We start from the raw sequence: 57,671 nt of genomic DNA on the forward strand, positions 1-57,671 counted from the left end.
CTTCTTTCTTCATATTAGACAGTTCATTTATCTGGACATAAAGTGGAATTTCCTCATCGATACGATGCAAATAGTATAAATCAATTGCTTCAAGTTTTAATCTAAGCAGACTGCCTTCAAGACACTTTCTAAGATATTTTGGATCTCCATTAGCCTGCCATTCTCCAGGCCCACCTCTTGTGAAACCACCTTTTGTAGCTATCAATAATTTTTCGCTATATGGATAAAAGGCTTTCTTAATTATTTCTTCTGAAACATTAGGTCCATAAGCATCAGCAGTATCAAAATGTTGTATTCCTAACTCTGAAGCTAATCTTAATAAGCTGATTAATTCTCTCTCATTTGAGGGTGGACCCCATATACCAGGACCTGTAATTCTCATAGCACCGTAACCTAACCTACAAACTTTTTTACCTGCTATATTTCCGAAAAAAGAGGTATTCATTCACTTTCCTAATTTTAGAGTTATTTCGCTGTGTAATTTGAAAATTGTTTCTTGATGCTGATTAGATTTGAGCGTTGAAAAAATAAAAGGCATTCTTGTTTTTAAATCATGTAAATGAAAATCTACGCTTTTACGAAAATCAAGGTCGCAGTCACGGTCTGGCGCAAGCGGAATTAAAGAATCTAATTTGGTTGCAAATAAATATGAATAACATTGTGAATGCTCGATAATGATTTTTTCAATATTTTCTTTTTCCTTGATAATGTGAGATTCTTTTCTAAAGTCCATTGCTGCGTTCCAATACGCAAGTGCATCAAACTCAGGGCGGTCAACAATGATTACCTCAGAATTAACCATTGCTTTCTCCCTTTCCTCTGAGGTTTTATTAATAAACCAAAGTGTTGAACTGTAATCGTGTTTTTTTAATAAAGGCATTCCCAAATTATATGCTGTTTTACCAAATGATGGAACCAACGAAACTCTTATACCAATAGTTGTTAGTGTATCGCTTAAAGCTTTACAAAAAGAGCTTTTACCAGTTGAATGTGCGCCAGCTATACCGATCACTATTTGCATTACCAAAGTTCTCCTTGCTGTGGAAGTATAGGCTTATTTTTTTTTGAAATATTAACTTGGCATACTTCACAAACTTCACTCCAATTTCGAAAACCTGATTTTGATAGTAAATAACTAAATAATTTGGATGTCGCTTTTGCATCATAGCTTGCTCTATGAAAAGAGTTCGATTGATCTCTATAAAAAGATTTCGATTTATGAAAGTGTAATTTTGTAAAGTTTATAAGATTCTCAAGGGAATAGCTGGTAGCTTCCGGCAAAAAATGTTTAGCAAGTTTCATAGTATCAATGATACCCGCAGGTTCCCACTCAGGGATATGCATTTTGATGATGTTATAATCGACTTTAGCATTATGCGCAATAAGCCAGGCTCCATTGAGATGACTATGAACTTCATCTTTTATTTCATCCCAAACGGGGCAGTTTTCTACATCGGAATTTTTTAAACCATGTATCTTAGTTACTATTCTGTTAATAGGGTTAGGTGGTTTGATTAACCAATTGTATATATCTTCTTTTTTCTTAGCCTCTAAATTAGATTTTAGAATTGATATTTCAATTAAATCTGGAGGGCTATGGCCATTACCCTCTGTATCCACAAAAAGTATTGGTTCTGGAGGTAAACTTAATTTCTCATTTTTCATCACTAGTGATCCAGCCTGTCTCAGCTCTGCCATGACGTTTGTAAAAATGGGGTTTATCTATGTCATGAACTTGATATTCAAATGTATGTTGTAAAAAATACCTTTTCTGTTCATCAAGACCTTGAACAATTATAGCTTTATCAGTAATTATGGGGGGAGAAGTAGCACCAAGGTCTTTACACATATTTAATATAGTATCATTATCAGGTTTACGCCATTTTTGCTGGCAGCGAAGAACTTGCATTTTGGGACATATATCACAAATTTCATTAATGCCAAAATGACCATTATAATCAGCTTGTCTATGGACAAATGATATTCCACATGATGTTTTTCTAAAAATCGGAGTAGAATCTGAGTTATGTGAACGGAAAAAATTTAGAATCTTTTTTTCACTATACTCAGGTAGTATCTTTCTACGCATTGTTTTTTGATATAGTTCAGGCAGATTGTTCTTCTTATAATAATCAGAAATTTCATCCCTGTAAAATAGTCCGCTAAAAACTACCGCGTGTGCATGCATGGTTAAATTTTTTATTTTTAACAGATCTTCGTCAGTGTCATTAAGACCTGGAATAATAGGTCTCCAGTAAAGAATGACTTTATAGTTGACTGAGTTTTTAAATAACATAATTAATGAATCTGAAGCAATTTTGGAATTTACTGGTTCTATTTTTTCATCTTCAATTCCTGAATAAGTAATAAATATAGTTAGTTTGATGTTTTTTAATTCATTGAATCTTTTGCAATCATCTTCTGTTACTTTCCAGCGTGTAATTAATATAACATTGTTCTTTAGACCAAGATTATCTAAAAGATGTAATACATTATGAGTATGCTTTTTTACTTTAGGTAGCATAGGATCAGTCGCCCTATTAAACAACTGAATAGGCGTGATATCTTTCTGGAAATAGATATGATTAATAAGAGATCTAACAGCCATTTCATCACTACATAATGCTTTAGGAACTCTTTGCTCAAAATTTCCAAAAAGGTGTCTAACACAATAGCTACAGTCAAGTGGACAACCAACAATATGGTTCAAACTCAAACCGCTTTTCCTGTACTCGACAATTGATTTCAAGGATTGATTGATTTCTTTAAGTTGGTCGATACTGACTATATCTATGAATTGCTTCATTTTTTTCCTAAATGTTATTATTAAATTATTCTAATGTATATTAATGAGTTTTTTTTTAAATTCAACAAAAATTAGGACTAAGCCCTGTTTCGGTTAGTTAAAAGCCGTTGAGTTGGATAATTTTTTAATTGATATCTTTTGCGCTAATTTCACAATGAATCTCTTTAGTCAAGAGATGTTATAAAAAAAATAGATTCATGATAAATATGCTGCGTAAATGCCTTTAGAAAACAATGTCCACTACATCCCTTCAAAGCCTGTCCCCGTCTACTTAGTATCAACTCATCGACCAGACGAGGAGATACAATTATGAATACAACAACCCCAAGCGCTACACGACTCATCCGCTTACCTGAAGTGCTACATAAAACAGGTTACAAGAAAGCATGGATTTACCGATTGATTTCCGAAAATAGATTCCCTAAACCTATCAAATTAGGTTCGAGAGCTGTGGCCTTTATTGAGGCGGAGATCGATCAGTGGATTTCTGACGCCATTAGCAATTCGAGAACAGCTTCATAGTGAGGCTCCAGACGAACAACATCGACAAAGTGAGGACAATGTGGAAATTAAAGAATTCCTGAAAGTTGGAAACCTTTCAAGGCTTGTGAGTCAAAAAACATTCGATAAGATTTTCGATGCTGAAGCTATCAGGTTATTACCTGTGAATACATTGAGTAAGAGAGCCGTGGCCTGTTTAAGCTATTACCTCGAAGATAGCGAATACAATCCATTCCAAGTTTTACCCGAGTTAAATAAAGATAGTCGAAACTGTATCTATGAAACCATACTGTCAGTGATCAAATGTAATAGGCTACTCAGAAAGTTATCGAAGAAAATCACACAGAATGAAATTAATATTGCTGTAACAGAGACAGAAAAGGGCGAAAACCATGTATTGCTCTGTAGCTTAAGTGTGCAAAAAGGGATGTTAGACGATTATGTGAAAACAATGCCGGATCTTCTCCCAGATGAAGATTCATTCATGACAGATGACATAAATCTTCTCAAGCTAACGGTTGAAGATATAACAAAAATTTTGCTGGGTGACATGTTGGAAAGAGGAGCATTGGTAGTTCATATGGGAGATGAACTCCGCAGTAAAGCTAAAGTTATCCAAGAGGAATACTGGAATGAGGTAGAAGATATTTACCATGGGGAAACGGCAAGATGAATATTTTAAATCTCATGATTTTAAAAATTGTAAAGTATTAAGATCAAAAAACATCAAAACTTAACAGAATACTTTCCAAATTAGTTTTTGGCGCCGCTGTATTACTTATGCAATAAGGCTTTATTAGTTTTTCTTCTTAAATCGGGTATGACTACCTTTAATATAATTCTCATTTAAAACAAATGACAGCCGAAGAGCTTAATCGTCCGTTACCTAAAAAAGATATTCAAATGGAAATTGATAGGTTTTAACTATTGACATGATTAAATATTATGATATTTCTTTAAATGTCAGGATGACATTCACAACAGCAAGGATGCTACTATGAATAAATTAAACAGATATTTGCCAGATCAGAAATTTTTGATACTCCTCAATCGCTTCATTCTTAGATACGATGAATCAGACTGCAACAAAGAAAAAATCGTAAAAGATGCCTACCTGTTCTGTGTAGGATACTTTTTGAAGTATCAGCAAGACTATCAGAATCCTTATCTGAAGGGACCAAGCAACATTATTGCAATTTTGAGTTCGGCTTTGCTCAGTCCAAACCTCTATACAATACCTTCAACTGTTAGCCTTGAACGCGTGCTGTATTTCTACAAGTTTATCATCGAATACATTATCTGGAATGAATATGAGGTTGAAACTGTGTTTAGAACTCAGAAGCTAAGTTTTAGAAAAGAGATTCCCTATGAAAGAGGAAATTCATCTTCAGAAAAGAAAAAGAGGATGTAGTTACAGTTCATTGCCCAATTTCAAGATTGTAATTTTTTTGAAAATGGCTTTTTTGCTTCCTCTTAGAGGGTTATAAAGCCATTTTTTTAATTTATGTATTTACAACTTCCTTAATCGTTTTATTCTTTCCTGCTGAACCATGAACCATGAACCATGAACCATGAACCATGAACCATGAACCATGAACCCTGAACCCTGAACCCTGAACCCTGAACCCTGAACCCTGAACCCCGTTATTAATAATTCCTGGGATCAATATTACACTTTGCATATAAAGCAACATTAACCCGAGCGATTACTATGTGAATTTAAAGCTCGCATTTGCAAGTCAGTAAAAGCTGGAAAGAGTGTGATAAAAATTGTTCGTATAAGCTGAATATATAAATGATTTAAAATCAAAACCTGCCGTAATGTTCGTAAAAGTCATCCCTGAAAAGGCCAATTAAGCTAATCATTTGAAATTAAAAGTTGAGAATATTGAAGTTTTAGTTTCTATATAGGGAGTATAAAATTATACTTATAGCAATAACTTCTAAGATCAACATGATACCTTTGAAATTCATTCGTGCAAGCCAGTTATTAGATCGCTCTCTTTCATCAGCTTCCCTGATGGCTTTATCGTTATCATCATTCATAAATCACTCTCCAATAGCAAATTTAAACTCTTTCCAATGTAGCATGCCAAGCCTGTTGTAGTATTACATAACTGAGCTTGATATACTTAAAAATAATAATGGATGTTACATGTTTTTCCTAAGGTTAATCAATAATTAGTTAAAGAAATTGTTCCTTCCTCCATCGTCAGGATGCGATCGGCAGAAGCAAGTGTTTCTGGCCTGTGTGCAATAAGTAATACTGGAATTCCAGAGTGCCTAAGCATCTGACTAATAGTAATTTCGCTTTCAACATCCAAATGACTTGTTGCTTCATCTAATAACAAAAATTTAGGTTTCTTGTATAAAGCACGGGCTAGAAGGATGCGTTGCTTTTGGCCACCTGAGACACCACCTCCCGCTTCACTAATAAGTGTCTGATAACCCATAGGCATAGCCATGATTTCACGGTCTATTAGGGCAAGTTTTGCGCAATCTATCATTAGTTCCTGATTGCGCTCTTCACTGTAGAAGATAATGTTATCAGCTATAGTGCCTCTAAAAAGTATGTCATCCTGTAGTACAGTTCCTATTTGCTGACGGACTTGAAAGTAATCAGGATGAGAATGAGTTATACCAAAAGTCCTTATCTCACCTCTATCTGGTTTATGAATCCCCATGATCAGTTTAACCAGTGTAGATTTTCCGCAGCCTGATCTTCCCGTTATGGCTACCACTTCTCCTGGATAGAGAGAGAGAGATAAATTAGAAATAATTTGATTGTTACTACCTCTGTGACTATAAAAAACGCAATCCAGTGACAATAGTGATGATTCTTGTACCTGCTCAACTATTCTTGAAGTAACAATATTCTCATGGTTGTTTTCTTCCTGCACGGTTTGGAGATGCCCCTCCGCAGGGTTCATAACAATGTCTGCAAGCCGTTCGTTATAAATACTCAGCATCCGCCATGAAAAGAACTTATCAGTCAGATTACTGATACTGGATGAAAAGCTTCCTTGGAAGGACAGATAAGCTATCAACATACCAACAGTAAATTTTCCATCAAGTACTTCTCCCGCCCCTTTCCAAAGAACAACTGATGTTACTAAACTCGTCGTCAGAGTATGTGCTATGTCATAGTACATTTCCTGTCTACTTTGTTTTAGTTGTGTATTACGGCGAGTGACGTTGAGATTTAGCCATGCAGCTTCGCGCTGACCAATTACTCCATTGACCTTTAGACTCAGTATGCCACTAAGGGTTTCAAGGAAATGACTGGACTCACGGGTGCTTGCATCCCACGTATCCTCGGCACATTGTTTCAGATGTGGATACCACAAGGCCCTTAATAAGGCATAAACAACTGATACCACTATGGCAATAAATGTCATTTCCTTACTATAAAGTATCATCATTCCTAATGATGTTATAACAACAAGCACATCTATTATGCCTTCAAGGACCTGTGTAGTCAGGGCTTGCTGTATGATATCAATTGCACTGAAGCGGGCACTAATACTTCCTTTACTTCTTGCCTCAAACCAAGTAAGGGGAAGGCGCACTAAGTGATGGAAAACTCGTGCTGTCCATTGCATATTAAAATTAACAGAGAGTGTAATACTCGCCCACTGACGTGCAAGACCCAATAGTAACTGAGTCAGGGAAATAAGCAGTAAAGCTATAATAATGATGCTTAACAGATTCTTATCAGCCGCTACTAAAACTTCATCAATTACCATTTGGTTAAGAAGGGGGGCCCCCAGTGCCAGTGCTTCCAAAGCCAGAGCAAAAACAGTTATTTTAAACATTGCCGGGATTAAGCCGGGAGTTTTTCCTACTAAATTACGGAGATGAATTTTCTTTTTTTCATGTCGTGGCAAGAATTTACTAGTGGGAATTATTTCTAGGGCAATTCCAGTAAAATGTTTCCCTGCATCAAGCAAGGAAAGTGTGCATTTTCCCTTATTGGGATCGTGAATTATAATCTTATTACCGCGAACCTTGTCGAGTACTACAAAGTGATTCATATCCCAATGAAGGATACAGGGTAATGTTAAAGACTTCAGATCTTCAGGTTCCAGTCTGACTGCCCTCGATGTGAGTTGAATATCCGAAGCGCATTGCATAAGTCTTTGAAGTGTCATGCCCTGAGTGCTGATACTGAAACGTTCGCGTAACATTTTTAAGTCAGTCTGCAAACCATGCCAACAAGCTATCATTGTAAGACAAGCTAATCCACATTCGGCTGACTCTGTTTGTCGTATAAGCGGCAGATTATTTTTCCCAGTCCATTGCAGCAAGCTCATATCATTTTCCCTTTAAGGCTCCAGAGTGGTTCGGTCAACCATTCCCATAAATAGCGAGTATCAAGATTGACATCTGCCTCAAGAGTCATGCCAGGCCTTAAAGGTTCGCTTTGCCCGTAAGCCATTATGTAATCGTGTTCAGGCGAAACAATTACCCGATAATGACCTTCGTTTTCCTTCCAGGTAACAGGTGATATAGATAGTAACTCGGAAGAACTAAGTGTTGTCCGGCTAATTTCTCTTATAACACCATACTGAACTCCAAATTTTTGATATGGGAAGGCAGAAAACCTTAATGATACCCGTTGTCCTGGCCTTATAAATCCGGCATTTTGGCTGGTTGCATAAAGTTCAATTTGGAGGTGTGCATCATCTGGAACCAGTGTCATAACAGGCTCTGCTGCTCTTGCGGACTGACCTTGTTGTATTATCACTGCGGCTACCGTTCCTGATACAGGCGAGGTAAGTGTGAAGCTTTCCTGCCCTGAAAGTTCCACTTCTTGCTGGCTAATGTCCTGGAGTTGTCGCCTGATTTCGGATTGTCGGCTTTCACCTTGCGCAATAAGATGATTAAGGTCTTCTTCTGCCGCCTCCAGCGAAGTGTGTAGCTGAAGCAATTGCATGCGATGGTTTTCAACATTTTCCTGAGCAGCAGAAAATTCCATTTGTTTTTGTTGATAGTCGATATCTGAAACATAATGAACGGATACTAACTTTTTATAACGCTGCATAACTGAATCAGAAAGTTTCGCTTTATTTTCTGCCAGATTTAGACTTTCTTCCGCACTTTTTATCTGCGGTTGAATTGAAATAATTCGCTGTCTGAATGATATTTGTTGTTGCTGATTATCTCTCTCTTCAATTAACTGCTGAGACGCCAGCATCGTATATTGAGTTTTGAGAGACATGCTGACAGCAGCCATTGTACCTGCTCCCTGACCATCGTATCGTTCACCACTTATATGGTAGAGAGCTGTCCCAGCAGAAACATGCTGGCCCTCTGATACCATCAATCCCGTAACATATCCAGGGAAGTGGGGTATGATTTTAATGAGACCAGTGGATGGCATTACGATACCCGCTAGGTGAGCTTTGCGAGTATATTGACCTAAACAAACGAAAGTGAAGATCAGAATAATTAGGATAAGCGTTGTTGCTGCACTGAAGGTTGTACCAAGAGATGCCGGGATGACTATATCACCACATGCTGTTTCATTTTGGTTATCAATCGCTTCTTTTCTGAATAAATCCATTTTATTCTTCGCTAAAAAGATTAATTGCTATTTTTTTCTTCTTTGCTGTCGGTAAACATCCATTTAATGGCTTTCCAGACAATACTCAAAGAAAAAAACACTCCGATGAAAAAGAATAGTGCTGTAACAAAAATGTGGAAATGTGCCCTTATGGGTATTAAATCACTGGGCCAAGCTACCACTCCATACATAGTATAAAGTGATAATATTGAAAATAAACAGTTTCTAATTGTCATGTTAACACTCTAAAAAGCTACTGAAAGAATCAAGGAGATTACAGCAAAAGAATTAAGGATTGTATGGGCTGCGATTGGATATATAAGAGATCTTGTGTTGATTCTTATCGTTGTAAGAATAATCGAGAATAAGAACTCAGTAATATATGCAGAGATTGCATCATATTGAGCATGCATTGTGCTGAAAACTAGAGAAGTTACCAGCATTGAAAAAATTACCCCGCCGTCAAAGGACTTGCTGAAGTAGCATACCGATCCAAATAAGCATCCTCTAAACGCAACTTCTTCCAACAAAGGTCCGATGAATATCATTATGCAAAAATAGATAATGTTTTCCTGAGTCAGCAATGTTGCCAGTGTTAAACCACTGCCAGAGGTTGGAGGACTTAAAGACTGGATAAATATAAGCGAAAGAGTAAGGGAGATGAAATTACCAAAAGAAACCCTCTTTTCATTTTTCAAAAACAAGGTCAGAAATGTTATCAATGAGATTATAAAACCAATTATAAATGATAAAAAATATGCATTGCTCAGACCAATGTATTTTTGGGTTAAGTTAGGAGTTTGATTCAAGGTAACTATAGTAATTATAAATATTGCTATATATAAAATTGCGGTCTTTGCAGAAGGGGCAAAGACCGTTTTAGAATTTACTTGGGGTCGGGTGTTTTCTATTAATTCAATATCACTGTTCATATGGACAACTTATATAATAAGTAATTTTATTATTTAGTAGCTAACACCCGATTTTTCAACGATTACAAGTGCCTGATACAGAATCGCCGGAGCAATGTGCTGAACCTGCCGCTTGGCCGCGACCTGAACTGTTAGTATTAAGGCACTCTGTGGCTGCTCCAACCATTTTGGCTGATGCTCTTCCGATATTTGGCAGGCTGGTTAGTGCACCAAATGCTTGATTTGCACATCTAACAGTACTTGGATCACTATATATATGAGTAGGGGCATTCCGGCTTAAACTATTTTGCGGACCAGTTTTGGAATGGCTATTTGAGTTAGAGCCTTCATAACCACTGTTTGCGTTACCACCACTAACGAATGCAATTTCACTTAAGTTTAGTTCTCTAATATTAGACATAAATCCCTCTAGAATAATTTAGTAAAAACGTGCAATTTGAATATTGCATATATCAGAATCTTGGATAAAGTAAAAATATGTAAAGATTCGTGTTTTTAAGTTAGATCTCTAACAATTAGTACACTGAGAATGTTACGACTAATTGTAAAATGCAACTATTCAGATGTGCAGCTGCAACTATTCAGATGTGCAGCAGCATCTTGATTTTAAAGATGTTTTAGGATTTTCATGATCAATCAAGCTAAGTTATTAATCTATAAGTAGGTAAAGTAAAGGCTTTGAAATTACAAATGTTACTAACTCATCTCATGAGATCTGCGAACATTAATTTGACTTAGTTTCATTGAATGTTTTTTCTTTTATGTTACAAATCGAAGGTGCTGACAAAACTTTATTCCTATCAAGTATTTTATATTATACCGCAACATACTTCTTTGATTATCAATATCTAATTGGTTTCTTCATCTCTAAAACCGCATCATGAGTAGGTATGACATTAGTCTTCCACATCTTTCGTAATGAGTTTGCTATAGAAGAAATTATTATTTTCACTCGTAGATAACATTCAGTTCTTAAAATAACCGCAAATCTATGCGCCTGAAAATAACATCAAGCAAAACTCTTTGAACTCTAATCCTGCTGTCATAAGCTAACCATTTAAGTAATCCTGCTAACTATTTCATAAGGTTACTAATGAGTTTTTTGCAAGGTGAGATAACTGTAAAAGCCATGATGAAATGCTACACAGACTATCAATAGCATTGTTTTAATTTTACGATATGCCTTTAAAGCAAAAGGTTTATTCTTCGAAAGTTGTAAGTTAACAAATAGTATAGCTTTTTGCCGCTAGGGTTATTGACGAACAAATCATTAATGTTGTTTATTGGAGTGGTATCGATACACAAACACAACTTTACAAACCTAACTGAACAAGCAAGAGGGTATCACTATGATCAAGTTCTCTACTCTGTCTCAGCGCATTTCTGCTATCACTGAAGAAAATGCTATGTATACCAAAGGTCAGGTTATCGTCCTTAGCTGATAACGTATGACAAAGGCCGCATCTCGTATGCGGCCTTACTTTTTTTGGAGCACACCATGTCACTAACGAATGTTAAACCCCTCATTAAAGAATCTCATCACATCATCCTCGCAGATGATGGAGATATTTGTATTGGAGAAATCCCAGGAGTATCTCAGGTCATCAATGATCCTCCTTCCTGGGTAAGACCAGCTCTTGCCAAAATGGATGGTAAAAGGACAGTTCCCCGGATTTTTAAAGAACTGGTTAGTGAGGGTGTCCAGATTGAAAGTGAACATCTGGAAGGACTGGTTGCGGGCTTGGCGGAAAGGAAGCTCCTTCAGGACAACTCCTTCTTCTCAAAAGTGCTATCTGGTGAGGAAGTAGAAAGGTACAACAGGCAAATCCTTCAGTTCTCCCTGATCGATGCTGATAACCAACATCCTTTCGTGTATCAGGAACGGCTAAAGCAAAGTAAGGTAGCCATCTTCGGGATGGGGGGATGGGGCACATGGTGTGCACTTCAACTGGCTATGTCAGGTATAGGCACCTTAAGACTCATTGATGGGGATGATGTCGAGTTGTCAAACATCAACAGACAGGTGTTGTATCGCACAGATGATGTAGGCAAGAACAAAGTTGATGCGGCCAAAGATACGATCCTTGCCTATAACGAAAACGTGAATGTGGAGACATTCTTTGAGTTCGCTTCTCCAGACAGAGCAAGACTTGAAGAACTCGTTGGTGACAGCACTTTCATCATCCTTGCTTGGGCAGCACTGGGTTACTATCGTAAGGACACTGCTGAAGAAATCATCCATAGCATAGCTAAAGACAAAGCCATCCCTGTTATTGAGCTGGGTGGTGATCCTTTAGAGATTTCCGTTGGTCCCATCTACCTCAATGATGGTGTTCACAGCGGGTTCGATGAAGTTAAGAACTCTGTTAAGGATAAGTATTACGACAGCAATTCAGACATTAGAAAGTTTCAGGAAGCCCGCCTGAAGCACTCGTTCATAGATGGTGACAGGAAGGTAAATGCCTGGCAAAGTGCTCCCTCACTATCAATCATGGCTGGTATCGTTACCGATCAGGTTGTCAAAACCATAACTGGCTACGATAAACCACACCTTGTAGGTAAAAAATTCATTCTTTCATTGCAAGATTTCAGGTCTCGCGAAGAAGAGATTTTTAAATGAGCATTGATAGTATTACCTTTAACGACAAAGGTTATCTTACCAAAAACATACAATCTCAATTCGCTTCAAAAATATATGAGATTATGGAGTCGTCACAAGATTCATCTGAGGAGTCCTGGACTTACATATACAAAAATTCCTTAGAGCAAAAAGATCTTTCATTTTTGACCCCGGCTGATGAGATTGAAAAGAGTTTCAACTCTTGTTTTGCAGATTTTTGCGATAATAAATTCAGTTTCTTCTTCAGAAGACTCTCCAATGAAGTGAAAGATAATGTTGCTTCAAGTGAAGCTTCAATAATCGCGTATAATTTTTGTAATTCCGAAGAGTTTAAAGATCTGATTGCTCGCCTAACCGGGAGGAAGATAGGAAATACCGATCTTTTCTACATTAATCGTTTTGATAAAGGCCATTTTCTCAACACCCATACGGATTCAGGGAATAATGTCGGGGTAGCCTTGAACATTACTCAAAATTGGGACCCGAACTTTGGTGGTTTAACACATATACTTGATAAGGATAGAAAGAAGGTTGTTGATACATTGACTCCAGGTTTTGCTGAGCTGTTTCTTTTTGATACATCAGAGAAACAGGTTCCTCATTTCGTATCGATGGTTACAGCTAATCAGAAAAGCAGGCGGATGTCTGTTATAGCAAGGTATGGGAAGGCTTAGATTAATGACTAAAAGTTCTTTATGGCTTACGATGTTAATGGCTTTAATATGGGGCACTTCATTTCCTGTTTCAAAAATTGCGATTAATGTGATAGGCCCTTATGCATTCCGAATGGCTGGTTCTCTTGTTTCATGTGGTATTGTTTTTTTGATATTCAACAAAAGTATCCGTGAAAGCCTTAAGACCCTTAACTTTGATGAATTTTTAAGAATCGCAATAATTGCGGTGCCAAATGTTTTCCTGGTTCCAACACTCAATAGCATCGCTCTTCACTTCACCTCTGTTACGAATGCGACAATCCTTGTTTACACAATGCCTTGCTTTACCTCGATTATCCTGATGGGCTTGGCAAGAAAGCTGAACTTACTCTCCCTGTTCTCACTCCTTCTTTGTTTTTCGGGGATTTTTTTGATACTCAAAGAAGTACATGTTGGATTGGGTGAGATTGTAATTCTATGTAGTGCCATTTTCTGGGCTATAGGAGCTGTCGTTTCTCAAAAGATAGTGACTGTTACTCCTTTCAAGGCCAGGCTATTCTGGCAGATATTGGTTTCAACTATTCTGGTTTCCATTACTTATCCTTTCTTCCAATCAGGTCCATTACTACAACCTCTTGTTACCGCTTTCACTAATACTGAATGTCTTCTTTGTGTTCTCTATCTCGGTATTGTAGGTAATGCACTGGTATACTTCATCTGGTTTTATCTCATTCAGAACGAGAGTGCAGAATTTGCAAGCTATGCGACTCTGTTATCACCCGTAATAACTGTTATTATTGCTTCTACATTTCTCAATGAACAACCTACAAGCAAGCAAGTAATAGGTTTTAGCCTGATTTTGATGAGTGCTCTTTTGGTGAATGTTATTAAACCTTATGTTACTACGAAGTTAGAGAAGAAGGTTCGCTAAGCACTTCAGCGGTGAAGAAGTCTGTTTCGCCTGTTAAACATACAAGCAAAGTAGAACTTTTCGCTTAAAAACCAAGTGGCAGTCAAATTGATTATTACAGGGTCGTATTGGAGGATGTGCTTGTTACCCTTGCCCTCGTAAATCGAGCGCTACACTCCGAAATACTGGTCATGTCATTTCAATTTTTAGACATCTAAGGTCGAGATTCAGTATTGGAAAAAGACTTTTTGGGAGAGAAAGGGGCCGAGTTATAATCAGTATGAGACACTAAAAGTAATAAAGAAAATTAATTATTCATTCCATAATCATGCTTAGTTTTGGAGAGTTCAACATGAGGTTTAACATAACGAATTGGATTTGTTTCGGATCCCTTTTTTTGCTATTTTTCGTAATTAGATTGGTTTCTCTTCTTAATAATTTTCATATTTCTGGCTTTGTTTTCTTAGCAGCATTTGTTTATGGCCTGTATACATATATTGTAGTAATGGATAAATTTAATGGTCTCAAAGATGATAATGAATTTGTTAAAGCTTTACATGCTGAAAAACTCATATCGAACCTAAAAAAAGGGAATGAAATTGGTTTTTTAGGACGGAATATCTTCTTCTTTACTGGTTTTACTATCGGTATGTTGTTGATTAGGTTTACTTAAACTCTCAATCTTTCTTATGTAGTAGCTTCTATTTAATAAAGCGGTTAGAACACCAATACTAACCGCTAAGAACCATATTTGTAAAAATGACATATACATGTGCTATCTCCTAATTATAATTTAATATATAAATATCAGTAGCAAATATATTGTCAAGGTCTTGATGAGTATTTTTATTGCTTTAATTCCTTTTGAGAAAAAGTTGTTATTTTATTCTGAATGGTTCTCTCGGGCTTAACTAATCAGAATAGATAGTTCATCTGGCGGAAAAGGGATAGGGTCACAATCAGTATGGGATATCAAAAGTAACAAAGAAGCCTGAGTGAAAATCTTATATCGGAAGCAGTGGTTCATACACACTGCTCCTATTAAAATTTACAAATTTCAAACTATTCTGCTAATAAACTTTTTTCGATGAAAGTCTTACGAGCAACATTCCCAACTAAATTAGTTGAAACTCCATCAAACGTTCCGCCGATTATACCTCCGACAAGGGGGATCATTTTTCCTAAGTTGATAGCTCCTTTCTCGCCAAACTTTGTTAATAATCTAAATCCCACTTTTTTGTTAATGGCAAATATCGTTTCTTTCGAAATACTTTTGATTAACTGAGTTGACATCTTTGAGCCAACGACAATTCCTGTTCCTTTGAGAATGTCTTTCGCTGCATTCCCAACAAGGCAACTGTAAACGAGGCTTCTCACTCGATCATCTTTCACATCCCATCCACCCATTATCGCAAGTGAGGTTATCATTCGGATCTGAACATATAGGACAGTAGCGATACTTGCTGGGACTGCTACAGGTAGAGTCACAATACCACCGAGTCCTGACAGAAATCCTGAGGTAACTGACTTAGTGTTTTGCCATCTAATAAGAGAGTTAGCTTGGTCAACAAGGGTGCCATCACCTTTCAAATAGCTACCTGCCATTTCAAAAGCTGAATCTGTTCCAGGTATACTCCCGTCCAGGGCCTTGTCATAAGCCCAGTTAAGGACCTGCATAATTTTGCCTTCATTGATTTTTTCAGCCACTTTAAATTTCCTTTTCAACATTTGATTATATGTAACTGTTATCGGCATTGTTAAATTTTTCTTTATGAAATTTTAAATGTAAAAAGCCAGCAATTAGCTGGCTTTTGTATGTGTCAAACTCGGTTATTAATGGTGTAAGTTATTAACTACCTTGTCAAAAATGTGCATCCACCGCTTGAGTTGCAGTTCTGTATCACGGATACCTTCCTGTGAGTTGAAGTCACCCTTTTGAGGAAAGAACATTACCCGCCATTCTGGATACTGAACATCGTCAACAGCGATGTAAAAACCTGACTCTCTGAAATCGTGGGTGCGATCCAGTTCCTTATCAAGACCTGTTCTTTGTCTCGTAGTAGACAAGTTGTATCGCCATTCTTTGATAGCTGAGAAGGGATATGTTTTCTGTTTATTCTCTTCCTTGAGATGAATTAGTCCTCGTTTTTCATCGAGCTTCATTGCAGTAGGACCGAACTCGTGACTCCACATGCCATCAGACTCTCCGAATACATCTCTGGTGCTGGCATTCCACTTCTTAATGCGGAATTTTTTATAGGCAAACATCAAGAGCATGATGCTTGCGAAAACCCAAATAATAGCGAGTTGCACTAATCCTCTAATACCCAAGAAGTAGAAGATGACAATTGGCATAGCGATGGCAATCCAAACTCGTTTCATCATTAGGAAATTAGGCTGCTTAACTTCAGTAATTGTTGTCATAGAACCATCCAGTGTTGTTTCGTTGGATTCAGAGCGCACGCATCCATCAGCTTATTTTGCTGATAAATCAGTGAGCTATAACGCTTCGTTTGAAGTTACATTACGGCCTGGAATGAGTGTCTAGCAAATCATTTGTACCGATCGATCAGATCTATTTGATAGCCATAAACTATCATGATAGTAAAATTGATCTGTAAAAACGATCGATCGGTTTTTCCTATCGATATGATTATTAATAAGAATAGATAGCGAATTTGACTTAATGTGTAGTTTTAAACTACTGATAACTAGCAGGTTAAGAACACATCAGATAGAAAATTTTTTCTGACTAGTGGCGATTTCTTTGGTGGCCGTGTGCGATTTTGTCTCATGAGTGCTTTGGTAGGGAGTAACAAAGTGGAGGGGTCTCATCTTGATTAACGGCTTAAGGAGGCTCAGACCCGTTGCTTTCAAGGCTTGGATAATCTGCTTCAGGTATGGGACCCATAGTAGCCAGCGAACCTGTTTAGTATTCGTCTCCTCAATATGCGGAATAGCAGGGGAGTGGAACACAGGCTCGTCTTCTATGTTCGTCAGTCTTTCCATTGCTTCTGACTCATTCTCAGGCAACTCTGTATCGTCTATCACCTGAGGCTCGACAGCAGGGGTGAGGGTAACCTTCTGGCTCAGACTCGACCATGAGTAGGCTTTACCTAACTGGGAGGCTTTGAAAGCGATTCCTGCATACTCAAATGAGAAACCATTCATTTTACCCTTGGAAGCAATGCTCGCTTTGGCTGTTATCTTTAGCTTGCTGAGTTCATAAACAAAATCGTCAATGGTGATGGTGCCATAGAAACTCAGCACAGCCTCAATTGTTTCCTGAATGATTTTCTTTGGTGCTTTGTTGCCTGTCCTTGCTTCCATCATTTCCTCATTCCTGCCAGTTTTCCTGACTTTGGGTGTTGAAGAAGGAGATGGACCTTTGGTTTGTGCGAGCTGATGATCCCGCTCAAGCTGTTGAATGATTCTGGTGCTGATGAGGTTCTCATTTCTGCCGAGGTAGAGCTGGCCATTTTCTAAAACGTTTATACGAGAAGCAATGATATGTATGTGCTGACCAGCTTCGTCGGCATGAAGAACATAACAACGAAGATGAGTGTCTGAGAACCCCATTCGCTTCATGTAATCGTCGGCAATGAGCTTCCACTGCTCATTGGTCAATGAATCGCCCTTTGGTAATCGTAGCGAGTTATGCCATACAGGTTTCTCAACATCTTCTCTCAGTTGTAGAGTTCTGGTGAACTCTGCTGTCAACGCCTCCACTGAAATGCCTACCAGGTTTCCTCCTATCACAAGGGGAGCGGTTGAGTGATGAGGGGCAGGGGAAAGAGCATACGAGACGACACCCCGGAAGTTCTTCCCCCTTTTTATTTTATTCATACCCTTCATCTGGGACGATCACTTTTCAACACTCAGCAAAGCATCTCTTACATGCGACAGTTTGGCTTTCAAAGCAGTTAACTCTTGTGAGAGAGGCTGAGCATCTTCCCCTCTGCGGAGAAGGAATGACCCAAGATCGTTGAGTTTTTGTAGTGAAGCCGTTAGTTGTTGCCAAGCTTCTTTGTTGAGTTCAGGAACAGATGGAGGGAGTTGCTGAAGCGCTGAGGATCTCAGCCAACAGCTTTTACTGAGCTGATTTCGTGAACCATTTAGTTTGGCAAGTTCTATGTCATTTAGACGAACAGTTATTGTGTGCTTGCGAATACGGTTAGGTGGTAGTTTATTGGATTGAATATTATCAGTAAAAGACGAAGGGAATTCATCATCGAATATATTATTATGTTTTTCCATATCAACTCCTTTGATATTTAATTGATAGCAAGTCCGTATGCTATGTATAAATTAATATCATAATATGCAATTGTGTCAATGCTTTAGGTGTTGGTTTTGAACTTGATTTTCCTTTTTCAACCGAAGGGCGGGAAAAGCAAGGCAACTGAGCATCGCTCAGTTAGCCCTTGCTCATTTACTTATTCTAAATAAACTTGACTAGTTCTAAATTAAGGTTATAAAAATTATTTGAATGATAAGGATAAATATGATGAATTTTAACAATTACCTTGTGCGTTTGCTTTTAATATTTACTTATTTTTTTACGATTTTTCTGGTTTTTTATCCAAGCATATTTGGATTTACAATTGATACAATCATGCTTTGCTTTATTTTTTATTGGGATCGGGAATGTAAATCTTAGCAGTAGGATTAACCTCTTTATTCAATCCATCAACAGTATCTGGATTCGGTTTATTGGCGATTTCTTTATTAATTTCATTAACAACTTCTGGATTCATTTTATTGACATCATCGGTGCCATCATTATTTGATTTATTATCATCTTTTATTTTTTTTATGAAACGATAACTATCATGTCCGCATATGATTGTTTTTAAATAAGTGCACATAATGATTATAAGCCATGATAAAATGACAAAATTTGTATTTTCAAAGTTATTGAGTAAATCCTTCATCCATCTTTCATCGGTGCTTTGTACTGCAAGAGAGAAAACTTTACAGGAAGCGAATATATAAAGTGTGGTGTCATTAATATCTTTAAGGAATTTTTCGTTTTTTTGCGGAGTTTTTACATAAATTACAATTGAAAAAAGTAAAGGTAGAAATGCGAACATGTAATAATACGGAGATATTATAGCCATTGCTAAAATAACTGCTAAATATGAGGAAAAAGTAAAAAGTATCCCTTTCTTATTGGTGAGGAATTTCAAGCAGTAACTTACCGCTTTGATGCGTAAAGTTTTTTCTATAATTTTTTTAAATTTTTCACGTGTTTTCATTTTTTACTCGTAGTTATTCTAGATAAAAATTAGTGTGTTTTTAAATTACTAAAAGCTTACTATTCCCGGTCTAGAAGAATATTGTGAGCATTTAAAAGAAATATCAGATAAGATCTGGTCTCTTAATCTAAAGAGAGGGTTTCCAAACCATTTATGCTCAATATTTTCTGAGTTAATCAAAAAGATGTCTTTGGTCCCTATTTGATATTTAAACGATAACATTAAGAAGAATTTACTTCCATTAAATTCAAATGTTGGCAATCTATAAATTCCATCATGTTTAGTTATACGACGTCCAAATTTACAATGCTCTGATAAGATTTCTGGGATCAATGCTGATATAACATATCTATGAAGTTTAATCTTCTTTTGTGCATGATCACATTCTGCCGAAAGCTCAACGAAACCAATTTTTAAATTTTTTAAAATATCCTGATTTCCAATTCTTTCAAAGTTAATGAATTCGCTTGCTAATATTTCATTAAAATTTTCCACACCTAATTTCGAACACATTTTATCTATATTTTCTTTGTTAGATGCATAATTTTCATTAATAGGTAAAAAAACACCTCTTTGGCTTTTCGAGTGAGCATCTTGAGTTATTTCTATGTGATAAAATGAATTTAGTTTTGCCTTCATTTCATCATCAACGTTTGTCTTTTCACCAATCTTAGTAATTGATCTATTCCAAGTGCCACTTTCTATATTCTGGAGGCTGTCACTTAAAACTGGTAGAAGCCCCAAATCTACTGATTTGGAGGGGTATTGAGCAGCATTTTGATGACCTAATGTTTCATTTGCAATTAAAGCCAAGACATTCATTATTTTTTCAGAATGGATTTTTACATAATCTTCAGGATTCGTCTGGCTATCAGGGCTTGTTAATTTATATAATGAATTTATTGTATTTTGAGCTGCACTATTAATTCTGCACTCCCAATTAAAAATGGATTCAAATAAAGGATTTTCGCTTATGATTTTATCTAATGCTAGTTCCAATTTGCTATGGTCATGCAACAAGTCAGCTTTGTCTAAAATCCCCATTGAAAGAGGAAGTAAATTTTTGTTTGAAATTCGCTGTTCAATAATATTTTTAACCTCTTGAACTGTAGCCGAGTTTTTAGACCAGAAATAGAGTAAGTAAGGACCTTGAATATCTATTTTATTTATTAATTTTAATATGGGTCCTGCTAAATTAGCAGCATTAATTGTAGTAAGCTCCGTTAAGTTTAAATCTGTAATAATAATTCGTGGGGTTATTTTTTCAAGATTCGCATGATCAATACCGCTTGCATTATCAAGATCGTTTGAATATTGAATCGGTAGGCATGGTAATCCGATTTTAGCAAAAGAATCTCTTATAACATTTAATTCATCAAGAATGTCATCGATAATAAGAACGCTTGGTAATTTAATCATTTTATTAATTCTCTTTACGAAAAACTAAGACTAAAGCTGCGCCAGTATAAGCTTCGGATAAGTCGAGATCTTCCGACTTACATATTATTAACTTACCATTTATAGCTTCCATCACTTGTTCAACATAATAAAGACCTAACCCCATTCCGCCAGGTCTAGTTGTTTTGAAAGGTTTTACTGCCTCATTTACTGGAATATTAAATCCATATCCGTTGTCAAGGATAGCAATAGCCGGGCCTTCAGGAAAGTATTTGGGTAACCCTTGAATACGAATTGCAGGTTTGTAGTTTTTCTCGACAGATGTTTCATATTTAATACGAGTCCAATGAATAGCATTATCTAAAATATTATTTATAGCTGCTTGTATTAAACCTACAGGTGCTTTGATTTTGAAATCCTGCTCAAGATCATCAAATAGCGGGCATGAAAAAATAACATTATGATGTTCAAATCTATGTTGCGATAAGTCTTTTATTTTTAAAATTAAAGATTTAATGGAAAATGTTTTTTGTTCATTTCTTTTTAAAAGAGGTGCAAATCCTTCAAGTAATTTAGATAAATGCTCTGCTCTTTTAATAATGAGATCATAATTATCAGATCGTTTTATAGACTCATTTAATTCATCAACACCACGTTCGACTTCATGAAAGATAACAGCAAGGTTGATTCCTGCTATACCTGAATTAATAGTAACTTCTCTCATCTGAAGAAACTCTTGCTCTATTAAAGTAAGTTTTCCAGACATTTCCTTCTCAAGACCATGTTTTTTTATGGTCTGCCTAAGATCACTAACATTATCTTCAAATCTGTTACGGGGCAAGTTTTCATCTTTTTTATTACCTTTGATTACCTGAGTTATAGAATCACGTTGCTCAGCATGAAGCAAATGAAACTTCTCTACAACACTTGATATAATCCATTTGAAGATACGATATTTATTGTTATCGTCAAAGCCTTCTCGGTTGGTTTTTTCTTTTAAACCATAACTTAGTTCAAGATTCAAATCTAAAGAACCTATTACCATACCATTATGAATTTTTTTACCTGGTCTATTAATTCTACCTGTATTTAATCCGAGCCAATCATCATAGGGTTCACCGTAATTGAATACACGAACACCATCTCTGTAAACTCTGATGCCAGATTGTTCTTTTAAATAATTTTTAATGATTTGAGCATTACCTAATGCATTAAGAATCTCTTGTTGTTGTAAAAAAACATAAATAATGCCATTAATTTGACCAATACCCTCCAAATCTTGTGGCTTGAGGAGAAGATTTTCTCTCAATTTTTCATCTCTACTAAGCAATTCTCCTTTGGTAGGTGTTATAAGTTCAAGATGCACATTTTTTTCACCAGCCTTATGCTCCATTAATCCTTTAATTGTTTTCGGGGGATTAAATGTGATTTGGTAAGTTAGTTCACCTTTATCGTTAATTTCAAAATCAAACTTCCATATTGCTGAGTTAAGAATATCTTCAGCTTCAGGCATTCCTTCTAAGTCTTTCTCTCTCCCTGGAATGCTGAAGTTAATTTTGAAGTCCGAATTCTTTTTAAATGGTGAAATTAGGCTTGTTAACATTCTTTTCAACCTTCTAATATCACCACGACTCCAGTTTTTATTATTTAAATTGCTAATTACTATTCTTGTACCAGTTTGTTCTTCATTAAAATACTTTGAGACACTAAGTTCTTCGATGTCCACAAAAGTATCCTCAATGTATTGTGAAGATCCAAGTAAATTCGACCAGTCAATATGAATTTCAATTTCTTTTGTGTTAGCAGACTTAGAATTTATTTTTAAGCGAGTTCCTAATTTATGGACTGCTAACCGACCAACACCCTTTTCACCTAATGGTAGCCTCTTGAATTTAGAAGTTCTTATTCTGTTTTCATCTCTTTTGCTTTTAGTGCCTATCTCCATCCATTTTGTGATGAAATCATCTTTACTCATTCCTGTACCATTGATGTCATGTACAACTATCTCAGAATCGTCCCCGTTAAGATTCAACTCAACACTAACGCTTTCAGCATCAGCATCGTAAGCATTTTTTACTAGTTCGAATACTGCTAATCTGTCATCACCAATCAGTTCATCTCCCAGAAGTTTAAGTAGATGGGAATTGGCTTTAAAATTACTTTTTGTTTTCATTATATTTACCTGTCAAATCGCTTTGTATCTTGCTGTAGTTTATTAATTGATTTTTACTATTTAACAACATCGATTCAGTATTTTTTATATGATCTTTAAGGCTTTTCTTAGGGGGTGCGTTAAATTTAATCTAAAAAGCTTGATATGAAACGTGAGAAACATAAGAAAATTTACACAAAGTCTATTTTAAATGCAATTATTTTAAGAAATTTGGTATTAAAAATGTGCTTATAGAATCGATAAGTTTTTACTCTATGTTGTTGTTTTATTGTTTTAAATCAATGCTATGTGTGTATATTCGCATGAGTTTTCTTAAGTCAAGCCTTTGCGCTTAGTAAAAATTGGGGAAAGATATAAAAATCGTAAGATGTTAATCAATGTTATATCTGGTCAAAAACACGACTACTCTTTTGAACTTGAAGAAGTTGCAAATACAAATGGTTCTCGTTACCTTTTGGATGATTTTGAGTTACGGGTTGGATGAATAGCCAACGGTTATGATATTGGACTGAAAATGCCCTTACATATTTACTGTTTAGATAGACAGTAATTAAGAAGAGACCATAATTGGAGACGGGTCATAAATTGCATTTAAAAATCAATTAATTAGTAGATGTTAATCCTTTTGTGAATAATAAAAATGGGTTCATGGCGTTTTATAGAAGGTATAAGGCTTTAGTGCTCTTTCTTTACATGCCTCGAGATAATCAGCCCACCATTGCAACATGAGTCTTCGTTCTTCCAAATGCTCCGCTTTATGTATGTAAGCAGCCCGGACACTGTTGCGTTCCTGGTGGCTCATTTGTCTTTCCACAGCATCTCTCGACCATAATCCCGATTCGATTAAGGCACTACATGCCATAGTCCTGAAACCATGCCCGCAGACTTCTACTTTCGTATCGTAGCCCATCGTCCTGAGTGCTTTGTTGACAGTGTTTTCACTGATAGGTTTGTCGTCCCCGGTAAAACCAATGAAAATAAGTTCTTTGTTACCACTGATCGTATGAAGCTCTTCCATAAGTGCTTTGGCTTGTGAGCTTAATGGAACCAAATGAGGCGTTTTCATTTTTGCCCCTCTTGCAGAATATTTTATCCCGTTCATAGGTTTTCGCTTTCCGGGGATAGTCCACAGTGAATTTTTGAGATCGACTTCTGACCAGCGAGCAAATCGCAGTTCACTCGAACGGACAAAGGTCAGGAGTGTTAACTGCACTGCAATTTGAGTAATACTTTTTCCTTTATACGCTTCTAAACGATTCATAAGCTGTGGCAATCGTTCCAGAGAAAGGGCAGGGCGATGAACACTTTTAGTGGAAACAACAGCACCAGCTAGGTCGTTTGCAGGATTCTGTTCAATCAAAGCATTGTGAACGGCATATCTCATTACCGCCGTAATGCGCTGTTGTAAGCGGGAAGCCAGTTCATGGTGTCCAGAAGCTTCTGCTTTTTTCAAAGGAACCAATAAATCACGAGTTTTTAGCTCCCTCATATTGCGTTTGCCGATGACAGGGAACACATGGGAAACAAGGCTGTTCAATACGGTAGTTCTATGACTGTCTGACCAGGTTCTGTTACTGGTATGCCATTCTCTGGCAACTTGCTCAAATGTTAGCAAGCCTTTGCTCTCAATCTTTTGCGCTTTTCGCTTTTCACTTGGGTCTACATGGTTTGCAACGAGCTGACGGGCTTCATCTCTTCTTCGTCTGGCTTCTGACAATGAAACCTCTGGATAAACACCCAGTGCGAGAATTTTCTGTTTGCCAGCGAAGCGATACTGGAAACGCCAGTATTTGGAACCATTTGTGGTGATCAAAAGATGCATACCATTACCGTCTGTCAATTTGACAGGTTTATCAGAAGGCTTTGTATTTCTTACTTTTAACTCTGTGAGCGCCATACTAAAAACCCTCAGATGATGGTATCTGCAATATCGAACTTAACATACCAACATATGTACCAACTAAACAGAGTGGATTTTGAAATACAGCGGTAAACGTTAATGGTCTATTAACGAGAGGTAAGTGTTTGAAGTTTAAGAGTTGACTAGACTTTGAAATACTTTGGTAGGCTAACATTTGGTGTCCCCTGCAGGAATCGAACCTGCAACTAGCCCTTAGGAGGGGCTCGTTATATCCATTTAACTAAGAGGACAGCGGCGCGCAGTATAGCGCAAACAGGCCGTGAGATTCACTACGTCGCCGTCCGTTTGCTCATTCCGCCAGCAATTCCGGTTTTCTGCACGCGCTAACGTTACGTGCAGAAAGCGGAAACAGCTGTACTGAAGTCCGGGATGTCATCCAGACTGAAGCGGCACCCCGACTCTTAAATCTTCACTCCCTCTTTACAGCAGCCACTTCCAGTAAACGTTTTTCAGACGCCCGCCTGGCAAATCGCCTTCAGCAAACAGACCAGAAAGGCAGACAGAGCGGTTCAATCTGCTCTGCCTGCCCTGGATTTACTCAGCCTTTTCCTGCTCTTCGCGCTGGCGACGTTTCTCCTGCTTCTTCTTCTCAGCCTTGGCTTTAGCCACGGCCGCTTCGCTCATGTCGTTGCGGATCTGCGCGTGGCTGATCAGGGCAAAAATCAGCGTGCCGCCGGTAATGTTGCCGAGCAGCGTCGGCAGGGCAAACGGCCAGAAGAATTCATACCAGCTGATGCTGCCATTAAAGACCAGATAGAGCACTTCCACCGATCCCACCACGATATGCGCCAGATCACCCAGCGCAACCAGCCAGGTCATCATCACAATCACCAGCAGTTTGGCACCCCCCGCCGAGGGGAACATCCAGACCATGGTGGCGATAATCCAGCCGGAGAACACCGCATTGGCAAACATCTCGCCGGGCGTATTTTCCATCACCTTCATACTGATGTTGGTAAACGCCTGACGGGTAGCTTCGTCAAATATCGGCATCTCATTAAACGCCAGCGCACCCAGTGCCGTCCCGATCAGGTTACCCAGCAAGACGATGCCCCATAAACGTAATAGCAGGGCGCCATTACTCCAGGTCGGTTTGTGCATCACCGGCAGGACTGCCGTGACGGTATTTTCGGTAAACAGCTGCTGACGCGCCATGATGACGATAACAAAACCAAAGGTATAACCCAGGTTTTCAAGCAGAAACGCCCCTGGTACGCCATCCAGATGCACCTGAAATATCCCCTTCGCCATCAGCGAGGCGCCCATGGATAAGCCCGCCGCAATGGCTGACCAGAGCAGCGCCATACCATCGCGCTCCAGCTCCTTCTCCCCATCCTGGCGGATCTCTTCATGGATGGCGGCGGCGCGGGAGGGTAAAGCCTCCTCATCGACTTCGATGTCAGTGCCCTTATCCTTCTCTTCACTCTCGACGTCGTTAGGACCCTGTTCATTACCTGATGAAGGCTTCATATTTTCTCCTGGTGATAGTGCTGTCGCGTAATAAGCGTAGCCGTTTTTTATTTGCTGATAATGTAACGATTGATGCGAATAAGCGTAACAACGTTTTTCGGAACTGCATTTTTATTCATACTGCGGGCGATACCGCACGAATAAACCCATGGCATCGAAACTGAGCGGTGGCTCACACTTCGGCCCACAGCAACATTGTGGTAATATCCCGGCCACTTTTAGCTGGTGCGATTCCCCCCTCGATGTTGGAAATCATTACGCTCACTTGTGCATACGACGAACGTGCGCTGTTCCGGCAGCTCTCATTTCGCGTCTCTGCAGGCGACATTGTGCAGATTGAAGGTCCCAATGGTGCCGGTAAGACCTCACTCCTGCGCCTGCTGGCTGGCCTGAGCCGTCCTGAACAGGGTGAAATACGCTGGCAGCAGCGGCCAATCCTGCGGCAGCGCGAAGCCTGGCATCAGGCGATGCTCTATCTGGGCCATCATCCCGGTGTCAAAGGCGTGCTTACACCGCTGGAAAATCTGCGTTTCTACCATCCTGATTGCAGTGATGCGCAGATCTTTGCTGCGCTGGAAAGCGTCGATCTCACGGGCGACGAAGAGGTGCCGGTTAGCCGGTTATCGGCGGGCCAGCAGCGTCGGGTAGCGCTGGCGCGTCTGTGGCTCAGCCAGGCCCGCATATGGATTCTCGACGAGCCGCTGACCGCCATCGACAAAGCGGGTGTTAAAAAATTAATGGCGAAATTCGCCCGGCATGCCGATAACGGTGGCGCAGTGATCCTGACAACCCATCAGGATTTGCCCGCGGATGCTGCGCGGGTGCGCAAAATTCGCCTCGGCGACGGGGAGGAAGGCTGATGCTGTTTCGCCTCATCCAGCGTGAATTACGCATCGCCTTTCGCAGCGGGGCTGATGTGATCAATCCGCTCTGGTTTTTCCTGATTGTTATTACCCTGTTTCCGCTGGGCATCGGACCTGACCCGCAACAGCTGGCGCGCATTGCACCGGGCGTAGCCTGGGTTGCCGCGCTGCTGGCGTCGCTGCTGGCGCTGGAGCGGCTGTTTCGCGATGACTTCAGCGATGGTTCGCTGGAGCAACTGGTACTGCTGCCGACGCCGCTCCCGGTAACGGTTATCGGCAAAGTAGTGGCGCACTGGCTGGTCACAGGCGTGCCGCTGATAATCCTGTCGCCGCTGGCCGCGCTGCTGCTGTCACTGGATTTTAATGGCTGGCGGGCGATGGCCCTGACACTGCTGCTCGGCACGCCAACCCTGAGTTTTCTCGGCGCGATTGGTGTAGGTCTCACGGTGGGTTTACGGCGCGGTGGCGTACTGCTTAGCCTGCTGGTGCTGCCGCTGGCCATTCCGGTCTTGATCTTCGCCAGTGCGGCGATGGAGGCGGCCAGTCAGGGGTTGCCGATTAATGGCTATCTGGCGATTCTCGGCGCGATGCTGCTGGGCAGCGCCACGCTCTCCCCGTTTGCCACGGCGGCAGCGCTAAGAATTACTTTGCAATAACAGCCGTTGAAATAACCGCGCGTAAAAGACGCGGCAACACTCTTTTATCGTTAATGTGAGCATTTGATATGTGGAAAGCGTTACATCAGCTGGCCAGGCCCGAACGGCTCTATCAGTTTTCGGGGCGACTGGTGCCGTGGTTCGCCATCTCAGGGCTGGCGGCGTTGCTGCTGGGCTGGGCCTGGGGCTTTGGATTTGCTCCCGCTGACTATCAGCAGGGCGACAGTTTCCGCATCATGTACATTCATGTGCCCGCCGCGATGTGGTCGATGGGCATTTATGCCTCGATGGCCATCGCCGCCTTTATCGGCCTGGTGTGGCAGATGAAAATGGCCGATCTGGTTTCCGCCGCCATGGCACCGGTGGGCGCGGTCTTTACCTTTATTGCGCTGGTCACCGGATCCGCATGGGGCAAGCCGATGTGGGGGACCTGGTGGATCTGGGATGCACGCCTCACTTCGGAGCTGGTGCTGCTGTTCCTCTATATGGGCGTGATTGCGCTCTGGCATGCTTTTGATGACCGCCGCACCGCAGGGCGGGCCGCGGGTGTTCTCATTCTGGTCGGCGTAGTTAATCTGCCGATCATTCACTTTTCAGTACAGTGGTGGAATACCCTGCATCAGGGCTCGTCGGGCATTCTCCAGCAGGCGATTGCGCCAGTGATGCGAACACCGCTGCGCTGGGCAATCATCGGTTATCTGCTGGTATTTATCACGCTGACCCTGATGCGGCTGCGCAACCTGATTCTGTTAACCGAACGTCATCGTCCCTGGGCGATTGATGTGGCGAAGCGGGGAGAGCAGGCATGACACCCGCCTTTTCCTCCTGGCACGCCTTCTTTGAGATGGGGGGCTACGCCTTCTATGTCTGGCTGGCAGTTGCCTGCACGCTGATTCCGCTTGTCGGGCTGACGCTGCATACCCTGTTGCTGCGCCGCCGCCTGCTGGCTGAGATCCGCCAGCACGACGCGCGGAAACGCCGCATCCGGGCAGCGAAATCTAAAAAAGCCGCGGCTGAAGCGGCAGGAGAGACATTGTGAATACCCGTCGACGCAACCGCCTCTATGCGGCAGTGGCGATTCTGCTCGGCCTCGGCCTGGCCACCGCGCTGGTGATGTATGCGCTGCGCTCAAACATCGATCTGTTCTATACCCCAGGTGAAATCCTTTACGGCAAAGGCGAAGCGCACGAGAAGCCCGAAGCGGGTCAGCGGCTGCGCGTCGGCGGCATGGTGATGCCCGGCAGCGTCCGGCGCGATCCGAATACGCTTGCCGTGTCGTTCAAACTTTATGATGCCCGCGGCGTGGTCAGCGTCAGTTTTGAAGGCATCCTGCCGGATCTGTTCCGTGAAGGGCAGGGCGTCGTCGCACAGGGCGTGCTGGCGGCGGGCAACCAGGTGATCGCCAAAGAAGTCCTGGCGAAACATGATGAGAAATATACGCCGCCGGAGATTGAAGACGCGATGAAGAGTAATCACACCGGCCCGCAGTCGCTGTATCAGGCGGGAAATAAATCATCATGATGCCCGAGATTGGTACTTTTCTGCTCTGCCTGGCACTGGGACTCTCCCTGCTGCTGAGCAGCTATCCGCTGTGGGGCGCAGTGCGCCAGGATGCCCGCCTGATGGCGATGGCGCGTCCGCTGGCCTGCGGTCTGTTTATCTGCATCGCGGCGGCTTTCGCGCTGCTGGTCTGGGCCTTTATCAGCAACGATTTTACCGTTGCCTACGTCGTCACAAACTCTAACAGCCTGCTGCCGGTTTATTATCGCATCGCCGCCACCTGGGGCGCGCATGAAGGATCGCTGCTGCTGTGGGTGTTGCTGCTCAGCACCTGGACATTAGCGGTGGCGATATTCAGTCGCGGTATGCCGCAGGATGCGCTGGCACGCGTGCTGGCGGTCATGGGCATGATCAATCTCGGCTTCCTGCTGTTTATCCTGCTGACCTCGAATCCATTTGGCCGCACGCTGCCGGACTTTCCGATAGACGGGCACGACCTGAATCCGATGCTGCAGGATATCGGCCTGATCTTCCATCCGCCGCTGCTCTATATGGGTTATGTCGGCTTTTCGGTGGCGTTTGCTTTTGCTATCGCCTCGCTGATGGCCGGACGGCTGGATACGGCCTGGGCGCGCTGGTCGCGTCCCTGGACCACGGCGGCCTGGGTCTTTCTGACGATTGGTATTGTCCTTGGCTCGGCCTGGGCCTATTACGAGCTGGGCTGGGGCGGCTGGTGGTTCTGGGACCCGGTTGAAAATGCGTCGTTTATGCCTTGGCTGGCAGGCACCGCCCTGATGCACTCGCTGGCGGTCACGGAAAAGCGAGGCACCTTTAAGGCCTGGACCGTGCTGCTGGCGATTACCGCGTTTTCGCTGAGCCTGCTGGGGACGTTCCTGGTGCGATCCGGGGTACTGGTGTCGGTGCATTCCTTCGCCTCGGATCCGGCACGCGGGATGTTTATCCTCGCGTTTCTGGTGATTGTTATCGGCAGTTCGCTCCTGCTCTACGCGATTAAAGGCGGGCAGGTACGTGGCCGGGTGCAGAATGAAACCTGGTCGCGCGAATCGTTTTTGCTGGGTAATAACGTGCTGCTGATTGCCGCGATGCTGGTGGTTCTGCTCGGCACATTGTTGCCGCTGGTGCACAAGCAACTGGGCCTGGGCAGCATTTCGGTCGGTGAGCCGTTCTTCAACACTATGTTCAGCTGGCTGATGGCGCCGTTTGCTTTGCTGATGGGGATCGGACCGCTGGTGCGCTGGCGTCGCGATGAGCCGCAGAAGCTGGCAAAGCGGCTGGCGCTGGCGCTTATCGTGACCCTGGCCTGTTCCGTCATCATTCCCTGGTGGCTGCAGGATCGCATTGAGGCGATGACCGTGGTTGGCCTGCTGATGTCACTCTGGATTATCGTGCTGACGCTGCTGGAACTTCATGAGCGCGCCACTCACCGTCATCCGTTCTTTGCCGGTTTACGTCACCTGTCGCGCAGTCACTGGGGCATGGTACTGGGCCATCTTGGGGTAGGGGTGACGGTGATCGGTATTGCATTCAGCACCCAGTACAGCGTGGAACGCGATGTGCGGATGAAGGCGGGTGATAGCATCGATATTCATCACTATCACTTTGTCTTCCGCGGCGTGCAGAATCTGCAGGGGCCTAACTACAGCGGCGGCATGGGCATCATCGATGTCACGCGCAACGGCAAACATGAAGCGACGCTGCAGGCAGAGAAACGCTTTTATACGGCCGCCCGCACCATGATGACCGAAGCGGCGATTGATGGGGGTTTCAGCCGCGATCTCTATGCGGCGCTGGGTGAAGAGCTGGAGGATGGCGGCTGGGCCGTGCGCATTTACTACAAACCCTTTGTCCGCTGGATCTGGTTCGGTGGCGCGCTGATGGCGCTGGGTGGGCTGTTCTGCCTGTTTGATCCCCGTTATCGTTCGCGCAAAAAAGCGGGAATTGAGGAGCGGACATGAACAAGAAAATCCTGTTTATTCCCCTGATGCTGTTTCTGTTGCTGGCGGCGGCGCTGCTGTGGCAACTGACACGTAATGCCGATGGCGACGATCCGACCCGTCTCGAATCCGCTCTGATCGGCAAGCCGGTGCCGCTGTTCCGGCTGGAAGCACTCGATCAGCCAGGCAAAACCTACGACCAGCGCGTGCTGACGGATGGCAAACCGATACTGCTGAACGTCTGGGCGACCTGGTGTCCGACCTGTCGCGCCGAGCATCAGTATCTGAATACGCTGGCGGAGCAGGGCATTCGCGTCGTCGGGCTGAACTACAAAGACGATCGTCACAAGGCGGTTAACTGGCTGAATACGCTGGGCAACCCCTACGCGTTGAGCCTCTATGATGGCAACGGCATGCTGGGACTGGATCTCGGCGTCTATGGCGCGCCGGAAACTTTTCTGATCGACGGTAAGGGGATCATCCGTTATCGCCACGCGGGCGATCTCAATGCGCGCGTCTGGGATCAGGAAGTGAAACCCTTGTGGGTGAAATACAGTGCGGAGGCGGGATCATGAGAACGCTGTTACTGCTGTGCGGCCTGCTGTTCAGCATTAACCTATGGGCAAGCATCGACACGCTGCAATTTGACTCGGTGGCCCAGGAAGAACAATACCGCGATCTGACCGCTTCACTGCGCTGTCCGAAGTGCCAGAACAACAGCATCGCCGACTCTAACGCCATGATTGCCGCCGATATGCGGCTGAAAGTCTATCAGTTGATGAAGCAGGGCCAGAGTCGCCAGCAGATCATCGACTATATGGTGGCGCGTTACGGTAACTTCGTCAGCTATTCGCCACCGGTCACGCCCTCAACTTTGGTTTTGTGGGCTGGTCCGGCGCTGTTTGCGCTGCTGGGCGGCGCGGTGATTATCCTGCGCAGCCGTCAGCGAAAAACCCGCAGTGAGCTGGATGAAGATGAGCAACAGCGTCTTAATGCGCTACTGAAGTCAGACAGGAAGCCGTAATGAGTGCATTTTGGATCACCCTTTTTCTGTTACTGCTGGCGGCCTGTACGCTGTTTATGGCGGCGGGCTGGCGGCAACGTCAGGCCAGCACAGGCGATCGCGATCGCCTTAATCAGCGCTTCTACCATCAGCGGATAGATGAGCTGGCACAGGATGAAAATCAGGGCGTCGTCGCTCAGCGTCCGCTGATGGAGCGGGAGTTACAGCAGACACTGCTGGCGGATATTCCACCGGCACAGACGATGAAATCACACAGCAGCAGTCGCTGGATTTTGCTGCCAGGGCTGATCGTGCTGATTGGGATATCGCTGGGGACTTACCTGAAAACCGGTGGCCTGGCGCAGCTCACGGGCTGGAAGCAAGTGCAGCAGGCGTATCCTGAGCTGCGTGCCCGGCTGATGGACCCTGGCGCTAAACCGCTGAGCATGGAGGAGCTGGCGCGTTTACAGCTCGGATTGCGTACCGCGTTGCAAACGGAACCGGATAATCTGGCTGACTGGACGATGCTGGGACGGCTCGGCATGGTGCTGAATAATGCCGATACGGCCAGCCAGGCATTTGAGCATGCGCTACAGCTTGCTCCCAACGATCTGGCGCTAAAACAGGATTATGCCGAAGTCCTGACGCGATCCCCCGATCCGCAGGATAACCGTCAGGCGTCACTGCTGCTGCAGGCATTGCTAAAAGCGGATCCGCAAAACCTGCGTACGCTGAGCCTGCTGGCATTTAATGCTTACGGACAGCAGCAATATGATCAGGCTATCGACGCATGGCAGACCCTGCTGGGTCTGTTGCCGGCCGGTGATTCGCGACAGGCGATGATCGCCCGCAGCATCGAAAAGGCCAGAAGTGCCGCCGGGCAACAGAGTCGTCAACTGGCACTGACCGTGACGCTGGCACCTAAGGCAGAAAAAATGTTACCGCAGGACGGAGTGTTGTATATTTCGGTTTCTGACGGTGCTTCACCGGTGCCGGTGGCTGTTAAGCGGATGCCGCTCAGTCACTTCCCGCTGTCGCTGACGCTGGATGACAGCAACGCCATGATGCCGGATCGCCTGCTTTCGGCGCAGCATCAGGTCGAGGTCCGGGTGCGAATCTCCCGCGACGGCAGCGCCAATCCCCGGCCGGGTGACTGGCTGGGTCTGAGCGCAGTGACGCCCTGGGATGGGCATCAGCCGATCGCGGTAGAGATTAATCAGCAGCTTCCCTGAACGCATCAACTGACCGCGTTCAGGATGATGCGTGCCATTGCCTGCTGCCTCTGGCACAAAGTCAGCTATGCTCATCGGGTAAGTCGATTCGATACCGGGCTGTGACCTGAACGATGGGTAGACCTTTTTCATCCGCACAGGGAGATTGGAATGAATTATCGCCTGACCAGCCTGGCTGTCGCCAGCGTCCTTCTGGTAGGTTGTGCCAGTTCAAAGCCGGCGAATAGCGATCCTGCTCAGCGCAGCGATCCGTTCGAAGGCTTTAACCGCACGATGTTTAACTTTAACTACAACGTGCTGGATCCGTATGTATTGCGTCCGGTCGCTGTGGCCTGGCGTGATTATGTGCCGGTGCCGGCACGTACCGGCCTGAGCAATTTCCTCGGCAACCTGGAAGAACCTGCCAGCATGGTCAACGCCATCCTGATCGGTAACGGACGTGATGCGGGTATTCACTTCACCCGTTTCTTCCTGAACAGCGTGCTGGGACTGGGCGGCTTCATTGACGTTGCCGGTAAAGCGAATCCGGAACTGGCGCGTGAAGAGCCGCACCGATTCGGTACCACGCTCGGTCACTATGGTGTCGGCTACGGGCCTTACGTTGAGTTGCCTGCTTACGGCAGCTTCACGGTGCGTCAGGATGGCGGCGACTATGTTGATACGCTTTATCCGATCCTTGGCTGGCTGACCTGGCCAATGTCGATTGGTAAATGGACGCTTGAAGGGATTGAGACCCGCGCGCAGCTGCTGGACTCTGATGCAATCCTGAAACAGCAGAGCGATCCGTACGCCTTCATCCGTAACGCTTACTTCCAGCGTCACGACTTCCTGGCGCGCGGCGGCAAGCTCAAGCCGGAAGATAATCCTAACGCAGCCGCGATTCAGGATGACCTGAAGGATATTGACGCCGAGTAATCGCCCGTGCTGAGCCGCCAGAGATGGCGGTTTTTGCCTCTTTGCGCAGGGCGTATGCTCCCTGAGCCATTAAGCGATCCACGGCCACGAAAAAGGGCGACTCACCAGAGTCGCCCTTTTTGATCGTAACATCCGGTCAGAACTTATAGTTAAAGTTCGCGCCGTAGAGCCAGGCCTTGCCTTCAGAGGTAAAGGTATAAGGACCTTCTTTCACCGTCACTTTCTGTCCGTGCATATAAGAGATGCCTAAATCCACCGAGGCATCATCGTTAAAGGCATAGGATGTACCGGCACTCAGCCATAAACGATCCTGGTCAGGGATGGAGATAGAGCGCTTATCGGCCGGAACCGGGCTGTCATCAAACGCAATACCGGTACGGAACGTCCAGTTCTTGTCGTAGGAATAGGTCGTACCCAGTGCAATGCGGTAGGCATCGTGGAAGCTTTCATCTTTATAGAACAGCGTCTGGCCGTTAGAGCCAGTGGCTTTCAGCTCCTGGAACTGGCTCCAGCTGGTGTAAGCCATGCTGTAGTGAACCGCCCACTGCGGTGCCACTTTATGCCAGCCCGACACTTCCCACATCTCTGGCAGATTCAGCGTTAACGCGCCTGGAACGGTGGTGCCGTTGGTGCCAAAAGGTACGCCTGACACTTCCGGATTATTCACCGCATTCAGCCGGGATGAGAGATTACTTTTGTAATCGCCATCAAAATCAACTTTCACTTCTGAACGATAGGTAAAGCCGAAGCGGTTATTTTCATCCACTTCATACAGGATGCCAGCATTCCAGCCGTAGCCCCACTCATCGCCTTTCAGATGGGCAACCTGCGTATCAGCCGGAACCCCCAGACGCGCGCCTGACTCACCGGCATAACGCTCAATTTTGGCTTTAGCGTAAACCGCATCAAAACCGATGCCTGCACTAAAATGTTCATTAAACCGATAAGCGGTGCTGAGATTTAAATTGCCGGTCATCAGGTCAGTTTTACCGCCGTAACCGCCAGCGGTGTAGCCATTATTAAACTCTGTTGCTAAGCCGTAGTTTGAGGTTGCAGATGCGCCAATCCACCACTGATCGTTGATGGGCTGGACGTAATGAATATTGGGTACCCACTGATTAGGGGCAATATTATTCGCATCCAGGCTGCGGCCACTGGGACTGCGACCACTGATATTTACATCCGGCGCAATATAGACAGCCCCGATAGAAAATTCCGGGCGATCCATTAACGCCATTGTCGCCGGGTTACGGCTGGCAGACGCCGCGGTATCACCCATTGCCCCTTCGCCTGAATATGCGCGACCTAAACCAATCGAAGAGAATTCATTTAACTGAAACCCAGCAGCGTAAACGTGGGAAGAGACAAGCGCCACTGCAGCCGCCACGGCTGACTTTGCAAACAGGTTTTTATGGTTCATGACCACAACCTCATGTGAATTATTATTTAACGCTATAACGTCGCGTAACAAAGGACGGCGGATTGTAGGGACTGATGTAAAGCGCACATATCAGACCAGTGCGGAGAGTATAGGTCCGACCTGTGTGCATGTTGCAATATTGTTTTTAAAATATTTCAGGTTTGATCGCTTAAAATTCGATCTGCATAACAAAAAGCCCCTGATCCTGGACAGCATAACCATTCCAGTTTGTTCTGGATCAATTTTTATTGTGATATTCGTCACTTAGCAACAGGTGCGTGGCGCATCTTTCAGCGAGCAGGTAAGATTTCGTCCATAAAATCGCTCAACCTATGCAATTGCTGGTCTGGAGAATGAAATGACTGATGCCATTAAAAAATGCAGTGCGACCGAAACCGCAGCCTGTTGTTGTGTTGATGTCGGCACGGTAATGGATAACACCGATTGCACCGCCAGCTGGTCAGAATGGTTTGCTCAGCGTGCCGATGCGGAAGCGAAATTAGCGCAACTGACCGAACGTGCCCGCGAGGTTGAATCAGAACCCTGTCTGATTGAATCGCGCTTCAGCGAAGTGGATCAGGGAGTGCAGCTGGATATCGATTTCACCTTCAGCTGCCAGGCTGAAACCATGATTTTTCAACTCGGTTTGCGTTAAGTCCCATTACGCCGCGTCACTGCGGCGTTTTTCATTTTCGTGTTTCCCTTCGCACTTTTTCCCTTCCGATATTGGCGGCTCACCCGCTTGTGGTTAACACTGATCAGGTCAGACCTCTTCAGGCAATGATGCCACAGTCCCAGCCACAGGTGAGAACAATGAGCAAAGCGCAGCCGCTGCTGACGCGTGATGGTGAACGCATCGCAATAACCCACGGATTACGCACCCCTTTCTTACGCCAGGCGACCGGCTTCCATGGCATTCCCGCCATTGAGCTGGGACGTATGGTGGTCAGCGAATTAATGGCGCGCAGTGAACTGCCGGCTGAGGTGATCGAGCAACTGGTCTTTGGGCAGGTGGTGCAGATGCCGGAAGCGCCGAACATTGCGCGTGAAATTGTATTAAGCAGCGGGCTGAGTGTGAATACCGACGCCTACAGCGTCAGCCGTGCCTGCGCCACCAGCTTTCAGGCGGTAGCGAATGTGGCAGAAAGTCTGCTGGCGGGCACCATCTCTGCCGGTATTGCCGGTGGCGCAGACTCTTCGTCGGTGTTGCCGATTGGGGTCAGTAAAACGCTGGCCCGCGCGCTGGTGGATCTCAATAAAGCCCGCAGCTTCGGTCAAAAACTGCACATCCTGCGGCGTCTGCGTCCGCGTGATCTGCTGCCGGTCCCGCCCGCAGTGGCGGAGTATTCGACCGGCCTGCGCATGGGCGACACTGCGGAGCAGATGGCTAAGAGTCACGGCATTACTCGCGAAGCACAGGATGCGCTGGCGCTGCGATCCCATCAGCATGCCGCCAGGGCCTGGCAATCCGGGGTACTGAATCAGGAAGTCATGGCAGCCTTTGTGCCGCCGTGGAAAAGCGCCATCGATCAGGACAATAACGTGCGGATGAATGCCAAAGCGGAGGATTACGCCCGACTGCGTCCGGCATTTGATCGCCAGCACGGCAGCGTCACCGCGGCCAACAGCACGCCTCTCACCGACGGCGCGGCGGCAGTGATTCTGATGCGCGAGGGCCGCGCCCGCGAACTGGGCATCAGGCCGCTGGGCTATCTGCGCAGCTACGCCTTTACCGCCATTGGTGTGCAGCAGGATATGCTGCTGGGCCCGGCGTACGCTTCACCACTGGCACTGGATCGCGCCGGCATAACCCTGGCCGATCTGACGCTGATCGATATGCATGAAGCTTTTGCTGCCCAGACGCTGAGCAACCTGCACATGTTTCGCGACGAGCGCTTTGCCCGTGAGGTGCTGAATCGGCCACATGCGCTAGGCGAAGTGAATGAAGAGCGCTTTAACGTGCTGGGCGGATCGATCGCCTATGGTCATCCTTTTGCCGCCACGGGTGCGCGCATGATCACCCAGACGCTGAATGAATTACGCCGTCGCGGTGGCGGGTTAGGACTGGTCACGGCCTGCGCGGCAGGCGGCCTGGGTGCGGCAATGATTCTGGAGGCCGAATAATGGAGCAGAATGCGTTTCATCTGAAGATGCGACTGGATCACGTCGGCATCATTACGATCGATGTCCCTGGTGAGAAGATGAACACTCTGAAAGCGGAATTTGCCGGGCAGATCACCGCCATCATTGCGGAAGCGCGACGCGATCCGCAACTGGCTGGCCTGGTGCTGATTTCCGGCAAAGCGGACAACTTCATCGCGGGCGCAGACATCAGCATGATTGACCGCTGTAAGAGCGCGCAGGAAGCCGAAACGCTGGCAAAACAGGGCCAGGAAGTAATGGCTGCGCTCGACGCGCTGCCGTTCCCGGTGGTCGCGGCAATCCACGGCGCCTGCCTCGGTGGCGGGCTGGAACTGGCGCTGGCCTGTGATGCCCGTATCTGCTCGCTGGATGATAAAACCCGCCTCGGTTTGCCGGAAGTGCAACTCGGCTTACTGCCAGGCTCTGGCGGCACTCAGCGGCTGCCACGCTTAATCGGCGTGCAGCAGGCGCTGCCACTGATTCTGACCGGCAAAGCTCTGCGGGCGAAACAGGCCCGTAAGCTGGGCGTTGTCGATGACGCGGTGCCGCAGGCGATTCTGCTGGAGACCGCCATCGCCCGGGTGAAAAAGGGCAAGGTTAGTGGACGAACGCTGCCGCTGCGCGATCGTCTGCTGCATGGTCCGGTTGGCCGTCAGGCGCTGTTTGCGCTGGCGACCCGACAGACCGCAGCCAAAACGCAGGGTAACTATCCGGCAGCAAAACGCATTATTGAGGTGGTACGCATCGGGCTGGAGCAGGGCAGTCGGGCCGGACATGAGGCTGAAGCACGCGCTTTTGGTGAGCTGGCGATGACGCCAGAATCTGTTGCGCTGCGCGGGATCTTTTTCGCGACTACGGCCATGAAAAAGGAGCGGGGCGGTGAAGCGGAACCCGGCACCGTTAAGCGTGTTGGTATCCTCGGCGGCGGCCTGATGGGCGGCGGCATCGCCAGCGTCACCGCAATCAATGCCGGGTTGCCGGTACGCATTAAAGATATCAGCCTGGAAGGGGTGAACCATGCGCTGAAAACCAGCTGGGAACTGCTGAGCAAAAAGGTTAAACGCCGCCAGCTCACTCCGGCACAGCGTCAGCAGCAGATGGCACGTATCACGGGCGGCATCGATTATCAGGGCTTCTCACAGCGCGACGTGGTAATTGAAGCCGTATTCGAAGATTTAGCCCTGAAGCAGCAGATGGTCAGCGAAGTGGAGGCACACTGTCAGCCGCATACGCTGTTTGCCTCAAATACCTCTTCGCTGCCGATTGAGGCGATCGCCGCCGGCGCCCAGCGTCCTGAGAACGTCATCGGGCTGCACTATTTCAGTCCGGTAGAGAAAATGCCGCTGGTGGAGGTGATTCCTCATCTGAATACCTCTACCGCGACGCTGGTGACGATTGTGGCGCTGGCGCGCAACCAGGGTAAAACCCCGATTGTGGTGGCGGACAAGCCTGGCTTCTATGTTAACCGCATCCTGACGCCCTATATAAATGAAGCGATGCGCTGCCTGCTGGAGGGCGAACCGATTGACCATATTGATCGGGCGCTGGTGAAGTTTGGTTTCCCGGTCGGCCCGATTCAGCTGCTGGATGAGGTCGGTATCGACGTTGGCAGCAAAATCAGCCCCATCCTGTATCAGGCTTATGGTGAACGCTTTGCCGCGCCAGCCGCTTTTGATGCGGTGCTGAAAGATGGCCGCAAGGGACGTAAAAACAGCAAAGGCTTTTATCGCTATGACCAGCCGCGCTGGCAGCGTAAAAAACCGGACGCTTCGCTGTATACGTTGCTGAAAGTCTCGCCGCAGGCCAGGCAGAGTGAAGCGCAGATTGCTGAACGCTGCGTGATGATGATGCTGAACGAAGCGGCTCGCTGTCTTGATGAGCAGGTGGTTCGCTGCGCCCGCGATGGGGATATCGGTGCGGTGTTTGGCATCGGCTTTCCGCCTTTCTTAGGCGGCCCATTCCACTACATGGACAAACTGGGCGCGGCGGACGTGGTCAACAGATTAACCCGGCTTGCGCAGCAGCATGGCGAACGATTCACACCCTGTGAGGCGCTCATTCAGGCGGCTGCAAAATAGACGAAATTTTACATTTCTGCTGAAAATGGAATAACCAATCCGATTCAGCGGCTTAGAAAAGCGCCGCCAGAGTGTGCGGCGCAGCATGATTCTGAGAAGTGCTTATTTAATAAACAACCGGTTGACTATACTAAAGCCATTAGGGTAAAACACAGCGTTCATTCGCAGAGTGAAGAGTCAGGCGCTACGCGTCGGGCGATGTCGACAAACAACAGCGGTGCTTTATGCAAGTTTTTATCATGCGTCACGGCGATGCGGCTCTGGAAGCAGCCAGTGATTCAGTCAGGCCTTTAACCTTATGTGGCTGCAATGAATCACGTCAGATGGCCAACTGGCTTAACAGCCAGACGCCGGACATTGAGCGTGTCCTGGTGAGTCCCTATTTACGCGCGCAGCAAACGCTCGCGACCGTGCGTGAAGCCTTTCCCCTGCCGGAAAGCCAGGACGTTCTGCCGGAATTAACGCCGGGCGGCGATCCGGAGATGGTCGGGTGTTATCTGCAGGCCCTGGCGAATGAAGGCGTGAAATCGGCTCTGGTGATCTCACATTTACCGTTGGTGGGGTATTTAGTCTCTGAACTGTGCCCGCAGGAAGCACCGCCAATGTTCGCCACTTCCGCTATTGCCTGCGTGGAATTCGATCCCGCAGCGAGTGCCGGTAAACTGCTGTGGCAGGTCAGTCCCAAAAAGCTGGCTAAAGCAATCTGACGTCTGTGGGCCGATAATTCCGGCCCCTCTCAGGGCAATTCAGGCGGTTGCCACTCCTCAATCTCAATCAAAACCAGCAGCGCGGCGTCACCGCCGAACATTTTGGGTGCCTGATGAAAAGCCATCACCCACGGATGCTGGGCCAGCCACAGCGGCGTCTGCTGCTTCAGAATATGCTTTCCATGACCGGTCATGACGCTGGCGCAGAACAGATGTTCACGGCGGCAGGCGGCGATCAGTGCCCCCAGTTCCTGCTTGGCCTGCTGCTGCGTTAAGCCGTGCAGATCGAGGAAAATCTCTGGCGTATAGTCGCCACGACGTAATTTTTTCAGCTCAAAATGGCTGACATCGGCGCGCACGTAACGGGTGGCACCTTCCGTTGAGAGCAGTGGCTGAAACTCATCCGAAAAGTAATGACTGTTGTCCGCCTGCTCTGAAAGCAGACGTTTTACCGGGATGTGGCGGGTTTTAACCGGCGCTTTGTGGACAAACGTGTCCTGTTTTAACTGGCGTGTACCCGTCATCAACTGGCGAAACAGCGCCTGGTCATCCGGGCTTAGTGGTGTTTTTTTACTCATGGCAGGTCAGTCATATCAGAAAAGGCTGTCACACAGCAGAGCCGATACCTTACCGTTAAGCGTCATTAAATGTCAGCTTTTTCACCTCGCTGCGCTGAATTCTCCCCGGCTTCATGGCACACTACTGGCCGATTTAGCAAAAGGCCTGCGGAGGGCTACGTGGACAAAATTTTCGTCGATGAGGCAGTGAACGAACTGCACACCATTCAGGACATGCTGCGCTGGGCGGTCAGCCGCTTTTCCGCTGCCGGAATCTGGTACGGACATGGCACAGACAATCCCTGGGACGAAGCCGTTCAACTGGTCCTGCCGTCACTCTGGCTGCCGCTGGATATTCCTGAAGATATGCGCAATGCGCGTCTGACCGCCAGCGAACGTCTTCTGATCGTTGAGCGCGTCATTCGTCGCGTTAACGAGCGCATTCCGGTCGCCTATCTGACCAATAAAGCCTGGTTCTGCGGCCACGAGTTCTTTGTTGATGAGCGCGTGCTGGTGCCGCGTTCACCGATTGGCGAACTGATTGAGAACCGCTTTGCCGGTCTGGTCAGCTCGCCACCCCATCATATACTGGATATGTGTACCGGCAGCGGCTGCATCGCGATTGCCTGCGCCTATGCCTTCCCGGAAGCGGAAGTGGACGCGGTGGATATCTCTACCGGTGCGCTGGCGGTTGCCGAGCAGAACATTGAAGAACATGGCCTGATTCATCAGGTTACGCCGATTCGCGCTGACCTGTTCCGCGAATTGCCACCGCTGAAATATGATCTGATCGTCACCAATCCGCCGTATGTTGATGCGGAAGATATGGATGATCTGCCGAACGAATATCGCCACGAACCGGAGCTGGGGCTGGCGGCAGGCAGCGACGGCCTGAAGCTGGTACGCCGCATTCTGGCCTGTGCACCAGATTATCTCAGCGAGCAGGGCGTCCTGGTCTGCGAAGTGGGCAACAGCATGGTGCACATGATCGAACAGTATCCCGACGTGCCCTTTACCTGGCTGGAATTCGACAACGGCGGCGATGGCGTCTTTACGCTGACGCGCCAGCAGATTGTCGACGCAAAACACCATTTCTCTTTTTACAAAGACTAAAAGTGGGGCGAAGCATCGCCCGCCGAACCCTGAGAAGGAAACAGCATGGCCGGAAACAGCATCGGGCAATTTTTTCGAGTAACGACCTTTGGCGAGTCCCATGGGCTTGCGCTGGGCTGTATCGTTGATGGTGTGCCGCCAGGTATTCCGCTGACCGAAGCGGATATTCAGCATGATCTTGATCGCCGCCGTCCTGGCACATCGCGCTATACCACGCAGCGCCGCGAGCCGGATCAGGTGAAAATTTTGTCCGGCGTCTTTGAGGGTGTGACTACCGGTACTTCGATTGGCCTGCTGATTGAAAATACCGATCAGCGTTCGCAGGATTACGGCGCTATCAAAGATCTCTTCCGTCCGGGCCATGCTGATTACACCTACGAGCAGAAATATGGTCAGCGCGACTACCGTGGCGGTGGACGCTCGTCGGCGCGCGAAACCGCGATGCGCGTGGCGGCCGGTGCGATTGCCAAGAAATACCTGCAGATGAAACACGGTGTCGTGGTGCGCGGCTATCTGTCACAGATTGGTGACATCGCCTGTGAGCTGAAAGACTGGAGCATCGTGGAAGAGAATCCATTCTTCTGCCCGGATGCGGACAAGCTGGAGGCGCTGGATGAACTGATGCGCGGCCTGAAAAAAGAGGGCGACTCCATTGGCGCTAAAGTCACGGTCATGGCAGATCACGTGCCGCCAGGCCTGGGCGAGCCGGTATTTGACCGGCTGGATGCCGATCTGGCACATGCGCTGATGAGCATCAATGCCGTTAAAGGCGTTGAAATCGGCGACGGCTTTGCGGTGGTTAACCAGCGCGGCAGCCAGCATCGCGACGAGATCCGCCACGATGGTTTCCAGAGCAACCACGCCGGGGGGATTCTGGGCGGCATCAGCAGCGGCCAGACCATCAGCGCCAATCTGGCGATGAAACCAACCTCCAGCATCACCGTGCCGGGTAAAACTATTACCCGCGACGGCGAAGAAGTGGAGATGATCACCAAAGGCCGCCACGATCCCTGCGTCGGGATCCGCGCAGTGCCGATCGCCGAGGCGATGATGGCGATCGTCCTGATGGATCATCTGCTGCGCCAGCGGGCGCAGAACGGTGACGTTAACAGCTCCGTACCGCGCTGGTGATGCCATGAAGGCTCTTCTGCTTACCCTGAGTGCGCTGTTGATCAGCGCCTCCAGCCTGGCGGCGACGCCGTGGCAACGCATCCAGCAGCCGATCACCGGCGCACCGCAGTCAATCGGTGGCTTTGCCAACGGCTGTATTGTTGGCGCCGAGGCGCTGCCGCTGAATTCACCGCACTATCAGGTGATGCGTCAGGATCAGCGGCGCTACTTTGGTCATCCCGATCTGATTCAGTTTATTCAGCGGCTCAGTACGCAGGTGCATAACCTGCAACTGGGCAACGTGCTGATTGGTGACATGGGCATGGCAGCAGGCGGACGTTTCAGCAGTGGTCACGCCAGCCATCAGACCGGACTGGATGTCGATATCTGGCTGCAACTGCCGAAAACCCGCTGGAGCGCCCAGCAACTGCTGAAGCCGCAGCCGCTCGATCTGGTCGGGCCGGGTGACAAAAATGTGATTGCGCGTCACTGGCAGCCAGAAATTGATAGCCTGATTAAACTGGCCGCCAAAGATGATGATGTGACACGGATCTTCGTCAATCCGGCGATTAAAAAGCAGCTTTGTGCCGATGCAGGTAACGATCGTGACTGGCTGCGTAAAGTGCGCCCGTGGTTTGCTCACCGTGCCCATATGCATGTGCGCCTGCGCTGCCCGGCGGGCAGTATTGGCTGTGAAGATCAGCCTGCACCGCCTGCTGGTGATGGCTGTGGCGCAGAGCTGCAGAGCTGGTTCCTGCCGAAACAGCCTGGTTCGGGCGCACCGGTGAAACGTGAGCCGCCGCCATTACCGCCTGCCTGTCAGGCCCTGCTGGATAAACATCTACTGTAAGGGATTCCATGGATTGGTTTGTGGTCAGCCCGCTGCTCGTCGGGCTGCTGTTTTTAATCGCCATGCTCGCCGGTTTTATTGATTCAATCGCGGGTGGCGGGGGATTACTTACGGTACCTTCGTTGCTGGCGGCGGGCCTCTCTCCGGCCCAGGCGCTGGCGACCAATAAACTGCAATCGGTCGGCGGATCGTTTTCCGCCAGTCTCTACTTTATCCGGCGTGGTGCGGTCAATCTGAATGAACAGTGGCTGAACATTGCCATGACGCTGCTGGGTTCCGTGCTGGGCGCGATACTGATTCAGCGCTTGCAGGCAGACTTCCTGCGCCAGATGTTGCCGCTGTTTTTAATCGCTATCGGTCTGTGGTTCCTGCTGATGCCGCGACTCGGCGAAGTGGATCAGGCGCGTCGTCTGCATGGTCTGGCCTATGCGCTGATCGGCGGCGGGGCTGTGGGATTCTATGACGGATTTTTCGGACCGGGCGCAGGATCTTTTTATGCGCTGGCTTTCGTCACGCTCTGCGGCTACAACCTTGCCAAAGCGACCGCCCATGCCAAGGTCCTCAACTTCACCTCGAACCTCGGCAGCCTGCTGTTCTTTATGTTCGGCGGCAAAGTGGTGTGGGGAACCGGCCTGATCATGATGCTCGGCGCTTTCTGCGGCGCGCGTCTGGGCGCAAGACTGGTGCTGAGCCGCGGACAGAAGCTGATCCGCCCGATGGTGGTGATTGTGTCTGCCGTCATGAGCATTAAATTACTGTGGGACAGCCATGGCAGCGCCGTTATGGCCTGGCTTGCCACGCTGCAATCGTAACCTAAAACCTGATACCGTCATGAACCCGACTCATCATTATGAACAGCTGATCACGCTGTTTGATCGCTGTTTCAGCGATGAATTTCAGACCCGTCTAATTAAAGGCGATGATGAACCGATCTATCTTCCTGCTGATGCTGAATCGCCGTGGAATCGTGTGGTCTTTGCTCACGGCTTCTACGCCAGCGCCCTGCATGAGATCTCTCACTGGTGCATCGCCGGTGAAGCGCGCCGCAAACTGGTCGATTTTGGCTACTGGTACTGTCCGGATGGCCGCGATGCGCTGACCCAGAGTCAGTTTGAAGCGGTGGAAGTGAAGCCACAGGCGCTGGAGTGGATGTTTTGTACGGCGGCAGGCTTTCCCTTCAACGTGAGTTGTGACAATCTCGACGGGGATTGTGAGCCGGATCGCATTGCGTTCCAGCGTAAAGTGCATGCTCAGGTCATGAGCTATCTGACGTCGGGCATTCCCGACCGTCCCGCGCGTTTTATTACCGCCCTGGCGGAATTTTATGGCAGGCCTTCATTAACAGCATCGCAGTTTCCCTGGCCGGACGATCTGTGATGCAGAAAGGCATTATTAAAAGAGGAATTGAGATGATCGCAGAATTTGAAGCGCGTATTCTGGCCCTGATTGACGACATGGTCGAGCATGCCAGTGACGATGAGCTGTTCGCCAGCGGTTATCTGCGCGGGCATCTGACACTGGCCGTCGCTGAAGTGGAGCAACTGGGCGAACATACGCCAGAAGCGCTGCAGATTCAGGTGACCCGCAGTCTGCAAAATGCCATTGCTGCCGGAGAACTCTCGCCGCGCGATCAGGCATTAGTGGTCGGGATGTGGGATAACCTGTTTGTTCAGGCACGCCAGCTCTCCGCGTAGTGGTGCAGGGCGGCATGCCGCCCTTAGCGTCCGCTAAACGGCTTTTCCCTTCAGTAATTTCCTCACCCAGTAACGATTCGGATTGAGTGCTGCCAGGGTACTGGCATCCAGAGGCTGCGGCTCGCCCGCCAGCTGAGCTGCCAGCACTTCGGCCGCCAGCGGCGCACTGCACAGGCCGCGCGATCCCAGCGCCCCAAACAGATACAAGCCCGCAAGATCGGGTGCGTCAGCGATATCGCTGCCTGCCGCCTGCTGTGCCGGTAAATCAGCATACTGCGCCAGCGTAGCAGCATAATCCGGCACGCCGCCCACCATCGGCAGGTGATCCCGGGTGGCGCAGCGCACCCCCATTCTTGCCTCTCCGTCACTGACATCCACCGTTTCGGCCCAGCTGCTGTCAGGCAGGCAATGCAGCAGGCGGCTGCGGTTCTCCTGCTGATCCTCTTCCCGATACGCGGTTGCGATATCGCCACGGTGATAGCTGGCCCCGATACAGTGCGTACCAAACTGCGGGCTGACAGGCGTCAGATAGCCGTCGTAACAGAGCACCGTTTGCAGCGCGTTGAGGCCCGGCGTGGAGGGAACATGGCTTACCTGACCGGCCACCGGATAGGTCGGCAGCGGGGCGCTTTGCGCAAAGTCGGCAATCGCATGACCGTTTGCCAGTACGACGGTCGGATGACGTACCGCCGGACGATCGCTGAACGTCAGCATCCAGTGATCATCCTCACGGGAAAGCGCGCTCACCCGGTGCAGCCAGTGAATGCGCAATCCCTGGGTTTCGCCATGCGCCAGCATCGCGGTGGTCAGCTCTGCCGGTGAGAGCCAGCCGCCTTGCGGATAGAAAATGCCGCCACAGCCATGTTCAACATTTGCCCGTTTTTCAGCTTCTGCCACATCGACGCCACAGGCGATTATTTCAGGCAGGTCCATCGCCAGCATCTGATCGATCTTCTTACGGCTTTTCTCATCCCAGCCCAGCTGCAGCACACCGCTCCAGTGATGCTCATAGGTGACGGTTAATTGATCATAGAGCCGCCGGGCAAAGCTGAAGGCCGAGGGGAAAAAAGTGGCAAGTGCCGGGTCGTGCTGATTGAGCAGCGGATAGAGCGCTCCCTGACGGTTGCCGGATGCGCCCAGCGCGGGCGCCTCATCGGCGCAATAAAGCGTTACCCGCCAGCCGCGACGCAGCAGCGCCAGCGCCAGGGTGGCACTGGCGACGCCGCCGCCAATCAGGGCTACATCACGCTGCTCCGCAGCCTGACGATGATACCAGGGCTGTGCGGCGGGCAACGGAGGCGCATCCTGCAACGGCCCGCATAGCATTTCGCGCTTCGGACCAAATCCTTTGCGGCGGATGACCGCAAAGCCCGCCTGCTGCAGACCGCGCCGGACAATGCCTGCGGCGGTAAAGGTCGCGAAGGTCCCCTGCGGCCGCGCCAGTTTTGCCATCATGCCGAACAGCTCCGGCGTCCACATATCCGGGTTCTTTGAGGGCGCGAACCCATCCAGGAACCAGGCATCTACCTGACGATTCAGGCTCTCATCCAGCTGGCCCATCAGCAGGTTAATATCGCCCAGCCACAGGTCGAGCGTGATGCGGCCGCCATCAAACAGCAGACGCTGACAGCCGGGCAGGGCAGCGGGCCACTGCGCCTGCAGCGCCTCCGCCCAGGGGGCCAGTTCGGGCCAGTGCTGCTGCGCCGCAGTTAAATCTTCACGGGTTAACGGAAATTTCTCAAAGCTGATGAAATGCAGACGTTTTAAAGTGGCGTCGGGCTGTTCGCGCTGAAACGCATCGAACGCCTGCCACAGCGTCAGGAAATTAAGACCGGTGCCAAAACCGCTCTCCGCCACGATCAGCAGATCGCGCGGATGCTCAGTAAAACGCTGGGGAAAACCGTTGCCGCCAAGGAAGACATAGCGTGTCTCTTCCAGACCGTTGTCATTAGAGAAATAGACATCGCCAAACGCTCGGGAAACAGGTGTACCCTGTTCATTCCAGTTTAGCTTTGCATGTTCAACCGGGGTCAATTTCACGGTAAAGGCTCGTTTTTCAGGCAGTGGCGCGATTCTAGCGACCCGCGTGACATGACGCAAATTTACAAAAGGAAATAGCTGATCGGACTTGTTCGGCGTACAAGTGTACGCTAGAGTGCATGCCAATTAAGAAGAAGTGGATGAGGAAGATTGAATGAAACGTGCTGTGATTACTGGCTTAGGGATCGTTTCCAGTATTGGTAATAACCAGCAGGAGGTGCTGTCATCTCTGCGTGAAGGACGCTCTGGCATCACCTTTTCTGAAGAGATGAAAGATTCCGGCATGCGTAGTCACGTCTGGGGTAACGTTAAATTAGATACCACCGGCCTCATCGATCGCAAAGTTGTGCGCTTTATGAGTGATGCGTCCATCTATGCTTATCTTTCCATGGAAGAAGCGATTAAAGATTCTGGCCTTAGCGCTGAAGCGTATCAGAGCAACCCACGTGTGGGTCTGATTGCGGGTTCAGGCGGCGGCTCCCCACGTTTCCAGGTATTTGGTGCTGACGCAATGCGCAGCCCACGCGGCCTGAAAGCGGTTGGCCCTTATGTTGTCACCAAAGCGATGGCCTCTGGCGTCTCTGCCTGCCTCGCAACGCCATTCAAAATTCATGGCGTAAACTACTCGATTAGCTCCGCCTGTGCCACCTCTGCGCACTGTATCGGTAACGCCGTTGAGCAGATCCAGCTTGGCAAACAGGATATCGTTTTTGCGGGCGGCGGCGAAGAGCTGTGCTGGGAAATGGCCTGTGAGTTCGACGCCATGGGCGCGCTCTCTACCCGTTACAACGACACGCCAGAAAAAGCGTCACGCACTTATGACAATGAGCGCGACGGCTTTGTTATCGCCGGTGGCGGTGGCATGGTCGTCGTTGAAGAACTGGAGCATGCGCTGGCACGTGGTGCGCATATCTATGCCGAAATCGTCGGTTATGGTGCCACTTCAGACGGTGCAGACATGGTTGCTCCATCAGGTGAAGGCGCAGTGCGCTGCATGAAGATGGCGATGCACGGTGTCGATACCCCAATTGACTATCTGAACAGCCACGGAACCTCTACCCCGGTGGGTGATGTGAAAGAGCTGGGCGCGATTCGTGAAGTGTTTGGCGATAACACGCCATACATCTCAGCAACGAAAGCGATGACCGGCCACTCTCTGGGTGCGGCTGGCGTGCAGGAAGCGATCTACTCGCTGCTAATGCTGGAGCATGGCTTTATCGCGCCAAGCATCAACATCACCTCGCTTGACGCGGCAGCAACCGGTATGAACATCGTCACTGAGCCGATGGAAAAAGAGCTGACTACCGTGATGTCTAACAGCTTTGGTTTTGGCGGTACCAACGCCACATTGACCATGCGTAAATATCAGGCGTAATTATTACGTCAGCACTCTGAAGGGCCGGCTTGCCGGCCCTTTTTGTTTTACAGCCCATCCGCTTTACCTCGTTCAAACCTCCGTGTTAGCCCTCCCGCTGCAGCAGCCGCAGCAATGTATCGCATCCTGCCACAATCTCGTCAGGCGTCAGTGCGGCAAAGCCCAGCATCCAGCCTTGCTGAGACGAAGGCCCGGCATAGAGCGGACTCAGACGCGGCAGCAGCAAACCCTGTTGAGCCGCCAATGCGCTTAATCGCGCTTCATCCTGTTGCAGTCTGACAGTTACCTGTAATCCGCCGCTGCTGACAATCGGCGTGATCCACGGCGACAGTTGCTGAGCGATTAGCGTCAGCAGCAGATCGCGACGGCTGTGATAGAGCTGACGCATCAGCCGCAGATGGCTGGCGAAATGTCCCTGTTGCAGAAAGGCGGCGGTGACAGCCTGCGGCAGCAGGGCGCTGTGTCCATCCAGCACGCTGCGTGCCTGGCCTATGGGGGTAATCAGCGCAGGCGGGACCACCATCCAGGCCAGCCGCAGGGAGGGAAACAGCGACTTCGAGAAGGTGCCCAGCGTAATCACCCGCTGATGGCGATCCAGTCCCTGTAGCGCAGGGACAGGACGTTCGTCGTAGTGAAATTCGCTGTCATAATCGTCTTCGATCAGCCAGCACCGGTTGCGCTGCGCCCAGTCCAGCCACGCCAGGCGTCGCGTCAGGCTCAGCGTCACGCCGGTAGGATAATGATGCGATGGCGTCAGATACATCAGTTTTGCACTGCCGCTGGCGGGGATGGCACCTTCGGCATCGACCTCAATCCCGCGCACCTGTGCGCCGGCAGCCAGAAAGGCGTTACGCGCACCAGGATAGCCCGGCTCCTCCATCCATACCTCATCACCGGGATCGACGAACATCATTGCCAGTAACTGCAGTGCCTGTTGTGAACTGGTCAGAATGATCACCTGTTCCGGCTGGCATGCCACGCCCCGGGAAAGTGCCAGATAATCCGCGAGTGCGCTGCGTAACGGCAGGTAGCCGCAGGGATCGCCGTATCCCATTGCGGCACTGCCCAGTGAACGCTGCACGCTGCTGCCGAGGCGTCGCCACGTGTCATGGGGAAAAGCGCGTAACTCCGGTGAACCGGCGGCGAATGCATGGGGAAAAGGGGGATCCTGACAGCCACCGGTTGCCAGTACCTGCTGGCCCCGCGCCGAGAAACGGACGGGCTGAGGCCGGGCCGGAAATGATGATGAGTGGGTGGGGATGATGATGGCAACAAAAGTACCGCGACCGGTCTCGCGTCGCAGATAGCCTTCACTTTCCAGCTGTCCGTAGGCCGCTTCCACCGTCACACGTGACAGACGCAGATCCTGCGCCAGCTGCCGACTGGACGGCAACTGCTGACCAGCATGCAGATGGTGCCGGTTGATCGCCAGTCGCAGGGTAGAGCAGAGCCGCTCGCGCACGCCGCCACTGGTCTGATGCTGGAAAAGTTGTAATAACGATGAAGACATATGGGTCTTATACCTGATGGGGAATGGGTATCAGTAAGCAGTCCACTTTGCCGTAAACTGCAGACTCACCACAACAGGAGAATCGCTATGTCATCGGTTTTACGAGTTCCGGCCGCCACCCCGCAGCAAAGCCTCGACTATCTGCAGGCAAAACTCGCTTTTTACACCGACGCCTGGGATCTGGCGGAAGATCTGGAACGGCAAATCCCGGATATCGTGGTAATCGATGCTCGCGCGCCGGAGGCTTATCGCGCCGGGCATATTTGCGGCGCGATCAACTTTCCGCATCGCGAGATGGATGCCACTACCACGGCCCGGCTCGATCGCAGCAAAGTTTATGTCACGTATTGTGACGGCATTGGCTGTAACGGCTCGACGAAAGCGGCCTGGAAACTGGCCTCGCTGGGATTTCAGGTGAAGGAGTTGATTGGCGGGCTGGATTTCTGGAAACGTGACGGTCATCCGCTGACCTGGGGTGATGCACCGGGCGAATGGCCAGTCGCCGCGCCCAAAGCATTCTGTAGCTGTTAACTCAGAGGACCAGCCAGAGTAAAAGGGTGATGACAACCAGAGCGACAAAGAAGCCCAGCAGGGGGCGCTCTGCCAGAGGCTGAATCGCGGGCGGCAGCGACGCAACAAAGGGTGACCAGATCGGCTGGGGTTTTATCTCGCTGGCAGCCAGCGGCTGTTCGAGAAGTTTTTCTGCCCGGTCGGCGCGCCGGCTGAACAGGAAGTTCAGCAGATCCTGGGTCTGCGTTACGGTGAGCACCGTCTGCGGTGTCGCCTGGAAACGCTGCTGGCTGTAATCCTCCAGTTGCTGCCGCTCCTGCTGATCAAGCGGCTGTTTCAGGGACGCTTCCAGCAATTGCAGCGTCGGTGCACTGTGCTGACTCAACGTCTGGCGCACCTGCAGATACTGGGTCAGCAGCGGGAAGTGGCGCGACGGGATGGGATCACCGCTGGTGAGGTTGACCAGTTTCAGCGCAGCCGTCCACAGCTTACCGGTGGATTCGCCAGTGGCAGCGGCCAGGCGTACCACCTGCTGATTCAGCGTATGGTGCTCGGCAGGCAGCAGCGTGCGATCGCTGACGCGGATCTGCTGCGGCTGAGGAATCGTCATCTGCCCGTTCTGCAGCATCGTCAGCACCTGGCGCAGCTGATCCTGGCTCAGCGCGCTCAGTACGGTCTGACCAAATTGCTGACGGATAAAGTCGCTGACGGCCTGACGGTTATTCCCTTTCGGCAGCAGATCGGTGAGCTGGGTCATCAGCTGGCGTGTGGCATGCCCATTTTGCGTCTGCGTAAGGCGGCCATTAAGGTACTGTTCCGCTGCCGGAAAATGACGCGACTGTAATTCCGCTTCACTCTTTACGCCCACTTCATGGCGTACGCCCGCCCACAGTTCAGGCGCTTTAAGATTACTGAGCGATGAGATACGCACGATCAGGCGTTCTAACGTTGTGCGCTGCGCAGGGGAGAGGGGCTGTTCACCGGCCACTGAACCGTGACGCGTTACGCCAGTTTGCGGATTGACAGATGAACGATCGCCGACCGGCACACCGGGGCCGCTGAGTGGTTGCATGGCGGATTCCTTGGGAAAACAGAACAGCGTGGGGTGCGCCGGAAAATGAATAGGCCATGATAGCAAAAGCCCCCGGGAAATCCCACGGGGGACATGCGTTTCGGCGCGAGATTTACGCTTCAGCTGTAGACTCTCTTCACTGCCATCCTCAACAGTACCCTCACTCGCCACAGCCGCTACCCGTAATCTGCCGGCCGCGCTATTCAGGGCAGCGGGTGACTCACCGGTTTACGGCGGGTTAAGGGGGTACGCAGCCGCTGCGCCAGTATCACACCGCCAAGCGTCAGACCGCCGCCAATCCAGTGGTAACTGTGTAGTTGCTCATGCAGAAAAATCACCGCGATCACCGCGGTAAATACCGGGATCAGATTCATAAAGATACTGGTGGTGCTGGCACCCAGACGCTGCACACCGTGGATCCACAGGAACGGCGCGATGATCGAAGCAAACAGACCGGCAAAGGCCACCAGCGGCAGGTTGTGCCGGTTAAGCGCCACCTCGGGGGCCAGCAGAAAACCAGGCAACAGCAGTACGACACCAAATAAAATCTGCACATACAGGCTTTGCCAGATCGGCAGCGGCAGCGCCCAGCGGCGTGTCAGCACGCCATACAGCGCATAGGCGGCAGAGGCGGCCAGCATCAGCAGTTCACCTTTGCCCAGACCGTGATTCAGCAGCTGCATCACGTTGCCCTCACTGACCAGCCACACCAGACCGGTAAAGGAGATGATGCTGCCGAGCAGGATGCCCAGCGTCGGCGCAATCCGTAGGATCACCACGCTCAGCAGCACGGTGAGCAGGGGGATGAGGGCGCCGATAATGCCCATAAAGAGTGCGCTGACACTTTGTGCTGCGTAGTAGGCGAGACTCTGATAGAGCACCATGCCGAGCAGGCCAAGGATCGCCAGCCGCCAGAGGTGCGGTTTAATGACCTGACGCGTGCGCCAGACGCCGGGCAGCACAAAGGGCGTCAGCACCAGCAGCGCCAGTAACCAGCGGTAGAATGAGATCGCCGCCGGATCGATCGCATCCGCCGAGAGTTTGCTGACAATTGAGTTGATCGACCAGATTATTACCGCAAAGAGCGGGTACAGGAAAAACATGCTGACTCTCCACACGCCATAATGAGGCGCAGTGTACGCTTGTCCGGATTTATTCAGATAGTTAATATCGGACAAAATTAGTTGTGGAGCGGACAGAATGACCCTGAAAGTGATCTACCAGCCGCCCCTTGACGCGCCGCAACTGCGCTACTTTATGCGTTATGAGCAGGCCAATGCCCGCACCGAATATCTGCCGCATGCGCATGCCTGGGGTCAGCTCATTATGGTGAAAAGCCACGTACTGGAGATGCAGGTCGAGGGTGAGCGATTGCTGACACCGGCAGATATTCCGGTCTGGATCCCACCGGGTCAGCTTCACAGTAGCTATAACCATCGTCAGGCACAGTTCCGTACCTTTAATCTGGCGGCCCCATTATGCGCCGATCTGCCCCGGCGCGCCTGCCTGCTGCTGGTCGATCCCATTGCACACGCCATTTTGGATGAGTTTGCTGAGCAGCAAATCGAGCAACCCGAAACGGATGCGCAGTGGCGGCTGTGCGAGGTGCTGCGCGATCGCCTGCAGCTGGCGCAGGTACAGGAGAGTTATCTGCCCACCTCTGACGATAAATTTCTGGCGCCGGTGTTACATGCGCTGGAAGCGCATCCGGGCGATAACACCACGCTGGCAGGCTGGGCGGCGCGGGTCTTTACCACCGAACGGACGCTGGCGCGTCGCTGCCAGCAGCAGCTTCATATGACCTTTGGCGAGTGGCGGCAGCGGCTGCGGTTTCTGCGCGCCATTGTGCTGCTGGAGCAGGGGGAAAGCGTGCAGAGCATCGCCCATGAGCTGGGATACAGTTCAGCTTCGGCGCTGATTGTGATGTTCCAGCAACAGGCGGGAACCACGCCCGAACGCTACCGTGCACGGTTAGGCTAACGCGTCGCTTTGTGCCAGAATAATTGCCTGATATGTAACTGACAGGAAAGCCGTGGTGAAAATTCTGGTCGATGAAAATATGCCTTATGCCCGTGAGCTATTCAGCCGTACCGGCGACGTGGTCGCGGTGCCGGGGCGTCCGCTGCCGGTGGCTGAACTGGCCGATGCCGATGGCCTGATGGTGCGTTCAGTCACCCAGGTTAATGAGGCCCTGCTGGCAGGAAAGCCGGTGAAATTTGTCGGAACCGCCACGGCGGGCACCGACCATATCGATGAGAACTGGCTGCAGCAGGCGGGCATTGCGTTCTCTGCCGCACCCGGCTGTAACGCCATTGCGGTGGTGGAGTATGTTTTTTCTGCGCTGCTGCTGCTGGCGGAACGCGATGGTTTCCAGCTGCGTGACCGCACTGTCGGCATCGTTGGCGTCGGTAACGTCGGTGGGCGACTGCAAAAGCGTCTTGAGGCCTGGGGCATCAAAACCCTGCTGTGCGATCCGCCGCGCGCCGATCGCGGTGACGAGGGGGATTTCCTGTCGCTGGAGGCCGTGACAGAGCAGGCTGATATTCTAACGTTCCATACGCCGCTGTTTAAAGAGGGCCCGTATAAAAGCTGGCATCTGGCGGATGCGGCGCTGCTGATGGCGCTAAAGCCTAATACTATTCTGATCAACGCCTGTCGCGGCCCGGTGGTGGACAACAGCGCGCTGCTGGAGGTGCTGAAAATGCGGCACGATCTTAGCGTCGTGCTGGATGTCTGGGAGCCGGAGCCGGATCTGTCGCTGGCGCTGCTGGATAAGGTCGATATCGCCACGCCGCACATCGCGGGCTACACGCTGGAAGGCAAAGCGCGCGGCACCACCCAGGTGTTTGAAGCCTGGTGCGACTTTATTGGTCAGCCGCAGCAGGTGCCGCTCAGTACCTTACTGCCGGTGCCGGAATTCAGTGAAATCACCCTGAATGGCCCGCTGGATCAGCCAACGCTGAAACGCCTGGCGCATCTGGTGTATGATGTGCGCCGCGATGATGCCCCCCTGCGTAAAGTGGCGGCGAAACCCGGCGAGTTTGATCGCCTGCGCAAGCAGTATCAGGAGCGCCGCGAGTGGTCATCGCTGCAGGTGAACTGCGATGACGCCACAACCGCTGAGCTGCTGAACCAGCTGGGCTTTAACGCAATCATCTCCCCGGAATAGCGGGCGCTACAGGTCAGGCGCCCTGGCGCGGTTTCCGCACTGAATTAATCAGTGAACGGAAGGCGGGCGCTGCTGGCATGTCTGCATGACGGCGGGTTCTGGGGGGATATACCCAATGGATTTCGGGTTGCATTGAGGCGGCAAGAGAACGAATCCCGATGCGCTTACTCAGGTAAGTGATTCGGGTGAGTGAACGCAGCCAACAAAGATGCAACGTGAAAGACGACGGGGATAAATCTGAATCCCTGGGCGGTGAATATCACCGCCTTCTGTTTTTATGTCATTGTCTGGAGTAAACCAACATGTCTGACGGCTGGAATATTGCGCTACTTGGCGCGACAGGCGCAGTAGGGAACGCTGTACTGGAACTGCTGGCGGAACGCCAGTTCCCGGTTGGTGAATTATATTTGCTGGCCAGCGAAAACAGCGCGGGCGAAATCAAACGTTTCGAAGGCCGCTCGGTGCGGGTCGAAAATGCGGAGACGTTCGACTGGTCACAGGCGCAGCTGGCCTTTTTCGTGGCGGGACGTGACGCCTCGGCGCGCTTTGCCGATGAAGCGGCCAATGCCGGTTGTCTGGTGATCGACAGCAGCGAGCTGTTTGCGCTGGAACCCGATGTGCCGCTGGTGGTGCCAGATGTGAATCCGCAGGTGCTGGCAGATTATCGCAATCGCAACATCATCAGCGTGGCGGACAACCTGGTAAGCCAGCTGCTGACCGCAATTAAACCGCTGGTGGATGCGGCCGGATTGAGTCGTTTACAGGTGACTAACCTGATCTCAGTCTCCAGCTACGGCAAAGTGGCTGTTGATGCGCTGGCCGGGGAAAGTGCCCGCCTGCTGAACGGTCTTCCGGCCGATGAACACCATTTTGGTCGTCAGCTGGCGTTTAACCTGATGCCACAACAGGCCGACGCAGAAGGCAGCGTGGAGAGTGAGCGTCGCCTGATTGATCAGGTGCGTAAGGTATTGCAGGACGAAGGCTTACCGATTGCGGTCAGCAGCGTACAGGCTCCGGTGTTCTACGGTAATGCGCAGATTGTGCATATCGAAAACCTGCGCCCGCTCTCTGCTGAAGAAGCGCGTGCCGAACTGGCGCTGGCGTCAGATATTCGTCTGAGCGAAGAGGATGAAGTGCCGACGCCGGTCACGGATGCCTCAGGCAACGGCGAACTGAGCATCGGCGCTGTGCGCAACGACTACGGTATCCCGGAGCTGCTGCAGTTCTGGTCAGTAGCGGACAACATTCGTTTTGGCGGCGCGCTGATGGCGGTGAAAACCGCTGAGAAACTGGTTCAGGAGTATCTGTAACCATGTCCGATGGTCAGACGCAAAAACTGGCGCTCGGCATCGAGTATGACGGTAGCCGTTACTACGGCTGGCAGCGTCAGAATGAAGTCCGCAGCGTGCAGGAGAAGGTAGAACGCGCGCTGTCGAAAGTCGCCGATCATCCGGTCAGCATTTTTTGTGCTGGCCGCACCGATGCAGGCGTACACGGGACGGGGCAGGTGGTCCATTTCGAGACCACCTCGCAGCGGCCTGATGGCGCCTGGACGCTGGGCGTCAACGCTAATCTGCCGCCGGATATTGCGGTGCGCTGGGTGAAAGCGGTGCCGGATGAATTTCATGCCCGCTTCAGCGCCACGGCCCGACGCTATCGCTACCTGATCTACAATCAGCGTCTGCGTCCGGCGGTGCTGGCGCAGGGCGTGACGCACTTTTACCATCCTCTGGATGCAGAGAAGATGCAGCGCGCCGGGCAGTGTTTGTTAGGCGAGAATGATTTCACCTCATTCCGAGCCGTGCAGTGCCAGTCGCGTACACCGTGGCGCAACGTGATTCACCTCAACGTGACGCGTCAGGGTCCCTACGTGATTGTGGATATCAAAGCCAATGCCTTTGTGCATCACATGGTGCGCAATATCGTGGGCAGCCTGATGGAGATAGGCTGCGGCAATAAGCCGGAGTCATGGATGGCAACGCTGCTGGCGGC

Annotated in this window: 56 protein-coding genes and 1 tRNA gene (2 of these 57 running past the window's edge); 33 read left to right on the forward strand and 24 right to left on the reverse strand. The window is 48.7% G+C overall.

Features of this window, described 5'->3' with window-relative positions:
• The 4 genes in view from ACK13D_RS12245 to ACK13D_RS12260 are tightly spaced (each overlapping or abutting the next) and all read right to left on the reverse strand, a layout consistent with a single transcriptional unit that may run on beyond the window.
• Positions 1-445, reverse strand: the 5' portion of a protein-coding gene (locus tag ACK13D_RS12245; RefSeq protein ID WP_418796471.1) for an aldo/keto reductase. Its footprint begins 368 nt before the window's first position; 445 of the gene's 813 nt are visible here — the first part of the coding sequence; it begins with the start codon at positions 443-445; its stop codon lies beyond the left edge, outside the window.
• Entirely contained in the window at positions 446-1,021 is a 576-nt protein-coding gene (locus ACK13D_RS12250) for an AAA family ATPase (RefSeq protein WP_418796472.1), read from the reverse strand.
• Positions 1,021-1,665 carry a 3'-5' exonuclease gene (locus ACK13D_RS12255; protein WP_072123997.1) on the reverse strand — a complete coding sequence of 215 codons (645 nt, stop codon included), beginning with the start codon at positions 1,663-1,665 and terminating at the stop codon, positions 1,021-1,023. The genes ACK13D_RS12250 and ACK13D_RS12255 overlap by 1 nt, the downstream gene beginning before the upstream one ends.
• Positions 1,655-2,806 (reverse strand): hypothetical protein, encoded by a 1,152-nt coding sequence (locus tag ACK13D_RS12260; RefSeq protein ID WP_250327878.1) that lies wholly within the window; start codon positions 2,804-2,806, stop codon positions 1,655-1,657. The genes ACK13D_RS12255 and ACK13D_RS12260 overlap by 11 nt, the downstream gene beginning before the upstream one ends.
• Before the next feature lie 309 nt (positions 2,807-3,115).
• Here ACK13D_RS12260 and ACK13D_RS12265 point away from each other — a divergent pair, with 309 nt between their 5' ends.
• The 3 genes from ACK13D_RS12265 (at position 3,116) to ACK13D_RS12275 (ending at position 4,718) form a co-directional block, all read left to right on the forward strand.
• Positions 3,116-3,328 carry a helix-turn-helix transcriptional regulator gene (locus tag ACK13D_RS12265; protein WP_072123995.1) on the forward strand — a complete coding sequence of 71 codons (213 nt, stop codon included), beginning with the start codon at positions 3,116-3,118 and terminating at the stop codon, positions 3,326-3,328.
• A 40-nt stretch (positions 3,329-3,368) separates the two neighbouring features.
• Complete coding sequence (locus ACK13D_RS12270; protein WP_418796474.1) at positions 3,369-3,980, forward strand: hypothetical protein; 612 nt, start codon at positions 3,369-3,371, stop codon at positions 3,978-3,980.
• Between the two features lie 324 nt (positions 3,981-4,304).
• Entirely contained in the window at positions 4,305-4,718 is a 414-nt protein-coding gene (locus ACK13D_RS12275) for a hypothetical protein (protein WP_418796476.1), read from the forward strand.
• A 763-nt stretch (positions 4,719-5,481) separates the two neighbouring features.
• Here the strand turns inward: ACK13D_RS12275 and ACK13D_RS12280 are convergent.
• From ACK13D_RS12280 to ACK13D_RS12295, 4 genes are all read right to left on the reverse strand, one after another.
• On the reverse strand, positions 5,482-7,620 hold the full coding sequence (locus tag ACK13D_RS12280) for a peptidase domain-containing ABC transporter (protein ID WP_418796477.1): 2,139 nt from the start codon (positions 7,618-7,620) through the stop codon (positions 5,482-5,484).
• A complete protein-coding gene (locus tag ACK13D_RS12285; RefSeq protein WP_418796479.1) occupies positions 7,617-8,873 on the reverse strand; it encodes an HlyD family secretion protein in 1,257 nt (418 codons plus the stop codon). The genes ACK13D_RS12280 and ACK13D_RS12285 overlap by 4 nt, the downstream gene beginning before the upstream one ends.
• A gap of 245 nt (positions 8,874-9,118) precedes the next feature.
• Positions 9,119-9,805, reverse strand: coding sequence for a CPBP family intramembrane glutamic endopeptidase (locus ACK13D_RS12290; protein ID WP_071785058.1), 687 nt, complete (start codon positions 9,803-9,805; stop codon positions 9,119-9,121).
• Between the two features lie 55 nt (positions 9,806-9,860).
• Positions 9,861-10,205: a hypothetical protein gene (locus ACK13D_RS12295; RefSeq protein WP_071785057.1), complete on the reverse strand. Its 345-nt coding sequence runs from the start codon at positions 10,203-10,205 to the stop codon at positions 9,861-9,863.
• Positions 10,206-11,154: 949 nt separating this feature from the next.
• Here ACK13D_RS12295 and ACK13D_RS12300 point away from each other — a divergent pair.
• Genes ACK13D_RS12300 through ACK13D_RS12315 form a run of 4 tightly spaced genes read left to right on the forward strand, consistent with a single transcriptional unit; the run spans position 11,155 to position 14,009 of the window.
• Positions 11,155-11,247 (forward strand): pantocin A family RiPP, encoded by a 93-nt coding sequence (locus ACK13D_RS12300; protein ID WP_012770338.1) that lies wholly within the window; start codon positions 11,155-11,157, stop codon positions 11,245-11,247.
• A gap of 56 nt (positions 11,248-11,303) precedes the next feature.
• On the forward strand, positions 11,304-12,425 hold the full coding sequence (locus ACK13D_RS12305; protein ID WP_060680857.1) for a ThiF family adenylyltransferase: 1,122 nt from the start codon (positions 11,304-11,306) through the stop codon (positions 12,423-12,425).
• Entirely contained in the window at positions 12,422-13,099 is a 678-nt protein-coding gene (locus ACK13D_RS12310; protein WP_122889708.1) for a 2OG-Fe(II) oxygenase family protein, read from the forward strand. The genes ACK13D_RS12305 and ACK13D_RS12310 overlap by 4 nt, the downstream gene beginning before the upstream one ends.
• Before the next feature lie 4 nt (positions 13,100-13,103).
• Positions 13,104-14,009 carry a DMT family transporter gene (locus ACK13D_RS12315; protein WP_418796481.1) on the forward strand — a complete coding sequence of 302 codons (906 nt, stop codon included), beginning with the start codon at positions 13,104-13,106 and terminating at the stop codon, positions 14,007-14,009.
• A 1,041-nt stretch (positions 14,010-15,050) separates the two neighbouring features.
• Here the strand turns inward: ACK13D_RS12315 and ACK13D_RS12320 are convergent.
• The 10 genes from ACK13D_RS12320 to ACK13D_RS12365 all read right to left on the reverse strand — a co-directional run bounded on the left by ACK13D_RS12320 (position 15,051) and on the right by ACK13D_RS12365 (position 26,208).
• A complete protein-coding gene (locus ACK13D_RS12320; protein WP_116585338.1) occupies positions 15,051-15,695 on the reverse strand; it encodes an EcsC family protein in 645 nt (214 codons plus the stop codon).
• 126 nt (positions 15,696-15,821) lie between these two features.
• Positions 15,822-16,412, reverse strand: a complete 591-nt coding sequence (locus ACK13D_RS12325; RefSeq protein ID WP_418796484.1) for a DUF4755 domain-containing protein — start codon at positions 16,410-16,412, stop codon at positions 15,822-15,824.
• Positions 16,413-16,718: 306 nt separating this feature from the next.
• Positions 16,719-17,843, reverse strand: a complete 1,125-nt coding sequence (locus tag ACK13D_RS12330) for a relaxase/mobilization nuclease domain-containing protein (protein WP_418796485.1) — start codon at positions 17,841-17,843, stop codon at positions 16,719-16,721.
• 9 nt (positions 17,844-17,852) lie between these two features.
• Positions 17,853-18,245: a hypothetical protein gene (locus ACK13D_RS12335; protein ID WP_418796487.1), complete on the reverse strand. Its 393-nt coding sequence runs from the start codon at positions 18,243-18,245 to the stop codon at positions 17,853-17,855.
• A gap of 368 nt (positions 18,246-18,613) precedes the next feature.
• Positions 18,614-19,246 carry a hypothetical protein gene (locus tag ACK13D_RS12340; protein WP_418796488.1) on the reverse strand — a complete coding sequence of 211 codons (633 nt, stop codon included), beginning with the start codon at positions 19,244-19,246 and terminating at the stop codon, positions 18,614-18,616.
• Between the two features lie 48 nt (positions 19,247-19,294).
• Entirely contained in the window at positions 19,295-20,665 is a 1,371-nt protein-coding gene (locus tag ACK13D_RS12345; RefSeq protein ID WP_418796489.1) for a hypothetical protein, read from the reverse strand.
• A 4-nt stretch (positions 20,666-20,669) separates the two neighbouring features.
• Positions 20,670-22,817 (reverse strand): ATP-binding protein, encoded by a 2,148-nt coding sequence (locus ACK13D_RS12350; RefSeq protein WP_238493710.1) that lies wholly within the window; start codon positions 22,815-22,817, stop codon positions 20,670-20,672.
• A gap of 646 nt (positions 22,818-23,463) precedes the next feature.
• Positions 23,464-24,714, reverse strand: coding sequence for a tyrosine-type recombinase/integrase (locus tag ACK13D_RS12355; RefSeq protein WP_418796491.1), 1,251 nt, complete (start codon positions 24,712-24,714; stop codon positions 23,464-23,466).
• Positions 24,715-24,893: 179 nt separating this feature from the next.
• Positions 24,894-24,968: transfer RNA gene (locus tag ACK13D_RS12360), tRNA-Arg, on the reverse strand.
• A gap of 304 nt (positions 24,969-25,272) precedes the next feature.
• A complete protein-coding gene (locus ACK13D_RS12365; RefSeq protein ID WP_418796492.1) occupies positions 25,273-26,208 on the reverse strand; it encodes a formate/nitrite transporter family protein in 936 nt (311 codons plus the stop codon).
• A 242-nt stretch (positions 26,209-26,450) separates the two neighbouring features.
• On the opposite strand from ACK13D_RS12365, the gene ccmA reads away from it, so the two are divergent.
• From ccmA to mlaA, 10 genes are all read left to right on the forward strand, one after another.
• On the forward strand, positions 26,451-27,068 hold the full coding sequence (gene ccmA / locus ACK13D_RS12370; RefSeq protein WP_033767505.1) for a cytochrome c biogenesis heme-transporting ATPase CcmA: 618 nt from the start codon (positions 26,451-26,453) through the stop codon (positions 27,066-27,068).
• The gene (gene ccmB / locus ACK13D_RS12375) at positions 27,068-27,727 is read left to right on the forward strand and encodes a heme exporter protein CcmB (RefSeq protein WP_010257910.1); all 660 of its coding nucleotides are present in this window, start codon (positions 27,068-27,070) and stop codon (positions 27,725-27,727) included. The genes ccmA and ccmB overlap by 1 nt, the downstream gene beginning before the upstream one ends.
• A gap of 68 nt (positions 27,728-27,795) precedes the next feature.
• The gene (locus ACK13D_RS12380) at positions 27,796-28,536 is read left to right on the forward strand and encodes a heme ABC transporter permease (RefSeq protein ID WP_010257913.1); all 741 of its coding nucleotides are present in this window, start codon (positions 27,796-27,798) and stop codon (positions 28,534-28,536) included.
• Positions 28,533-28,766, forward strand: coding sequence for a heme exporter protein CcmD (gene ccmD / locus ACK13D_RS12385; protein WP_122457990.1), 234 nt, complete (start codon positions 28,533-28,535; stop codon positions 28,764-28,766). The genes ACK13D_RS12380 and ccmD overlap by 4 nt, the downstream gene beginning before the upstream one ends.
• Entirely contained in the window at positions 28,763-29,248 is a 486-nt protein-coding gene (gene ccmE, locus ACK13D_RS12390) for a cytochrome c maturation protein CcmE (RefSeq protein WP_010671430.1), read from the forward strand. The genes ccmD and ccmE overlap by 4 nt, the downstream gene beginning before the upstream one ends.
• Entirely contained in the window at positions 29,245-31,203 is a 1,959-nt protein-coding gene (locus tag ACK13D_RS12395) for a heme lyase CcmF/NrfE family subunit (protein WP_010257919.1), read from the forward strand. The genes ccmE and ACK13D_RS12395 overlap by 4 nt, the downstream gene beginning before the upstream one ends.
• Positions 31,200-31,757 (forward strand): DsbE family thiol:disulfide interchange protein, encoded by a 558-nt coding sequence (locus tag ACK13D_RS12400; protein WP_010257920.1) that lies wholly within the window; start codon positions 31,200-31,202, stop codon positions 31,755-31,757. Before ACK13D_RS12395 ends, ACK13D_RS12400 begins: the two co-directional genes overlap by 4 nt.
• On the forward strand, positions 31,754-32,206 hold the full coding sequence (locus tag ACK13D_RS12405) for a cytochrome c-type biogenesis protein (protein ID WP_022625093.1): 453 nt from the start codon (positions 31,754-31,756) through the stop codon (positions 32,204-32,206). The genes ACK13D_RS12400 and ACK13D_RS12405 overlap by 4 nt, the downstream gene beginning before the upstream one ends.
• A complete protein-coding gene (gene ccmI / locus ACK13D_RS12410; RefSeq protein ID WP_418796496.1) occupies positions 32,206-33,417 on the forward strand; it encodes a c-type cytochrome biogenesis protein CcmI in 1,212 nt (403 codons plus the stop codon). Before ACK13D_RS12405 ends, ccmI begins: the two co-directional genes overlap by 1 nt.
• Positions 33,418-33,567: 150 nt before the next feature.
• Entirely contained in the window at positions 33,568-34,332 is a 765-nt protein-coding gene (gene mlaA / locus ACK13D_RS12415; RefSeq protein WP_010257927.1) for a phospholipid-binding lipoprotein MlaA, read from the forward strand.
• A gap of 136 nt (positions 34,333-34,468) precedes the next feature.
• On the opposite strand, the gene fadL is transcribed toward mlaA, so the two are convergent.
• On the reverse strand, positions 34,469-35,752 hold the full coding sequence (fadL, locus tag ACK13D_RS12420) for a long-chain fatty acid transporter FadL (RefSeq protein WP_010671434.1): 1,284 nt from the start codon (positions 35,750-35,752) through the stop codon (positions 34,469-34,471).
• Positions 35,753-36,110: 358 nt separating this feature from the next.
• Between fadL and ACK13D_RS12425 the strand changes: the two genes are divergently transcribed.
• From ACK13D_RS12425 to sixA, 4 genes are all read left to right on the forward strand, one after another.
• Positions 36,111-36,407: a YfcZ/YiiS family protein gene (locus tag ACK13D_RS12425; RefSeq protein WP_010671435.1), complete on the forward strand. Its 297-nt coding sequence runs from the start codon at positions 36,111-36,113 to the stop codon at positions 36,405-36,407.
• A 158-nt stretch (positions 36,408-36,565) separates the two neighbouring features.
• The gene (gene fadI, locus ACK13D_RS12430) at positions 36,566-37,876 is read left to right on the forward strand and encodes an acetyl-CoA C-acyltransferase FadI (protein ID WP_179256723.1); all 1,311 of its coding nucleotides are present in this window, start codon (positions 36,566-36,568) and stop codon (positions 37,874-37,876) included.
• Complete coding sequence (fadJ, locus tag ACK13D_RS12435; RefSeq protein ID WP_418796498.1) at positions 37,876-39,972, forward strand: fatty acid oxidation complex subunit alpha FadJ; 2,097 nt, start codon at positions 37,876-37,878, stop codon at positions 39,970-39,972. The genes fadI and fadJ overlap by 1 nt, the downstream gene beginning before the upstream one ends.
• A gap of 224 nt (positions 39,973-40,196) precedes the next feature.
• On the forward strand, positions 40,197-40,679 hold the full coding sequence (gene sixA, locus ACK13D_RS12440; protein WP_010257941.1) for a phosphohistidine phosphatase SixA: 483 nt from the start codon (positions 40,197-40,199) through the stop codon (positions 40,677-40,679).
• Positions 40,680-40,708: 29 nt separating this feature from the next.
• On the opposite strand, the gene smrB is transcribed toward sixA, so the two are convergent.
• Positions 40,709-41,257, reverse strand: a complete 549-nt coding sequence (gene smrB / locus ACK13D_RS12445; protein ID WP_010257944.1) for an endonuclease SmrB — start codon at positions 41,255-41,257, stop codon at positions 40,709-40,711.
• Positions 41,258-41,416: 159 nt separating this feature from the next.
• On the opposite strand from smrB, the gene prmB reads away from it, so the two are divergent.
• From prmB to ACK13D_RS12475, 6 genes are read left to right on the forward strand one after another with little or no spacing between them, the layout of a single operon-like run.
• Entirely contained in the window at positions 41,417-42,349 is a 933-nt protein-coding gene (prmB, locus tag ACK13D_RS12450) for a 50S ribosomal protein L3 N(5)-glutamine methyltransferase (RefSeq protein ID WP_010671438.1), read from the forward strand.
• A gap of 45 nt (positions 42,350-42,394) precedes the next feature.
• Positions 42,395-43,480 (forward strand): chorismate synthase, encoded by a 1,086-nt coding sequence (aroC, locus tag ACK13D_RS12455; RefSeq protein ID WP_010257950.1) that lies wholly within the window; start codon positions 42,395-42,397, stop codon positions 43,478-43,480.
• A 4-nt stretch (positions 43,481-43,484) separates the two neighbouring features.
• On the forward strand, positions 43,485-44,309 hold the full coding sequence (gene mepA / locus ACK13D_RS12460) for a penicillin-insensitive murein endopeptidase (protein WP_010257953.1): 825 nt from the start codon (positions 43,485-43,487) through the stop codon (positions 44,307-44,309).
• Between the two features lie 8 nt (positions 44,310-44,317).
• Positions 44,318-45,121 carry a sulfite exporter TauE/SafE family protein gene (locus ACK13D_RS12465; protein ID WP_033767494.1) on the forward strand — a complete coding sequence of 268 codons (804 nt, stop codon included), beginning with the start codon at positions 44,318-44,320 and terminating at the stop codon, positions 45,119-45,121.
• 19 nt (positions 45,122-45,140) lie between these two features.
• Positions 45,141-45,686: an elongation factor P hydroxylase gene (locus ACK13D_RS12470; protein ID WP_003854284.1), complete on the forward strand. Its 546-nt coding sequence runs from the start codon at positions 45,141-45,143 to the stop codon at positions 45,684-45,686.
• 32 nt (positions 45,687-45,718) lie between these two features.
• Positions 45,719-46,003: a YfcL family protein gene (locus ACK13D_RS12475; protein ID WP_010257960.1), complete on the forward strand. Its 285-nt coding sequence runs from the start codon at positions 45,719-45,721 to the stop codon at positions 46,001-46,003.
• 33 nt (positions 46,004-46,036) lie between these two features.
• Here ACK13D_RS12475 and mnmC read toward each other — a convergent pair whose 3' ends face one another.
• The gene (gene mnmC / locus ACK13D_RS12480) at positions 46,037-48,043 is read right to left on the reverse strand and encodes a bifunctional tRNA (5-methylaminomethyl-2-thiouridine)(34)-methyltransferase MnmD/FAD-dependent 5-carboxymethylaminomethyl-2-thiouridine(34) oxidoreductase MnmC (RefSeq protein WP_418796502.1); all 2,007 of its coding nucleotides are present in this window, start codon (positions 48,041-48,043) and stop codon (positions 46,037-46,039) included.
• 154 nt (positions 48,044-48,197) lie between these two features.
• Here mnmC and fabB point away from each other — a divergent pair, with 154 nt between their 5' ends.
• The gene (fabB, locus tag ACK13D_RS12485) at positions 48,198-49,418 is read left to right on the forward strand and encodes a beta-ketoacyl-ACP synthase I (protein ID WP_010257968.1); all 1,221 of its coding nucleotides are present in this window, start codon (positions 48,198-48,200) and stop codon (positions 49,416-49,418) included.
• 85 nt (positions 49,419-49,503) lie between these two features.
• On the opposite strand, the gene pdxR is transcribed toward fabB, so the two are convergent.
• Complete coding sequence (gene pdxR / locus ACK13D_RS12490) at positions 49,504-50,928, reverse strand: MocR-like pyridoxine biosynthesis transcription factor PdxR (protein WP_418796504.1); 1,425 nt, start codon at positions 50,926-50,928, stop codon at positions 49,504-49,506.
• Positions 50,929-51,015: 87 nt separating this feature from the next.
• Here pdxR and ACK13D_RS12495 point away from each other — a divergent pair, with 87 nt between their 5' ends.
• The gene (locus ACK13D_RS12495; protein ID WP_263054163.1) at positions 51,016-51,459 is read left to right on the forward strand and encodes a rhodanese-like domain-containing protein; all 444 of its coding nucleotides are present in this window, start codon (positions 51,016-51,018) and stop codon (positions 51,457-51,459) included.
• Position 51,460: 1 nt separating this feature from the next.
• Here ACK13D_RS12495 and flk read toward each other — a convergent pair whose 3' ends face one another.
• Both flk and ACK13D_RS12505 read right to left on the reverse strand, forming a co-directional pair.
• Entirely contained in the window at positions 51,461-52,510 is a 1,050-nt protein-coding gene (gene flk, locus ACK13D_RS12500) for a flagella biosynthesis regulator Flk (RefSeq protein ID WP_010671443.1), read from the reverse strand.
• Between the two features lie 203 nt (positions 52,511-52,713).
• Positions 52,714-53,613, reverse strand: a complete 900-nt coding sequence (locus ACK13D_RS12505) for a DMT family transporter (protein WP_010671444.1) — start codon at positions 53,611-53,613, stop codon at positions 52,714-52,716.
• Between the two features lie 97 nt (positions 53,614-53,710).
• Here ACK13D_RS12505 and ACK13D_RS12510 point away from each other — a divergent pair, with 97 nt between their 5' ends.
• The 4 genes from ACK13D_RS12510 to truA all read left to right on the forward strand — a co-directional run.
• Positions 53,711-54,490 (forward strand): AraC family transcriptional regulator, encoded by a 780-nt coding sequence (locus ACK13D_RS12510; protein WP_033772307.1) that lies wholly within the window; start codon positions 53,711-53,713, stop codon positions 54,488-54,490.
• 55 nt (positions 54,491-54,545) lie between these two features.
• The gene (gene pdxB / locus ACK13D_RS12515; protein WP_033778724.1) at positions 54,546-55,679 is read left to right on the forward strand and encodes a 4-phosphoerythronate dehydrogenase PdxB; all 1,134 of its coding nucleotides are present in this window, start codon (positions 54,546-54,548) and stop codon (positions 55,677-55,679) included.
• Between the two features lie 302 nt (positions 55,680-55,981).
• Positions 55,982-56,989 carry an aspartate-semialdehyde dehydrogenase gene (locus tag ACK13D_RS12520; protein WP_033778725.1) on the forward strand — a complete coding sequence of 336 codons (1,008 nt, stop codon included), beginning with the start codon at positions 55,982-55,984 and terminating at the stop codon, positions 56,987-56,989.
• 2 nt (positions 56,990-56,991) lie between these two features.
• Positions 56,992-57,671 carry the 5' portion of a tRNA pseudouridine(38-40) synthase TruA gene (gene truA / locus ACK13D_RS12525; protein ID WP_008926481.1) on the forward strand. It continues 124 nt past the right edge of the window, so 680 of the gene's 804 nt are visible here — the first part of the coding sequence; its start codon is at positions 56,992-56,994; the stop codon falls past the right edge of the window.

The sequence above is a fragment of the Pantoea sp. K16 genome, from assembly GCF_048452805.1.
Lineage (GTDB): Bacteria > Pseudomonadota > Gammaproteobacteria > Enterobacterales > Enterobacteriaceae > Pantoea > Pantoea agglomerans.

Bases quoted from the DNA above. Each gene is read 5' to 3' on its own strand.
- ACK13D_RS12475 (WP_010257960.1), top strand. From the start codon at position 45,719: ATGATCGCAGAATTTGAAGCGCGTATTCTGGCCCTGATTGACGACATG.
- ACK13D_RS12340 (WP_418796488.1), bottom strand. From the start codon at position 19,246: ATGAAAACACGTGAAAAATTTAAAAAAATTATAGAAAAAACTTTACGC.
- fadI (WP_179256723.1), top strand. From the start codon at position 36,566: ATGAGCAAAGCGCAGCCGCTGCTGACGCGTGATGGTGAACGCATCGCA.
- ACK13D_RS12365 (WP_418796492.1), bottom strand. From the start codon at position 26,208: ATGAAGCCTTCATCAGGTAATGAACAGGGTCCTAACGACGTCGAGAGT.
- fadJ (WP_418796498.1), top strand. From the start codon at position 37,876: ATGGAGCAGAATGCGTTTCATCTGAAGATGCGACTGGATCACGTCGGC.
- ACK13D_RS12290 (WP_071785058.1), bottom strand. From the start codon at position 9,805: ATGAACAGTGATATTGAATTAATAGAAAACACCCGACCCCAAGTAAAT.
- ACK13D_RS12300 (WP_012770338.1), top strand. From the start codon at position 11,155: ATGATCAAGTTCTCTACTCTGTCTCAGCGCATTTCTGCTATCACTGAA.
- ACK13D_RS12345 (WP_418796489.1), bottom strand. From the start codon at position 20,665: ATGATTAAATTACCAAGCGTTCTTATTATCGATGACATTCTTGATGAA.
- ACK13D_RS12260 (WP_250327878.1), bottom strand. From the start codon at position 2,806: ATGAAGCAATTCATAGATATAGTCAGTATCGACCAACTTAAAGAAATC.
- aroC (WP_010257950.1), top strand. From the start codon at position 42,395: ATGGCCGGAAACAGCATCGGGCAATTTTTTCGAGTAACGACCTTTGGC.
- ACK13D_RS12380 (WP_010257913.1), top strand. From the start codon at position 27,796: ATGTGGAAAGCGTTACATCAGCTGGCCAGGCCCGAACGGCTCTATCAG.
- ACK13D_RS12350 (WP_238493710.1), bottom strand. From the start codon at position 22,817: ATGAAAACAAAAAGTAATTTTAAAGCCAATTCCCATCTACTTAAACTT.
- pdxR (WP_418796504.1), bottom strand. From the start codon at position 50,928: ATGTCTTCATCGTTATTACAACTTTTCCAGCATCAGACCAGTGGCGGC.
- ACK13D_RS12265 (WP_072123995.1), top strand. From the start codon at position 3,116: ATGAATACAACAACCCCAAGCGCTACACGACTCATCCGCTTACCTGAA.
- ACK13D_RS12395 (WP_010257919.1), top strand. From the start codon at position 29,245: ATGATGCCCGAGATTGGTACTTTTCTGCTCTGCCTGGCACTGGGACTC.
- ACK13D_RS12325 (WP_418796484.1), bottom strand. From the start codon at position 16,412: ATGACAACAATTACTGAAGTTAAGCAGCCTAATTTCCTAATGATGAAA.
- ACK13D_RS12295 (WP_071785057.1), bottom strand. From the start codon at position 10,205: ATGTCTAATATTAGAGAACTAAACTTAAGTGAAATTGCATTCGTTAGT.
- ACK13D_RS12470 (WP_003854284.1), top strand. From the start codon at position 45,141: ATGAACCCGACTCATCATTATGAACAGCTGATCACGCTGTTTGATCGC.
- ACK13D_RS12310 (WP_122889708.1), top strand. From the start codon at position 12,422: ATGAGCATTGATAGTATTACCTTTAACGACAAAGGTTATCTTACCAAA.
- ACK13D_RS12495 (WP_263054163.1), top strand. From the start codon at position 51,016: ATGTCATCGGTTTTACGAGTTCCGGCCGCCACCCCGCAGCAAAGCCTC.
- ACK13D_RS12285 (WP_418796479.1), bottom strand. From the start codon at position 8,873: ATGGATTTATTCAGAAAAGAAGCGATTGATAACCAAAATGAAACAGCA.
- ACK13D_RS12405 (WP_022625093.1), top strand. From the start codon at position 31,754: ATGAGAACGCTGTTACTGCTGTGCGGCCTGCTGTTCAGCATTAACCTA.
- ACK13D_RS12275 (WP_418796476.1), top strand. From the start codon at position 4,305: ATGAATAAATTAAACAGATATTTGCCAGATCAGAAATTTTTGATACTC.
- ACK13D_RS12330 (WP_418796485.1), bottom strand. From the start codon at position 17,843: ATGAAGGGTATGAATAAAATAAAAAGGGGGAAGAACTTCCGGGGTGTC.
- mepA (WP_010257953.1), top strand. From the start codon at position 43,485: ATGAAGGCTCTTCTGCTTACCCTGAGTGCGCTGTTGATCAGCGCCTCC.
- ACK13D_RS12425 (WP_010671435.1), top strand. From the start codon at position 36,111: ATGACTGATGCCATTAAAAAATGCAGTGCGACCGAAACCGCAGCCTGT.
- ccmD (WP_122457990.1), top strand. From the start codon at position 28,533: ATGACACCCGCCTTTTCCTCCTGGCACGCCTTCTTTGAGATGGGGGGC.
- ccmB (WP_010257910.1), top strand. From the start codon at position 27,068: ATGCTGTTTCGCCTCATCCAGCGTGAATTACGCATCGCCTTTCGCAGC.
- fadL (WP_010671434.1), bottom strand. From the start codon at position 35,752: ATGAACCATAAAAACCTGTTTGCAAAGTCAGCCGTGGCGGCTGCAGTG.
- mlaA (WP_010257927.1), top strand. From the start codon at position 33,568: ATGAATTATCGCCTGACCAGCCTGGCTGTCGCCAGCGTCCTTCTGGTA.
- ACK13D_RS12280 (WP_418796477.1), bottom strand. From the start codon at position 7,620: ATGAGCTTGCTGCAATGGACTGGGAAAAATAATCTGCCGCTTATACGA.
- ACK13D_RS12520 (WP_033778725.1), top strand. From the start codon at position 55,982: ATGTCTGACGGCTGGAATATTGCGCTACTTGGCGCGACAGGCGCAGTA.
- ACK13D_RS12250 (WP_418796472.1), bottom strand. From the start codon at position 1,021: ATGCAAATAGTGATCGGTATAGCTGGCGCACATTCAACTGGTAAAAGC.
- ccmA (WP_033767505.1), top strand. From the start codon at position 26,451: ATGTTGGAAATCATTACGCTCACTTGTGCATACGACGAACGTGCGCTG.
- ccmI (WP_418796496.1), top strand. From the start codon at position 32,206: ATGAGTGCATTTTGGATCACCCTTTTTCTGTTACTGCTGGCGGCCTGT.
- ACK13D_RS12355 (WP_418796491.1), bottom strand. From the start codon at position 24,714: ATGGCGCTCACAGAGTTAAAAGTAAGAAATACAAAGCCTTCTGATAAA.
- smrB (WP_010257944.1), bottom strand. From the start codon at position 41,257: ATGAGTAAAAAAACACCACTAAGCCCGGATGACCAGGCGCTGTTTCGC.
- ACK13D_RS12315 (WP_418796481.1), top strand. From the start codon at position 13,104: ATGACTAAAAGTTCTTTATGGCTTACGATGTTAATGGCTTTAATATGG.
- ACK13D_RS12305 (WP_060680857.1), top strand. From the start codon at position 11,304: ATGTCACTAACGAATGTTAAACCCCTCATTAAAGAATCTCATCACATC.
- ACK13D_RS12505 (WP_010671444.1), bottom strand. From the start codon at position 53,613: ATGTTTTTCCTGTACCCGCTCTTTGCGGTAATAATCTGGTCGATCAAC.
- ACK13D_RS12335 (WP_418796487.1), bottom strand. From the start codon at position 18,245: ATGGAAAAACATAATAATATATTCGATGATGAATTCCCTTCGTCTTTT.
- flk (WP_010671443.1), bottom strand. From the start codon at position 52,510: ATGCAACCACTCAGCGGCCCCGGTGTGCCGGTCGGCGATCGTTCATCT.
- ACK13D_RS12255 (WP_072123997.1), bottom strand. From the start codon at position 1,665: ATGAAAAATGAGAAATTAAGTTTACCTCCAGAACCAATACTTTTTGTG.
- fabB (WP_010257968.1), top strand. From the start codon at position 48,198: ATGAAACGTGCTGTGATTACTGGCTTAGGGATCGTTTCCAGTATTGGT.
- sixA (WP_010257941.1), top strand. From the start codon at position 40,197: ATGCAAGTTTTTATCATGCGTCACGGCGATGCGGCTCTGGAAGCAGCC.
- ACK13D_RS12400 (WP_010257920.1), top strand. From the start codon at position 31,200: ATGAACAAGAAAATCCTGTTTATTCCCCTGATGCTGTTTCTGTTGCTG.
- ACK13D_RS12510 (WP_033772307.1), top strand. From the start codon at position 53,711: ATGACCCTGAAAGTGATCTACCAGCCGCCCCTTGACGCGCCGCAACTG.
- ACK13D_RS12465 (WP_033767494.1), top strand. From the start codon at position 44,318: ATGGATTGGTTTGTGGTCAGCCCGCTGCTCGTCGGGCTGCTGTTTTTA.